61 protein-coding genes (1 of these 61 running past the window's edge) are annotated in these 57,671 nt (G+C 37.0%); 45 read left to right on the top strand and 16 right to left on the bottom strand.

Annotation, left to right across the window (positions count from 1 at the left end; translation table 11 throughout):
• On the top strand, window positions 1-812 hold the 3' portion of the coding sequence (locus ACIP9W_RS19750; protein ID WP_400792834.1) for an ABC transporter ATP-binding protein. The gene continues 928 nt to the left of window position 1, outside the view; the window shows 812 of its 1,740 coding nt (coding positions 929-1,740); the start codon falls outside the window, past its left edge; it ends in the stop codon at window positions 810-812.
• Between the two features lie 556 nt (window positions 813-1,368).
• Window positions 1,369-2,625, top strand: coding sequence for an MFS transporter (locus tag ACIP9W_RS19745; protein WP_400792833.1), 1,257 nt, complete (start codon window positions 1,369-1,371; stop codon window positions 2,623-2,625).
• A 32-nt stretch (window positions 2,626-2,657) separates the two neighbouring features.
• Here the strand turns inward: ACIP9W_RS19745 and ACIP9W_RS19740 are convergent, their stop codons facing one another.
• Window positions 2,658-2,861 carry a YheE family protein gene (locus tag ACIP9W_RS19740; protein ID WP_400792862.1) on the bottom strand — a complete coding sequence of 68 codons (204 nt, stop codon included), beginning with the start codon at window positions 2,859-2,861 and terminating at the stop codon, window positions 2,658-2,660.
• 72 nt (window positions 2,862-2,933) lie between these two features.
• On the opposite strand from ACIP9W_RS19740, the gene ACIP9W_RS19735 reads away from it, so the two are divergent.
• The 4 genes from ACIP9W_RS19735 to ACIP9W_RS19720 all read left to right on the top strand — a co-directional run bounded on the left by ACIP9W_RS19735 (window position 2,934) and on the right by ACIP9W_RS19720 (window position 5,791).
• Window positions 2,934-3,323, top strand: a complete 390-nt coding sequence (locus ACIP9W_RS19735) for a ferritin-like domain-containing protein (protein WP_282242022.1) — start codon at window positions 2,934-2,936, stop codon at window positions 3,321-3,323.
• A gap of 66 nt (window positions 3,324-3,389) precedes the next feature.
• Window positions 3,390-4,532 carry a DUF445 domain-containing protein gene (locus ACIP9W_RS19730; RefSeq protein WP_400792832.1) on the top strand — a complete coding sequence of 381 codons (1,143 nt, stop codon included), beginning with the start codon at window positions 3,390-3,392 and terminating at the stop codon, window positions 4,530-4,532.
• Between the two features lie 15 nt (window positions 4,533-4,547).
• Entirely contained in the window at window positions 4,548-4,892 is a 345-nt protein-coding gene (locus tag ACIP9W_RS19725) for a YlbF family regulator (protein WP_282242020.1), read from the top strand.
• Window positions 4,893-5,011: 119 nt separating this feature from the next.
• Window positions 5,012-5,791: an enoyl-CoA hydratase gene (locus ACIP9W_RS19720; protein WP_400792831.1), complete on the top strand. Its 780-nt coding sequence runs from the start codon at window positions 5,012-5,014 to the stop codon at window positions 5,789-5,791.
• A 329-nt stretch (window positions 5,792-6,120) separates the two neighbouring features.
• Here ACIP9W_RS19720 and ACIP9W_RS19715 read toward each other — a convergent pair whose 3' ends face one another.
• Complete coding sequence (locus tag ACIP9W_RS19715; protein WP_142540654.1) at window positions 6,121-6,306, bottom strand: YhzD family protein; 186 nt, start codon at window positions 6,304-6,306, stop codon at window positions 6,121-6,123.
• Window positions 6,307-6,446: 140 nt separating this feature from the next.
• Here ACIP9W_RS19715 and ACIP9W_RS19710 point away from each other — a divergent pair, with 140 nt between their 5' ends.
• The 6 genes from ACIP9W_RS19710 (at window position 6,447) to yhaM (ending at window position 12,136) form a co-directional block, all read left to right on the top strand.
• The gene (locus ACIP9W_RS19710) at window positions 6,447-6,644 is read left to right on the top strand and encodes a helix-turn-helix transcriptional regulator (RefSeq protein ID WP_282242018.1); all 198 of its coding nucleotides are present in this window, start codon (window positions 6,447-6,449) and stop codon (window positions 6,642-6,644) included.
• A gap of 2 nt (window positions 6,645-6,646) precedes the next feature.
• Complete coding sequence (locus ACIP9W_RS19705) at window positions 6,647-6,958, top strand: DUF2178 domain-containing protein (protein ID WP_400792830.1); 312 nt, start codon at window positions 6,647-6,649, stop codon at window positions 6,956-6,958.
• Between the two features lie 22 nt (window positions 6,959-6,980).
• Window positions 6,981-7,178 carry a hypothetical protein gene (locus ACIP9W_RS19700; protein WP_400792829.1) on the top strand — a complete coding sequence of 66 codons (198 nt, stop codon included), beginning with the start codon at window positions 6,981-6,983 and terminating at the stop codon, window positions 7,176-7,178.
• Between the two features lie 97 nt (window positions 7,179-7,275).
• The gene (locus ACIP9W_RS19695) at window positions 7,276-8,487 is read left to right on the top strand and encodes a metallophosphoesterase family protein (protein WP_400792828.1); all 1,212 of its coding nucleotides are present in this window, start codon (window positions 7,276-7,278) and stop codon (window positions 8,485-8,487) included.
• Complete coding sequence (locus tag ACIP9W_RS19690; protein ID WP_400792827.1) at window positions 8,484-11,201, top strand: ATP-binding protein; 2,718 nt, start codon at window positions 8,484-8,486, stop codon at window positions 11,199-11,201. The genes ACIP9W_RS19695 and ACIP9W_RS19690 overlap by 4 nt, the downstream gene beginning before the upstream one ends.
• Entirely contained in the window at window positions 11,198-12,136 is a 939-nt protein-coding gene (gene yhaM / locus ACIP9W_RS19685; protein WP_282242013.1) for a 3'-5' exoribonuclease YhaM, read from the top strand. The genes ACIP9W_RS19690 and yhaM overlap by 4 nt, the downstream gene beginning before the upstream one ends.
• A gap of 47 nt (window positions 12,137-12,183) precedes the next feature.
• Here yhaM and ACIP9W_RS19680 read toward each other — a convergent pair whose 3' ends face one another.
• The gene (locus ACIP9W_RS19680) at window positions 12,184-13,143 is read right to left on the bottom strand and encodes a peptidylprolyl isomerase (RefSeq protein WP_400792826.1); all 960 of its coding nucleotides are present in this window, start codon (window positions 13,141-13,143) and stop codon (window positions 12,184-12,186) included.
• A 137-nt stretch (window positions 13,144-13,280) separates the two neighbouring features.
• Here ACIP9W_RS19680 and ACIP9W_RS19675 point away from each other — a divergent pair, with 137 nt between their 5' ends.
• On the top strand, window positions 13,281-13,379 hold the full coding sequence (locus ACIP9W_RS19675; protein ID WP_142540662.1) for a YjcZ family sporulation protein: 99 nt from the start codon (window positions 13,281-13,283) through the stop codon (window positions 13,377-13,379).
• A 122-nt stretch (window positions 13,380-13,501) separates the two neighbouring features.
• On the opposite strand, the gene ACIP9W_RS19670 is transcribed toward ACIP9W_RS19675, so the two are convergent.
• The 6 genes from ACIP9W_RS19670 to ACIP9W_RS19645 form a co-directional block, all read right to left on the bottom strand.
• Window positions 13,502-13,687: a hypothetical protein gene (locus ACIP9W_RS19670; RefSeq protein ID WP_093270511.1), complete on the bottom strand. Its 186-nt coding sequence runs from the start codon at window positions 13,685-13,687 to the stop codon at window positions 13,502-13,504.
• A 69-nt stretch (window positions 13,688-13,756) separates the two neighbouring features.
• Window positions 13,757-14,302 (bottom strand): DUF3267 domain-containing protein, encoded by a 546-nt coding sequence (locus ACIP9W_RS19665; RefSeq protein WP_400792825.1) that lies wholly within the window; start codon window positions 14,300-14,302, stop codon window positions 13,757-13,759.
• A gap of 115 nt (window positions 14,303-14,417) precedes the next feature.
• Window positions 14,418-14,957: an HTH-type transcriptional regulator Hpr gene (locus tag ACIP9W_RS19660; RefSeq protein WP_282242067.1), complete on the bottom strand. Its 540-nt coding sequence runs from the start codon at window positions 14,955-14,957 to the stop codon at window positions 14,418-14,420.
• 256 nt (window positions 14,958-15,213) lie between these two features.
• On the bottom strand, window positions 15,214-15,588 hold the full coding sequence (locus ACIP9W_RS19655) for a YtxH domain-containing protein (RefSeq protein WP_400792824.1): 375 nt from the start codon (window positions 15,586-15,588) through the stop codon (window positions 15,214-15,216).
• 105 nt (window positions 15,589-15,693) lie between these two features.
• Window positions 15,694-16,218 (bottom strand): tryptophan transporter, encoded by a 525-nt coding sequence (locus ACIP9W_RS19650; protein WP_282242008.1) that lies wholly within the window; start codon window positions 16,216-16,218, stop codon window positions 15,694-15,696.
• Window positions 16,219-16,338: 120 nt separating this feature from the next.
• The gene (locus tag ACIP9W_RS19645) at window positions 16,339-16,764 is read right to left on the bottom strand and encodes an HIT family protein (protein WP_400792823.1); all 426 of its coding nucleotides are present in this window, start codon (window positions 16,762-16,764) and stop codon (window positions 16,339-16,341) included.
• Between the two features lie 112 nt (window positions 16,765-16,876).
• Here ACIP9W_RS19645 and ACIP9W_RS19640 point away from each other — a divergent pair, with 112 nt between their 5' ends.
• Both ACIP9W_RS19640 and ACIP9W_RS19635 read left to right on the top strand, forming a co-directional pair.
• Window positions 16,877-17,626: an ABC transporter ATP-binding protein gene (locus tag ACIP9W_RS19640; protein ID WP_400792821.1), complete on the top strand. Its 750-nt coding sequence runs from the start codon at window positions 16,877-16,879 to the stop codon at window positions 17,624-17,626.
• A complete protein-coding gene (locus ACIP9W_RS19635) occupies window positions 17,610-18,806 on the top strand; it encodes an ABC transporter permease (RefSeq protein ID WP_400792820.1) in 1,197 nt (398 codons plus the stop codon). The genes ACIP9W_RS19640 and ACIP9W_RS19635 overlap by 17 nt, the downstream gene beginning before the upstream one ends.
• 30 nt (window positions 18,807-18,836) lie before the next feature.
• Here ACIP9W_RS19635 and ACIP9W_RS19630 read toward each other — a convergent pair whose 3' ends face one another.
• The gene (locus ACIP9W_RS19630; protein ID WP_400792819.1) at window positions 18,837-20,006 is read right to left on the bottom strand and encodes a M20 metallopeptidase family protein; all 1,170 of its coding nucleotides are present in this window, start codon (window positions 20,004-20,006) and stop codon (window positions 18,837-18,839) included.
• 312 nt (window positions 20,007-20,318) lie between these two features.
• Between ACIP9W_RS19630 and ACIP9W_RS19625 the strand changes: the two genes are divergently transcribed.
• Complete coding sequence (locus ACIP9W_RS19625) at window positions 20,319-21,098, top strand: PhzF family phenazine biosynthesis protein (protein ID WP_400792818.1); 780 nt, start codon at window positions 20,319-20,321, stop codon at window positions 21,096-21,098.
• A 177-nt stretch (window positions 21,099-21,275) separates the two neighbouring features.
• Here ACIP9W_RS19625 and ACIP9W_RS19620 read toward each other — a convergent pair whose 3' ends face one another.
• Complete coding sequence (locus tag ACIP9W_RS19620; RefSeq protein ID WP_400792816.1) at window positions 21,276-21,764, bottom strand: antibiotic biosynthesis monooxygenase family protein; 489 nt, start codon at window positions 21,762-21,764, stop codon at window positions 21,276-21,278.
• Between the two features lie 202 nt (window positions 21,765-21,966).
• On the opposite strand from ACIP9W_RS19620, the gene hemE reads away from it, so the two are divergent.
• From hemE to ACIP9W_RS19580, 8 genes are all read left to right on the top strand, one after another.
• Window positions 21,967-23,019, top strand: a complete 1,053-nt coding sequence (gene hemE, locus ACIP9W_RS19615; protein WP_142540673.1) for a uroporphyrinogen decarboxylase — start codon at window positions 21,967-21,969, stop codon at window positions 23,017-23,019.
• 16 nt (window positions 23,020-23,035) lie between these two features.
• On the top strand, window positions 23,036-23,968 hold the full coding sequence (hemH, locus tag ACIP9W_RS19610; protein ID WP_400792814.1) for a ferrochelatase: 933 nt from the start codon (window positions 23,036-23,038) through the stop codon (window positions 23,966-23,968).
• A 552-nt stretch (window positions 23,969-24,520) separates the two neighbouring features.
• Window positions 24,521-25,459 (top strand): hypothetical protein, encoded by a 939-nt coding sequence (locus tag ACIP9W_RS19605; RefSeq protein ID WP_282242000.1) that lies wholly within the window; start codon window positions 24,521-24,523, stop codon window positions 25,457-25,459.
• Window positions 25,456-26,130: a response regulator transcription factor gene (locus tag ACIP9W_RS19600; RefSeq protein WP_400792813.1), complete on the top strand. Its 675-nt coding sequence runs from the start codon at window positions 25,456-25,458 to the stop codon at window positions 26,128-26,130. The genes ACIP9W_RS19605 and ACIP9W_RS19600 overlap by 4 nt, the downstream gene beginning before the upstream one ends.
• Window positions 26,127-27,521: a sensor histidine kinase gene (locus tag ACIP9W_RS19595; RefSeq protein ID WP_400792812.1), complete on the top strand. Its 1,395-nt coding sequence runs from the start codon at window positions 26,127-26,129 to the stop codon at window positions 27,519-27,521. The genes ACIP9W_RS19600 and ACIP9W_RS19595 overlap by 4 nt, the downstream gene beginning before the upstream one ends.
• Window positions 27,518-27,973, top strand: coding sequence for a FixH family protein (locus tag ACIP9W_RS19590; protein ID WP_400792811.1), 456 nt, complete (start codon window positions 27,518-27,520; stop codon window positions 27,971-27,973). The genes ACIP9W_RS19595 and ACIP9W_RS19590 overlap by 4 nt, the downstream gene beginning before the upstream one ends.
• Window positions 27,974-28,072: 99 nt before the next feature.
• On the top strand, window positions 28,073-28,642 hold the full coding sequence (locus ACIP9W_RS19585; protein ID WP_400792810.1) for a TetR/AcrR family transcriptional regulator: 570 nt from the start codon (window positions 28,073-28,075) through the stop codon (window positions 28,640-28,642).
• Window positions 28,643-28,710: 68 nt separating this feature from the next.
• On the top strand, window positions 28,711-30,900 hold the full coding sequence (locus tag ACIP9W_RS19580) for a YhgE/Pip family protein (protein ID WP_400792808.1): 2,190 nt from the start codon (window positions 28,711-28,713) through the stop codon (window positions 30,898-30,900).
• 664 nt (window positions 30,901-31,564) lie between these two features.
• On the opposite strand, the gene yhfH is transcribed toward ACIP9W_RS19580, so the two are convergent.
• Entirely contained in the window at window positions 31,565-31,690 is a 126-nt protein-coding gene (yhfH, locus tag ACIP9W_RS19575; protein WP_142540680.1) for a protein YhfH, read from the bottom strand.
• 122 nt (window positions 31,691-31,812) lie between these two features.
• Here yhfH and lplA point away from each other — a divergent pair, with 122 nt between their 5' ends.
• The 7 genes from lplA (at window position 31,813) to ACIP9W_RS19540 (ending at window position 41,984) form a co-directional block, all read left to right on the top strand.
• Entirely contained in the window at window positions 31,813-32,805 is a 993-nt protein-coding gene (lplA, locus tag ACIP9W_RS19570; protein ID WP_400792806.1) for a lipoate--protein ligase, read from the top strand.
• A gap of 138 nt (window positions 32,806-32,943) precedes the next feature.
• On the top strand, window positions 32,944-33,648 hold the full coding sequence (locus ACIP9W_RS19565) for a response regulator (RefSeq protein WP_400792804.1): 705 nt from the start codon (window positions 32,944-32,946) through the stop codon (window positions 33,646-33,648).
• Window position 33,649: 1 nt separating this feature from the next.
• Window positions 33,650-34,696: a sensor histidine kinase gene (locus tag ACIP9W_RS19560; protein WP_400792803.1), complete on the top strand. Its 1,047-nt coding sequence runs from the start codon at window positions 33,650-33,652 to the stop codon at window positions 34,694-34,696.
• Complete coding sequence (locus ACIP9W_RS19555; protein WP_282241991.1) at window positions 34,656-35,429, top strand: ABC transporter ATP-binding protein; 774 nt, start codon at window positions 34,656-34,658, stop codon at window positions 35,427-35,429. The genes ACIP9W_RS19560 and ACIP9W_RS19555 overlap by 41 nt, the downstream gene beginning before the upstream one ends.
• Entirely contained in the window at window positions 35,401-37,335 is a 1,935-nt protein-coding gene (locus ACIP9W_RS19550) for an FtsX-like permease family protein (protein WP_400792801.1), read from the top strand. The genes ACIP9W_RS19555 and ACIP9W_RS19550 overlap by 29 nt, the downstream gene beginning before the upstream one ends.
• Window positions 37,336-37,451: 116 nt before the next feature.
• A complete protein-coding gene (locus tag ACIP9W_RS19545; RefSeq protein ID WP_400792799.1) occupies window positions 37,452-39,002 on the top strand; it encodes a fatty acid--CoA ligase family protein in 1,551 nt (516 codons plus the stop codon).
• Between the two features lie 1,005 nt (window positions 39,003-40,007).
• Window positions 40,008-41,984, top strand: a complete 1,977-nt coding sequence (locus ACIP9W_RS19540; RefSeq protein ID WP_400792797.1) for a S9 family peptidase — start codon at window positions 40,008-40,010, stop codon at window positions 41,982-41,984.
• 61 nt (window positions 41,985-42,045) lie between these two features.
• On the opposite strand, the gene ACIP9W_RS19535 is transcribed toward ACIP9W_RS19540, so the two are convergent.
• Entirely contained in the window at window positions 42,046-43,401 is a 1,356-nt protein-coding gene (locus tag ACIP9W_RS19535; protein ID WP_400792795.1) for an amino acid permease, read from the bottom strand.
• 137 nt (window positions 43,402-43,538) lie between these two features.
• Between ACIP9W_RS19535 and ACIP9W_RS19530 the strand changes: the two genes are divergently transcribed.
• From ACIP9W_RS19530 to ACIP9W_RS19515, 4 genes are read left to right on the top strand one after another with little or no spacing between them, the layout of a single operon-like run.
• Window positions 43,539-44,066 carry a GNAT family N-acetyltransferase gene (locus tag ACIP9W_RS19530; RefSeq protein ID WP_400792794.1) on the top strand — a complete coding sequence of 176 codons (528 nt, stop codon included), beginning with the start codon at window positions 43,539-43,541 and terminating at the stop codon, window positions 44,064-44,066.
• Window positions 44,063-44,791 carry an ABC transporter ATP-binding protein gene (locus ACIP9W_RS19525; RefSeq protein ID WP_400792793.1) on the top strand — a complete coding sequence of 243 codons (729 nt, stop codon included), beginning with the start codon at window positions 44,063-44,065 and terminating at the stop codon, window positions 44,789-44,791. Before ACIP9W_RS19530 ends, ACIP9W_RS19525 begins: the two co-directional genes overlap by 4 nt.
• A complete protein-coding gene (locus tag ACIP9W_RS19520; RefSeq protein WP_400792792.1) occupies window positions 44,788-45,543 on the top strand; it encodes an ABC transporter permease in 756 nt (251 codons plus the stop codon). Before ACIP9W_RS19525 ends, ACIP9W_RS19520 begins: the two co-directional genes overlap by 4 nt.
• 1 nt (window position 45,544) lies before the next feature.
• Window positions 45,545-46,297, top strand: coding sequence for a hypothetical protein (locus ACIP9W_RS19515; RefSeq protein WP_400792790.1), 753 nt, complete (start codon window positions 45,545-45,547; stop codon window positions 46,295-46,297).
• Between the two features lie 242 nt (window positions 46,298-46,539).
• Here the strand turns inward: ACIP9W_RS19515 and ACIP9W_RS19510 are convergent, their stop codons facing one another.
• Entirely contained in the window at window positions 46,540-47,541 is a 1,002-nt protein-coding gene (locus ACIP9W_RS19510; RefSeq protein ID WP_400792788.1) for a S66 family peptidase, read from the bottom strand.
• 228 nt (window positions 47,542-47,769) lie between these two features.
• Between ACIP9W_RS19510 and ACIP9W_RS19505 the strand changes: the two genes are divergently transcribed.
• From ACIP9W_RS19505 to ACIP9W_RS19485, 5 genes are all read left to right on the top strand, one after another.
• On the top strand, window positions 47,770-49,614 hold the full coding sequence (locus ACIP9W_RS19505; protein ID WP_400792787.1) for an SLC13 family permease: 1,845 nt from the start codon (window positions 47,770-47,772) through the stop codon (window positions 49,612-49,614).
• Window positions 49,615-49,752: 138 nt separating this feature from the next.
• The gene (locus tag ACIP9W_RS19500; RefSeq protein ID WP_400792786.1) at window positions 49,753-50,394 is read left to right on the top strand and encodes a class I SAM-dependent DNA methyltransferase; all 642 of its coding nucleotides are present in this window, start codon (window positions 49,753-49,755) and stop codon (window positions 50,392-50,394) included.
• Window positions 50,395-50,405: 11 nt separating this feature from the next.
• Window positions 50,406-50,876 carry an S-ribosylhomocysteine lyase gene (locus ACIP9W_RS19495; protein ID WP_400792785.1) on the top strand — a complete coding sequence of 157 codons (471 nt, stop codon included), beginning with the start codon at window positions 50,406-50,408 and terminating at the stop codon, window positions 50,874-50,876.
• Window positions 50,876-51,808 carry a PLP-dependent cysteine synthase family protein gene (locus tag ACIP9W_RS19490; protein ID WP_400792783.1) on the top strand — a complete coding sequence of 311 codons (933 nt, stop codon included), beginning with the start codon at window positions 50,876-50,878 and terminating at the stop codon, window positions 51,806-51,808. The genes ACIP9W_RS19495 and ACIP9W_RS19490 overlap by 1 nt, the downstream gene beginning before the upstream one ends.
• Window positions 51,809-52,942, top strand: coding sequence for a bifunctional cystathionine gamma-lyase/homocysteine desulfhydrase (locus ACIP9W_RS19485; protein ID WP_400792781.1), 1,134 nt, complete (start codon window positions 51,809-51,811; stop codon window positions 52,940-52,942).
• 125 nt (window positions 52,943-53,067) lie between these two features.
• On the opposite strand, the gene ACIP9W_RS19480 is transcribed toward ACIP9W_RS19485, so the two are convergent.
• Complete coding sequence (locus tag ACIP9W_RS19480; protein WP_400792779.1) at window positions 53,068-53,316, bottom strand: hypothetical protein; 249 nt, start codon at window positions 53,314-53,316, stop codon at window positions 53,068-53,070.
• Window positions 53,317-53,474: 158 nt separating this feature from the next.
• Between ACIP9W_RS19480 and ACIP9W_RS19475 the strand changes: the two genes are divergently transcribed.
• A complete protein-coding gene (locus tag ACIP9W_RS19475; RefSeq protein ID WP_400792778.1) occupies window positions 53,475-54,329 on the top strand; it encodes a DUF2268 domain-containing putative Zn-dependent protease in 855 nt (284 codons plus the stop codon).
• Here ACIP9W_RS19475 and ACIP9W_RS19470 read toward each other — a convergent pair.
• A complete protein-coding gene (locus ACIP9W_RS19470) occupies window positions 54,307-54,996 on the bottom strand; it encodes a class I SAM-dependent methyltransferase (RefSeq protein ID WP_400792777.1) in 690 nt (229 codons plus the stop codon). The two genes, ACIP9W_RS19475 and ACIP9W_RS19470, sit on opposite strands and share 23 nt — an antisense overlap.
• A 166-nt stretch (window positions 54,997-55,162) precedes the next feature.
• Here ACIP9W_RS19470 and ACIP9W_RS19465 point away from each other — a divergent pair, with 166 nt between their 5' ends.
• From ACIP9W_RS19465 to ACIP9W_RS19450, 4 genes are all read left to right on the top strand, one after another.
• Window positions 55,163-55,843 carry a hypothetical protein gene (locus ACIP9W_RS19465; protein WP_400792776.1) on the top strand — a complete coding sequence of 227 codons (681 nt, stop codon included), beginning with the start codon at window positions 55,163-55,165 and terminating at the stop codon, window positions 55,841-55,843.
• Window positions 55,844-55,961: 118 nt separating this feature from the next.
• Window positions 55,962-56,315, top strand: a complete 354-nt coding sequence (locus ACIP9W_RS19460) for a helix-turn-helix domain-containing protein (protein ID WP_400792774.1) — start codon at window positions 55,962-55,964, stop codon at window positions 56,313-56,315.
• 4 nt (window positions 56,316-56,319) lie between these two features.
• Window positions 56,320-56,889: a GNAT family N-acetyltransferase gene (locus tag ACIP9W_RS19455; protein ID WP_400792773.1), complete on the top strand. Its 570-nt coding sequence runs from the start codon at window positions 56,320-56,322 to the stop codon at window positions 56,887-56,889.
• Entirely contained in the window at window positions 56,889-57,452 is a 564-nt protein-coding gene (locus ACIP9W_RS19450; protein ID WP_400792772.1) for a group-specific protein, read from the top strand. The genes ACIP9W_RS19455 and ACIP9W_RS19450 overlap by 1 nt, the downstream gene beginning before the upstream one ends.
• The last annotated feature ends 219 nt before the right edge of the window (window positions 57,453-57,671 follow it).

Genomic DNA, 57,671 nt, shown 5'->3' with positions numbered 1-57,671 from the left:
CGGGTTCTCGTGTCTTTGCATTACTTGATGAGTCAGGTGAAAAAGTAGCCGATAAAAAGATGGAGCGATACGAAGGAAATGTAGAGTTTCAAAATGTTTCATTCGCATACAAGGAGCAAGAGTATGTGTTGAAAAACTTGAACTTTATCGCGAATAAAGGAGAAACGGTGGCACTTGTAGGGCATACAGGCTCTGGTAAAAGCTCTATTATGAATTTATTGTTCCGTTTTTATGATTCTTCCAAAGGGAAAATTCTTATTGATGGAATCGATATTACCACCTTACCAAGACAAACGATTCGCGAGCATATGGGAATTGTTTTGCAGGATCCCTATTTGTTTTCCGGAACGATTGCATCGAATGTGAGCTTAAACGATCCAAAAATTTCGCGAGAGAAAGTAGAAGCGTCATTAGCGGCAGTCGGTGGAGAACGAGTGTTAAAAAACTTGGAAAAAGGTTTGGATGAACCAGTTATTGAGAAGGGGAGCACATTATCCTCTGGTCAAAGGCAGCTCGTCTCTTTTGCTAGAGCACTTGCATTCGACCCAGCTATTCTCATTCTGGATGAAGCAACCTCTAATATTGACACGGAAACAGAAGAAATCATCCAACATGCAATGGATGTATTGAAAAAAGGAAGAACGACTTTTATCATTGCGCACCGACTATCTACTATTAAAAATGCAGATCGTATTTTAGTATTAGACCGCGGGGAAATAGTCGAAAGTGGTACACATGAAGAATTACTGGAACTACAGGGACGCTATGAGCAAATGTATAAACTACAAGCTGGAGTATCCTCATACGCATAATGCGTGTGGGGATATTCCCTTTTTTATTGGTTGTATGTAAAGCTAATGCTTGTTGGTGAGTGGGGAAGTGCGCTGGATGGGCGATGAGCCATTACAGCAGCCAGATTGTAAATTGGTCGATCTTTTTAAATAGTTGGACAATCTCCCTTCGAAGTTGGACGATCTTCTCCAAATGTTGGACAATCCCGCGCGAAAACTGGACAATCATTGCAAGATTGGACAATCTCGCTTCAAAGGTGGACAATCTTCTCAACTAGTTGGACAATCTCCTTAAAAAGTTGGACAATTACCTTCAAACACTGGACAATCTCTCTCGAAAACTGGACAATCATTGCAAGGTTGGACAATCTCTCCCCGAAACTGGACGAACCCATCCAATAGTTGGACAATCCCCTTCAAACACTGGACAATCTCCCGCGAAAACTAGTCAATCATCTCTCTATGACTATTTTTTACAAAAGAAATTTTTATCCAGTACGGCGTAATCCCTATTGAAGTTTTATGGCGACCATCGTATATTTAGAGAGTCGAAATAAAATAAAAAAAGAGGTTATCTATGTTAAATTGGCTACGGGATTGGAAAATCAAAATAGCTTCCTTCAATAGAAACATTCGATTGTTTATGCTTGCCAATATGCTCATTCAAACTGGAATGGGAATATTTGCAGTTATGTACAATTTATATATTAAAGAGTTAGGATTTCCGGAAACCATTAATGGAACGGTCATCTCTATGACTTCCCTTGCAACGGCAATAATACTTATTCCAGCAGGATTTTTAAGCGACCGATACGGTAGAAAAGGAATGATTATTCTCGGGACTATTGTTTCCGTAATAACTCTTTTTTATCGAAGCGTCACAATAAGCGAGCAGTCCATTATTTACGCAGCATTTCTAACTGGTCTGTTTATGGCGCTAGTTCAGGTTTCGGGTGTTCCTTTTCTAGCAGAAAACTCGCGTGCTAGCGAGCGAATGCACTTATTTAGTATCCATTTTTCATTAGTCACGATAGCAAGTGTTGTCGGAAGTTTAGGGGGAGGGGTATTGGCGGATGCATTACATGTATATGCCAATATGTCCGTGCTTGTCTCGATTAAGTGGGTATTGATAATAGGATCAGTTATTTTTGGATTGGGATTAATCCCTTTATTTCAATTAAAGCCAAGTGAAAAAGTGGAAGAGACAGTAAAAATGACAGATACTAGACCAAAAGAAATTCCTAGTAATTTCAAACGAAATATTACCGTAATCGTACTGTTTGGATTTGCCAATTTGTTAATAGGAACGGGTTCTGGTTTAGTTATTCCTTATTTGAATTTATATTTTTCCAATCGATTTGATGCTTCCAATTCTTATGTTGGGTTAATCTTGTCACTAGGTTCAGCCATGACTGCTGTTGCCATGTTACTAGGTCCTGCACTTGTGAAGAGAGTGGGGCAAGTGCGTGCATTAGTAATATTCCAGTTACTTTCTATTCCTTTTTTATTTATCACGGGTTTTACAAATTCTCTCATCATTGCATCCCTTGGTTTCTTACTCCGTCAAGCGTTGATGAATGCTGGAAACCCGATTCAAAGTGCAATCGCGATGGATCTTGTGCATGATAAATATAAAGGACTTGCTAATTCAGTAAATCAGATGGTATTCCACATTGGGTGGGCGAGTACTGGAGGAATTGCCACAGGACTTGTAATGGCATATGGATTTTATTGGGGCTATGCATATACGTTTTCGATTACAGGCGTTTTATATATAATTGCTTCTACTTATTTTTATATTTTATTTGGACGCAAAAAACTGGGTGCAGTATAAAAAGTGCAAGGGAGAATAATCCCTTGCACTTTTTAGTCGTATACATGAAAAAGCATAAGCTCATGAATCATTTTCTTTACTGCTTGTTCATCTGTAGGCGTCTCACTTAACCATTTGATTGTTCCATCTGGTTCATATTCTGCAGCATATCTTGTATTTTTATAGAAGAAAGAAATAGACCAACCTGGTAATTGCTTATTTTCATATAGTGGCTTGAAGCTAAAATGCTGTAGCAATTCTATCAACCTTTCATGTGGCATAATTTACTCGCATACACTAGTAGAAATGACTAATGAAGGAGCGTCAAATTGTTTACTGATAAATTAAAGCAAGCAATACTAAACGAATATGAAGATTATCACTTTTATCGTTCTATGTATAAATTAACTGACGACCCGTATTGGCAAAGTTTTATCGAGCATGTATATATAGATGAAAAAAGCCATTACGAAATGTTCCAACAACTATATTATATGCTTACTGGGACATTTGTACAGGATTTCCCTGAACCCAAAGAATGTTTTGATTTGAAGGAATGTGCGAAAAGCGCAATTAGAGATGAGTTAGAAGCGGCTGAAATGTATAAAGAAATGCTGCTCCAAATACCGATCCAGCAAGCATACGCTCCACTATTTGTAGCGATGCATGACGAAACAGAACATGCTATTCGTTTTTCGACCATGTACAACGCATTGTAAATTCTTTTAGTGTTTGTCCTTCCTCTGCTATAATAAGTGAGAAGCTAGAGGAAAAAGGTGAAACAGATGAATTTTATATGGACAATCGCATTTATGGCAATCGTTGGAGCAGCTATAGGAGCAGTAACGAATCATTTGGCCATTAAAATGTTATTTAGGCCGCATGAAGCAAAATATATTGGATCATGGCGAGTTCCATTCACACCAGGTTTAATACCAAAAAGAAGAGATGAACTGGCAAAACAACTAGGAAATACAGTGATTAATCACCTATTAACCCCTGACATTTTTAAACGAAAATATTTCAATGAAGAAATGCAAGAAAAGACAACCAAATTGATCGTCCGCCAATTGAATGAAAAAATACTTCTTTCCGATAAAACAATTGCAGATTGGTTAAAACTTGGTGGTCTTGAAAATATTGCGTCCATGGCAAATGGAAAAATTGAAAACCAAGTAGATATCCAATTTCAACAACTAAAATCAAGATTTGAGCAGGAAACAATTCGTGAGCTAGCACCTGCCGAATGGCAACAAAAAGCAGATACAAAAGTCGGAGAAATAGTTGCTTATATTCTGGAAAAGGGAGAAGAGTTTTTCGAGTCCGAACAAGGGAAAATGACTGTAAAAAACTTAATCGATGATTTCCTTTCCACTAAAGGAACACTCGGAAGTATGATTCAAATGTTCGTTGGAGAATCTTCTTCACTTGCTGGAAAAGTGCAACCTGAAATCTTGAAATTTTTAAAAGCACCAGGAACAAAGAATATGTTAGAAAATATTGTACGAAATGAATGGGAAAAGCTAAAAGATCGCCCAATTGTGGAGATAATTGATGGATTCGATTTTGAACCGGTCATTGCGAATGTGAAGAAGTATTTAACTGAGCAATTAGCTATTGAAGAACTTTTAAGTCATAGCTTAGTCCATTATTTCCCGGAAGCAACAGAATGGACACAAACAAAGCTTGTTCCGAGGCTTACTAATTTTGCTTTTATAGAAGCTGAAGCAAAATTAGAAGAAGTGTTGCGTAAAATGAAATTAGAAGATATGGTAAAAGAGCAAGTCGATTCTTTCCCAGTAGAACGTTTGGAAGATATTGTACTTGGTATATCGAAAAGAGAATTTAAAATGATTACCGTTTTAGGCGGAGTTCTTGGAGGTCTCATCGGGATTATTCAAGGGATTATCGTATTTATAACGGGATAAAAGGGGCTAATAATAATGATTAATATTTATGACGACATTAACAAATTAGAAGCAACATTACGAAAAACAAACGAGTTCGCAAACGTACAGGCGGCTGTTGATGCTGTAAAAGCAGATGCAGAAGCACTAGCATTATTCCAAAGCTTTCGCAAAATCCAATTAACTCTTCAAGAAAAGCAAATGAAAGGCGAAGAAATTGCTGGCGAAGAATTAGAATATGCGCAAAAAACTGCACAGCTTGCCCAAAACAATGAGAAGATTTCAAAAATGCTTCAAGCCGAAATGGGATTAAGTCAGTTGATTGAAGAAGTAAATCGTGTATTAATCAAACCAGTACAAGAATTATACGAAGGCATTTGATAAAAAGGATCTCTCCACAATTGGATGAGATCCTTTTTATATTATAAAGAAGGAATATTGTAAGGGATGACGAATGTATTATTAATGAATGACTATTCACTGACAAAGGGGAGAATGGAATGTATAACACGTTACGATTAGAAAAAGAAGGAAGAATTGCTACATTAACATTAAATCGACCAGAAGCAATGAATTCGATGAATGAAATGATGATGCAAGAGCTAGCCGTTTGTTTGGAATCCCTAAAGGAAGATACTTCTATTCAAGTACTACTGCTTAGAGGAGAGGGACGTGCATTTTCAGCTGGCGGAGATATTAAAGCGATGATCAATACAGAAAATCCTTTTAATATAGAAGAAGCGATGGAATATGTATCGCGCATTGCATTAGCATTATATACTTTACCGCAAATTACAATCGCATCTGTACACGGAGCAGCAGCGGGACTTGGTTTTAGTATGGTACTTGGCTGTGATATAGTCATTGCCGAAGAAAATAGTAAACTGGCAATGAACTTTATTGGCATTGGATTAGTTCCAGATGGAGGAGGACACTTCTTCTTAAAAGAAAGAGTGGGAGTTCCAAAAGCAAAGCAACTTATGTGGAGTGGTCAGTTGTTAAAAGGGATAGAGGCAAAAGAACTTGGCTTAGCAGATGAAGTTACTTCTGATGGCCTTGGATGGGCAACCGCAACCTCCTATGCACAAAAGCTCTTGCGGTCGCCAATCGCAGCGATGATTGCCTCAAAAGAAATTTTACATGCAAGTAAAAAAGAGGAACTGCAATCCATTCTTGAACAAGAAGCAATTACGCAAACCGCAATGCGTAAAACTGCTGATCATATAGAGGGCATTAATGCCTTCGTTGCGAAACGCAAACCCGCATTCCAAGGACAATAGTTAATGAATTATTTGCAGAAGATCAACATAATTGATCTTCTGCTATTTTTATGGAAAAAATGTCCTTTTCCAACTAAATGTCTCAGAATTCTAACTAAACCCGCTAGAATTCCAACTAAACTCAATCCTCGAGAAAAATCTAGCTAACAATTCCGCTTTCTCAGGACATTCCAGTGGGGAAAATATCCTTTTACAACTAAAAGACTCAGAATTCCAACTAAATCTTCCGTTTTTCCAACTAACCACGCTAGAATTCCAACTAAATTCATTCACTAGGAAAAAAACACAAAAAAAGGACTAAAACCAAGACGGTTTTAGTCCTCACCAACTCACACATGAAACAATACAAGTTTCCCTGCGCTATTTACTAAACGATGTGTCTTTTCAAGCAGACCTTTTTCTTCGATTGCTGCTTCCCCTTTTTTCTTCGCTTCCTCATCATTTTCGAAAGTCCATGTTTCTTCAACAATTAGCTTTCCTGTTGGTTCAAATGCAGTAAATTTATATGTTTTCATGAAAACACACCCCTTTATTCTTCTCCATTCTATTATACATTAAAAATTCTAAAAATAAATGTAAAGTAAGCTTGACAATAAAATGGTGTGTAAAGTATACTTTACGTAAAGCTAGCTTTACAAAGAAAGAAGGTGTACACATGGAAAATTTAGTTAGAGAAAAGCGAATGGCGCTTGGGATGACGCAGGATGACCTGTCAATCAGGTTAGATGTTTCTAGGCAAACAATCAGTTCATTAGAAAAAGGACGTTATAATCCATCGATCACATTAGCTTTTAAGCTTTCAAAATTGTTCCAATGTACGATTGAGGAAATATTTATATATGAGGAGGAATAGGGATGTATGAGGGGTTTGATTTATTTTCATTTTTAATAGGTTTGCCTTTAGCGATTGTCATCATAGCGATAGTATTTTTGATCATGAGACGGATTGGAAAGCAAAAAAGATGGTTTGATGAACGTTATGTTAGAATCCATGAAAAGGCACGCTCTTTATCTTGGACTGTTACTACGATAACTATATTAATCGTGTGGCTGATAATTATTTTTATGGAAGGGCCAGGGTTAGCTTTCTTCTTAATGACTGCAATTTGGGTGATTCATATGCTCTCCTATGCAATTGGGTCACTCATCGCCAATAGATCTAACTAGAATGAATGGAGGAGTACTGAATATGAAAAGCAATACAAAACTAGCGCTAGGTGTTTCCTTATTTGCATTGATTGGAATTCCGTTGATTTTTCTATGTGTCTCATTAATAACAGAGAATTGGAAGTTTCTGATCTTCAGTATTTTCCCAGCTTTTTTAGCTGGATTCACGGGCTTAATGGCAACTCTTAGGCAAATGAAAAAAGAGCGTATTTATAATTAGTAAAGAATAGAAAAGATTGTCTACATTTAATTGTATGCAATCTTTTCTTTATGTTAAAATAAGAACAAATATTCGTTTTTAAAATGAGGTGGAAGCAATGACAGAAATTCGATTTCTTCATATAGCAGATTTGCATTTGGACAGCCCTTTTAAAGGGATTTCTTCCATTCCGCAAAATAAGTGGAGAGACATACGTGAGAGTACATTTAACGCTTTCACAAATATTATAGAATACGCCTTGGAAAATAAGCCAGATTTCGTCCTAATAGTTGGTGATATTTATGATGGAGAAAATCGAAGCCTGCGTGCGCAAGCTTTGTTTCAAAAAGGAATGGAATCGTTACAATCAGTAGGAATTCCTGTTTTAATTTGCTATGGAAACCATGATCATCTAAGTGGAAATTGGGTGCGGTTTCAGCTTCCAGACAATGTGCAAGTATTCGGAGGAGAAGTGGAAACAAAATCACTAAATATTAAAGGACAGGAAATTTATATATCAGGATTTAGCTATAAAGAGCGACATGTATTAGAAGGAATGCATCGCCACTACCCAACTGCTAGCGGTAACCATATTCATATTGGCATGCTGCATGGCAGCGTGGAAGGAAATGTAGAACATGATGTATATGCCCCTTTTCAAAAACATGAATTAATAGCAAAAGGCTATGATTATTGGGCACTGGGCCATATCCATAAACGGCAAACTTTGCATAGTGATCCTCCTATTGTATATCCAGGTAATACACAAAGCCGCCATCGAAACGAAAAAGGGTTAAAAGGATTTTATGAGGTCACCTTAACGAAGCATCATGCAGTGCTTCAATTTATCCCATCATCTGCATTTATTTATGACGTAGTAGAAGTTTCTTGTGAGGGAATTGTTCATGCAAATGAATTAATAAAACATATTGAACTAACTCTAGACCACTATCGGAAAATAAACGGAAATGCATTGATTGAACTTATTTTAATAGTTATTAATGAAGAGACGAACGAGCTCATTCAAGGGTCCTCTAAGGAAGAGTGGCTACTACTCTTACAAGAAAGCTTGGAGATGGAAAGTCCATTTATCATCGTAAAGGACTTGTACATAGCTCATCCTAAAAAAGATCGAAAAGAATTAAATATGCTTTTGGAAAGGATGAGTGAATGGGATTCATCGGATTGGAAGCATGTTTTAAAGGATCTGTATCGACATCCTAAAGGTAGTAGATATTTACCTACAGTAGATGAACTATTTTTGAATGAAACGTTTCAAGAGGCAGAACAACTTCTTTCAAAAGTGGGGGAAAAGGTGGATAAACAGTGAAAATAGAAAAGCTCCATATTTATGGTTTTGGAAAACATGAAAATGTAGAAATCAGTTTAATGAACGGGATCAATGTCTTTTACGGAGAAAATGAAGCCGGGAAGTCTACAATTCAGCAATTCATTTTGCATATTCTTTTTGGGTTCCCACAAAAAAATGCGCAGCTTTTACGATATGAACCTAAAAGTGGGGCCATGTACGGTGGTAAAATTCATCTAATAGACCAGTTTGGGGCTCGTGTGATAATAGAACGTGTAAAAGGGAAAGCAAGTGGGGACGTCACCTTATATTTTGAGGATGGTACAAGAGGTGGGGAGAAGGAACTTTCATCTTTACTTCATTCATACAGTCGTACAGATTTCGAAGCGATTTTCTCTTTTTCATTGCTTCAATTGCAAGGCTTCGAAAAAATGACAGAAGAAGAACTGACAAGAACGCTCCTTACCTCAGGCACGACTGGGATGGACATGTTAACAAGCGTGGAAACGCAATTTGTAAAAGAAATGGGAGAGCTCTTTAAGCCTACTGGGAAGAAACCATTGATCAATCAAAAAATGGAAGAGTTACGAGCATTGGAGTTAGCATGGAAACAACAGATGGAAGAAGTACAGATGTATGAGCCGTCTATTAAACGTCTACATGAACTAGAATTGCTCATCGCGGAAAGACTAGAAGAGGAGAAAAATATCTCTGATCAATTACAACAATATTTACAGTGGAAGCAACTAAAGCCCATAAAAGAAAAAGAAATAGCGTTAGAACAAGCACTGAACAAGATAGACCATCAAACCTTCCCATCAGATGGCATACGGAGATATGAACAAATAAAAGATAAAGAAACAAGCGTAAAAATTGCCAACGAACAAATAAAAGAAGAACTCAAATTGATAACAACCAGTAAAACTGTCCTTTCGCAAGAAAAATTAGAAGCAATACAGGCTTTTTTAAACAATGAAAGCGAGTGGCATGAGCTAAGAGCAAAGCGAATACAAATAGAAGAGGAACAAAGTAAAACTTTGCAAAGTCAAATGCAACAATTAGCTCTAATAGGTGTAGATTGGGAAAAAAGCTTAACCGAAATGGTTCAAGCGGATGTTTCCATTGGGAAGGAGGATAAACTTGTATCCTTCTTAAAAAAACAGGAACAACTAGATAGACAAATCGTGCAAGAAAATCGTTTATTGCAAATGAAAAAAGAAGACTTCGCAAAACATCAACATCATTTAAACGAATCGAAACGAACGAACAGATCCTCTTCTCAGAAGAATAATCCAAACGGGATAGCTTTCTTGCTTGTTGCAGTCATTCTTTTAATCGGTTTTACATTTAGCTTTCTCCAAGCAAATTGGATAATTGCACTCACAACTGTCCTTATTAGTGTGATTGTTTACGTTGGCTTTACGTTCCTGCTTAAGACATTGCAACAAACAAATGATGTGCAAAAGTATGAGCACTTGTTGTTGAAAGAACAACAGGCTTTAAAAGAGCAAATAGAACGGCTTGAATATACTATACGTGAACTAGAAGGTGAAAAAAGTGAGATTGGTCATCAGGTACGTGCATTTTTAGCAGAGTACCATATTAGTGAACAGCTTTCCCCAAGCTTATTGCCTAAAGTTTTTAATAGACTTCGAATGATTCAAGAGCAACAAATGCTATTAGATCAAATGGAAACTAAATTATATGAAGTAAGTAAAAGATTACAAACACTATTCGGACGAGCCAAGGAAGTGGCAGCCATCCAGTTAATAGAAGAGATGCTTTTTCACCAACTGCGCGAATATTATTTAACAGAAAAGAGAAAAGCAGAAGAACAGGGTTTTAAAGCTGAAAAGATCGAACAGCTGGAAACAAAAATACAGGAAACTAGATTAGTTCTTACCACATATGCCAAAAAAGTTGGGGAGCTATTCAAGGAAGCGAATGTAGAAACAGAAGAAGACTATTACACTGCATTTAATATTTATGAAGAGAAACTAGCGCTAACAAAAGAAATCGAGCAAATTAGAATGCAACTAGACAATAGAGAAATAAATATGCATGATTTTAACGAAAGCTTTGAGACTGACTGCAAAGAAAAATTACAAGCCTCTCAACAAGCACGGAATCAATTGCTAGAAGAAAAGGCAACCCTTCAATACAAAACAAAAATGTTGATTGAAAATGATGAACAAAGTGAAAGGCTACAGCTGTTAGAACAGAAAAAGACAGAGCTATATGAATTAGTGAAAAAGTGGGCTGCTTATAAGGCGGTTGTAGAAGCGATACAACAAACTTTTGCACAGTTAAAGGAAAAACGTCTCCCAGAAGTATTGGAGTACGCACAGAGCTATTTTCGCACGCTCACAGCCGATGTTTACGAAGCATTAATCCTGTCGCCAGAGGGGAATTTTGAGGCAGTCAGATCAAACGGACAGCGATTTAAAATTGCCGAGCTTAGCCAAGCAACTAAAGAACAAGCTTATATTTCGCTACGAATTGCACTTGCAGTAGCATTAAAAGGCACGACACCTTTTCCAATTATAATGGACGATCCTTTTGTACATTTCGATCGTTTCAGGCTGCAACACATGGTACAATTAATGACAGAGCTACAGAAAAAACATCAACTACTGTATTTTACATGTCATGAAAATATGCGATATGGATGGAAAGATGCACATATCGTTGAAGTAGCTGACATATTAGCCGGAAGTGGAGGGAATGTGAAATGAAAGGTATTACACAACTACGAGTAGGGGATCCAGTAGATCATTTCTTACTAATAAAACAATCAACAAAAGGGATAACAACTGTCGGAAAGCCGTTTATGTCACTTATTTTACAAGATAAAAGCGGCGATATTGAAGCGAAACTATGGGATACAAACGAAGAGCACGAAAAACTATATGCTGCTAGTCAAATTGTACGTGTTGGAGGAGAAATTCAAGATTATCGAGGAAAGTTCCAACTTCGAGTAAAAAGCATCCGTCCAGCAAAATCAGACGAACAAGTGACGATTAATGACCTCGTGCCCTCAGCTGAAAAGTCGAAAGAAGAACTAATGGAAGAAGTAATGCAATTTTTCTTTGAAATGAAAAATCCATTGATTCAGCGTGTAACTCGTCACTTACTAAAAAAACATCAGCCTGCTTTCATGACATACCCAGCGGCGACGAAAAATCACCATGATTATGCATCAGGTTTAATCGACCACGTTGTTTCCATGTTAAAACTTGCGAAAGCATTATGCGAATTGTATCCGACGCTTAACAAAGACCTTTTATATGCAGGCATTATCCTACATGATATCGGAAAAGTAATCGAGCTATCTGGACCGGTTGCAACCACCTATACAACTGAAGGAAATTTACTAGGTCATATTACGATAATGGTCAATGAAATTTCAAAAGCGGCAGATGAACTTCAAATAGAAGGCGAAGAAGTAATGCTTCTTCAGCATATGGTGCTTTCTCATCATGGTAAAGAAGAATGGGGAAGTCCAAAGCGGCCAATGGTTCGTGAAGCAGAAATCTTGCATTATATTGATAATATCGATGCAAAAATGAATATGCTGAATCGTGCTTTAGACAAAACAAATCCTGGAGAATTTACTGAACGTTTATTCCCATTAGAAAACCGTTCGTTTTATAAACCTACATTTGAATAACAAAAAAAGCGTAAAGGCCCATGCCCTTACGCTTTTTTTATGAAAAATTATTTACTTTCTTCTGTTGAAGTATCTGCATCTTCAGTTGTTTTATCTGTACCTGCTTCTGCATCTGTTTCAGTTGGTGCTGGTGTATCAGCAGCATTTAAAAACTCATCTAATGCTGTTTTTAAATCTTCATCTTTGATTTTGATATCTGCATCTTTCATCATTTTCGCTACTTTTGTTAATAGCTTTGAAGTATCTGCTTTTTCAAGCTTTAATTGTTTTTCAAGCTCTGCTTTTTTATCTTCGTATGATTCTTTAATCTCACGCTTGTCCGTTACTTCAATGATGTGATAGCCAAAGCTAGATTGTATTGGCTCGCTTAGCACGTTTTTCTCCAATGCAAAAGCACCTTCTAAAAATTTCTCATCCATATTAGTTGCTTTGTTAAACCAACCTAAATCTCCACCAGTTGTTTGTGCTGCTTGTTCAATAGAATATTCTTTTGCAACTTCTGCAAAATCTTTTCCAGATTCAATTTCAGCTTTCGCCTTTTTGGCAGTCTCTTCGTCTTCTACTACTATATGACGAGCTTGGATTTCATTTTTGATATTTTCGTATTCCGCTTTAACTTCTTCTTCAGTTACATCCACGTCCTCAATCAATGCTTTCTCTTGCATCAAGTTAAGTTCTAGGTATTTTTTGTACGAAGATTCTGTATATCCTTGTTGTGCGATCATGGCTTCGAAGCTATCGCCATATTGCTTTTTATCTGCTTCTAGTTGTGCATTTACTTCATCTTCTGTCACTTTATACTTCGATGAAAGTACTTTTTCAATCATCAGAAGCTGAAATGCTTGATCCCCTATAGATGCTTTCATCTCTTCATATAAGTCATTCTGAGTGATATCTCCAACTTTAGAAGTAGCAATTACTTCGTTGTCAGCTGCGGAATCATTACTACAAGCACCTAATGCTAAAACGGATGCTGCAAGTGTGAATGTTAATACTGTTTTTTTCATAGAATTCTCTCCTAACTTCTTGTTGCTGCAGTTGTTACTATAACATAAACGAAATAAAAACAAAAATGGTTCCCGTTCATTTGCCTACCGATTGTTCAAAATATCGCATAGGATACATGGAAAAGGAGGTGTTTTAAATGGGCGGACAATATAACGGTGGTTATGGTTCTGGCTTTGCTTTGATTGTTGTTCTATTCATTCTATTGATCATTGTAGGGGCAGCGTTTCTTTACTAATGAAGACGTGAACTAAGATCGTGTAAAATCGGTCTTAGTTCCCTATTCATTTTTAGGATTATGCAAATCAGAAAAAGAAATGACCCTAAATCATTCAGATGATTTGGGTCCATTTTTTTCTCTTAAACTGTGTAAAATAGTTCTACGTAGAAGGAAACAAGAAGAATCGTGATCAGTATATTAATGGTACGAAAAATCTTCGGGTGTTTTTCTTCTGGAATTTCTTTTGACATAACTAAAGCGTATGTCATTCGGTTTATTTGTAGCAAATAAAATGCTGAGAATAGAACTAACGTAAATATGATCATGTCCAGACTCCCTTCATATACTAGTAAGCATATCAAAGAAGGAACGAATTTTACAAGTGTTACATTTTGCTAAGTATGTGTTGGAGCGATCAAAATTTCAAAACCTGCTTCCGTTTCTTCAATATATGCACTTTTTGGAGACTTGCTTAAATGCTTTACATATATTAAATCGATCAAACATATACCACAATGGTACGCTAATAGCATAGTAAAGTAATGGGAAAAAACAGGTACAAGTAAAGCTCCTATTATTAAAACAAGATTGATAAAGATAAAAGGCGCTAATAAAGAATAAATAAATCTTTTTTTTATAATTGGTTCCACTACTCTAATCGAAACAGTAGGTAAAAATCCAAATTGTTTTTTATTTACAATCTTCAAGTTCTCACGGAACTTATAAAGTGGGATGTAGTGTAATAACTTATGAAGCGGGTAAATACTTAAAAATCCTAGTGTAAATAATAAAAAATAATCATCTGATTTATGTGTATCATTTATAATTCCTAACAAAACGTATGCGAAAGAAAAAACGATTATAACTAATAGAGAGGATAAGAGAAATAACCTTTCTAAGCCATATTGCTTTTTTACATTAATTGTTTTCCAACAGTGCAAATTGTATGCAACTCCTAAAGAAGAGAATAACTTCAGATACATACAATACGACTTTTACTTTTAAAATGCAATACATAAATTATTAAAAATTATAGAGCGCTTACACTAGCAAAAATTATTCCTTTTGTGTGAAGGATTCGTCGATATTTTTTATAGAGCGTTCAAATATTTCCATGAAATCTTCACCATAAATATTTCTAATCACTGTCATGACATCTAAAAATTCTGGAAACTTTCCATACAATTGTTTCATGGAGCGGGATCCTTCTATAACGGAATGGGGGGTCTCATGATAGTTTTCATACATTTCGTCGAGTAATGTTTTTCCCTTGGGAGTAATCTCTACGTATGTGTTCCGTTTGTCGGATTCTCTTTTTGAAAAAGCAAGTAAGCCGCGTTCTTCTAACTTTTTAGAAAAATTAAAAGCAGTTGAAACATGCATTACTCCAAATTTTGCTACTTCCGATACGGTAGCGCCCTCTAAATGATAAGAAATCCATAATATATGATGTTCATTAATATTCAAGTCATAAGGTTTTATCCATGCTTGCCAATCTTTTTCTACAGCTTTCCATAATGCTTTTGATAGTTGTGCAATACGCTGACTATAGATCATGGCTTCTTTCATCGTATAAAACTGTTCATTCATATGTATACCTTCTTTCTCTATTATAATCTTTCAAACATTATAGCAAGAAAGTATGTAACTGAATACATATTATCGAAAAAAAATGATAGTTCATATTATAAAAAATAGAAAAATATTAAGGCCCCTATAAAGTAGGACACATAATATATAGGAACAATGGGTTATTTAACTATTCGGCTTTTCAACTTCTATGGCCATAAAAATAGGGCCCTTGTTGTTTTAAGAGTAAACAACAAGGGTCCTATTATATTGGAAAATGAGCTTAGTTGACAGGAGCCTCTTTTTTCTTTGGTAATGCTTTTTCCATTTCTTCGATCGCTGATTGAATAGCGGAAATTTCTTCTTGAAGTTTTGTTTGTAGTGGGGCAGTTTCATTTTTCCATTGCTCCACATCTGCCTTAATCTCTTCGATTGCCTCTGGGATAACTTCTTTCGACTCTTTTGTTAGAGTGCGAATAGAATTTTTTACATCTTGCAATTGAAGTTTTATATCAGACAATTTGTCCCGAAAATCAGTTGAAGTCGATTTTAAGGAAACACGTACTTCACTACCCGACTTTGGAGTGGATAACAATACAGTAGTAGCCCCAGCTAATACGCCCGTTGCAATCCCTAAAAATAATGGCACTATTTTCATTTATATTCACCCCTTATGTATTATATTATTCCTTTTCATAACCTAATTAAAACATATTAATCAAAACAAAAAAAGCTTTCCTCAAGAAAAGGAAAGCGAGTAATTTTAAGCTGTAAGTGCTGTTTCAAATTTAGAGCGTTTAACCAGTTTGCCGATAATCGGATAGATAATAAAAAATGCTACTGCATTAATCGCGATTGCTGGAAGAACAACTAAAACAAATAATTCACCAAATGCAGCACCTGCTCCAAAAACAAAAATCGCAGATGATAAAAATACGGTACCTGATACAAGTGTTCCTACACATGTAAGAACTACAGCTACAGGTAATTTGTTAGCAAATTTAGTAAGTAATAGTACTAATCCAAAGAAGACAAACGCTGTTACCGATTTATCAATAATATTTGGCACAAATCCACCTGGGAATGTAGAAAATAATCCAGAGATTACACCTGTTGAAACACCAAGTAGAAATACACTTTTTACTTCAGGGAACAAAAGGATGCCTATAAACATCATCGTTAACATGAAGTCTGGTTTCATCCCACCATTAAATCCTGGGATAATAATATAAAGCACAGCACCGACCCCTATTAATAGGGACATTAATACTAAATTTTTCGTATTCAATTCTCATCTCTCCTCAGCTTTTCTAAGCTCGATTTGTTAAAATTCCTCTAACGTATCCTCTTGATCGTTAGCAAGAATCTTACTCCTGATTGTAAGTCTTTTTTCCTGTAATTGCAATAACTAGTTTGCCAGTTTTTCAGCTAATTCTTTTGCTAAATCTTGAATTACTTCTGATGTGAAGGTTTTTTCTTTTGTATGCCATGTAGCTCGGAAACCATCCGTTTGGTCATAACGTGGTATAAAGTGTAAGTGAAAATGGAAAACACTTTGTCCAGCAGGTGCCCCATTATTATTGAGCAAATTCATGCCAACAGGTCCAAATGTTTCTTTTAAAACAGAAGCAATCTTTGGAACTACTTTAAATAGATTACTCGCTTCGTCTTCGGTTAAATCATATACATATTCTTTATGACTTTTTGGAATAACGAGCGTATGTCCTTTTGTAAGTGGCTGAATATCCATAAAGGCATATACGTGCTCATCCTCATAAATTTTCGCACTTGGAATAGAACCGTCAATTATTTTGCAAAAAATACATTCACTCATGGAAAAACCTCCTATTCATTGTTACCAATAGTTTAGCATATAATAGGACAACTTAAAGAAGATTTTTCGTACAGGTTTTGATAAACTATTTAGAAGAGATGAGGTGCAAGAGATGACAGTATTAGAACTAACTAACGTAACAGGTGGCTATACAAGGAAGCCAGTGCTACATGATCTAACTTTTTCTATTGGCAAAGGAGAGCTAGTTGGGTTAATAGGATTAAATGGAGCAGGGAAGAGTACTACGATTAAACACATAATAGGAACGATGAACGCTGCAAAGGGAGAAATTCTACTTAACGGAAAATCGCTAAAAGAGGATCCAGCAACGTATCGAACTTCTTTTTCGTATATACCGGAAACGCCAGTATTGTACGATGAGTTAACATTAAAAGAACATTTAGAGCTAACTGCAATGGCCTATAATTTAGAACAAACCGTATTCGAAGCAAGAAAAGAGTCTCTATTAAAAGAGTTTCGAATGGAAAAACGATTGAATTGGTTTCCAGCGCACTTTTCAAAAGGAATGCGTCAAAAAGTAATGATCATGTGTGCTTTTTTAGTGAATCCCGATTTATATATCATTGATGAACCTTTTGTAGGTTTAGATCCATTAGGTATTCAATCGCTACTTGATCAAATGAAGGCACGAAAAGACGAAGGGGCCTCTGTTCTTATGTCGACACATATTTTATCGACAGCAGAGAAATATTGCGATCGCATTCTTCTTTTGCATAATGGGAAAATACGTGCACAAGGAACAATGGATGATTTACGAGTTGCTTTTAACAAACCATATGCGACATTAGACGATCTATATATCGAAATGACGAAGGAACAACAAGATGAACAATTTGCGTGAAATATGGGGTAAACGTTTTGTCTATTATATAAATGAATTACAAAAATACTTAAAGTATATTTTCACTGGGCATATAGCGATTGTAATTGTTTTCGTCCTAGGTGCAGGTGGATATACGTACAGTGAGTGGCTTAATACAGCTCCGAAAGATTTTCCCGCTTTTTTAGTTGTAGCATTCATTTTAAGTATTTTGTTGGCGATAAGTTCTCCGGCTACACTTATGAAGCACGCAGATAGTGTTTACTTTTTACCTTTAGAAACGAAACTGAAGGAATATTTCAAGCTTGCACTGAGATGGACTTACTTTTCGTCTATTTTTCTATCGCTTGCGACTTTTATTGTTACTATACCGTTACTTACGAAAGTTGCCGGTGCTACAAAAGAAGAAATTTTATCTTTGTTCGTCTTTATTCTTGTGATGAAGTATTGGAGTATTCATACGGAATTTAATTATCGGTTTGCTTCAAATGGTAAACAAGTTTGGGTTGACCGTTTCATACGTTTTCTTCTGTTATTTGCGGCGCTCTATTTCTTATTGAGTGGAGACTATTTATTTTTAATCGTGGTTGTTATGATTCAACTGATTTATACATTCGTTTGGCAGAAGAAAAAGCAAGAAGTACCATTTCCGTTCGATCATTTTATCGGAGTGGAACAATCCAGAATGATGCGTTTTTACAGATTTGCGAATTATTTTACCGATGTTCCTCATATACGAGGCATGACAAAAAGAAGAAAATGGCTGGATATTGTTTATAGTTTTGTCCCATATGCGCAAAAAAATAGTCAGCTATATTTAGTATTGCGGACCTTTATCCGTACAAATGATTATTTCTACTTGTGGGTAAGACTTACAGCTATATCGGTTATTGGTGTGTTTTTTATTCCGTTTCCAATCGTTGCGATTATCTTCTCAAGTGCGCTTGCATTTGCAACAGTTGTACAGCTACGACATGCTTTGTTATCAGGACATGAGTTTCGAATGGATCAGTTGTTTCCGATAGATTCGAATGCTAGGAAATGGGCAGTCAATAAGTTAATGCGTATGATTCAATTCGTACAAGCAATTTTGGTACTTATCGTAGTATTAGTGCAAGGTGAGTTCACGCTACAATTGTTCTTAATACCACTTGCTGTTTACATTGTTTCAGAGCTAACTATTCGAATGAGTAAGAAATAACAAAAAGGCTGTCGATCGACAGCCTTTTTGTTATTTCGTTTGATATTGGATAGCAGCTGTTCCTAATGTTTTAGCTGCAGTGAGCATTGCACGTTCGTCGAAGTCAAACTTTGGACTATGGTGTGGATAAGCTTGTCCTTCTGGCATTGCACCAGTAAAGAAAAACGTACCAGGAATCTCTTCCATATAGTAACCAAAATCCTCGCCAATCATTAGAAGCTCTGACTCTTTTACTAGTTCTACACCTGGTATATCCTTTGCAACTGCTGCTAAAAACTCAGTTTCTTCTTTATGATTAATAACTGGTGGATACCCACGAGTATACTTGAACGTATATGTACAATCAGCAGCAAGGCAAGTACCTTCGATTACACGTTCTAATTCACGCTCCATTAAATCCCTTACATCTGCATCAAAAGTTCGTACTGTACCAGCTAGTTTTACATTGTCTGCAATAATATTAAAAGCATTTTCAGCAACAAAAGAACCAACAGAAAGAACTGCAGATTGAGTTGGGTCTACTCTTCTTGCTACTAATTGCTGTAAGTTTACGACAAGTTGAGAGGCAACAACAATTGCATCTTTTGACTGATGAGGATTCGCTCCATGTCCACCTTGCCCTTGAATCGTAATTTCAAAACGGTCCGCTGCCGCCATAATTGGACCAGTTTTATATTCGATAGATCCAAGAGGGAATAAAGACCATAGGTGCGTACCGAAAATAGCGTCGACACCTTCTAGACATCCCGCTTCAATCATAGGTTTTGCTCCACCTGGTGCATATTCTTCTGCATGCTGATGAATAAATACATACTCTCCAGCTAACTCTTCTTTTAATTCATTGATTGTACGTGCAAGTATCATGAGGGTTGCGGTATGGCCATCATGCCCACATGCATGCATAACACCGTCTACGGTAGATTTATAAGGAACATCTTTTTCATCTTGAATAGGTAGTGCATCGAAATCAGCTCGAAGTGCAACTGTTTTACCAGGTAAAGCGCCTTTGACTCTTGCGACAACACCATTTCCTCCAACATTTGCTTCAAATGGTATATCTAAATTCGTATAAAAATCTTGAATATATTGAGCAGTTTTTGTTTCTTTAAATGATACTTCGGGATGCATATGTAAATAACGACGGATTTCGACCATCTCTTCAAATGCACTATCTAATTTTTCTGTTAATTCTTTTGTCATTAATCTTAGCCTCCATTTATCTTTTTCTCATTATAACAAAAAAGAAGACTATTAGTTGGGTAGATTGATATTTTCCATTTCTTCGTGCACATTTTTGGGGCTTGAATAATTGTACAATAGCTAGTATGTGTGTATATTTTAAATTCAATTTTGGTCGATTATAAACAATTTTAACTGAGATGCGTTGTTTATCTGCTACTTTGTAATTTCATCATCTTTTCTTGAAGTTTATACTTAGATAAATACAAGGTTTATGAAGAAACCTGTAAAGAGTACAATTAATTTATATGAATAACGAAGGGGACAATGTAGATGAAAATACCAATTTATCAGATTGATGCGTTTACAAATGAACAATTTAAAGGGAATTCGGCAGCGGTATGTCCGTTAAATTATTGGATAGAAGATGCGTTAATGCAAAAGGTGGCAGCAGAAAATAATTTATCTGAAACAGCCTTTTTTGTTATAAAGGATAATGGATACGAGTTGAGATGGTTCACCCCAAAAGGAGAGATAGACCTATGTGGACATGCAACATTAGCATCAGCTTATGTCATATCTACTTATTTAGATAATAATTTAAAGAATATAAAATTTACTACAAAAAGTGGATTAATAGAAGTATCTAAAGAAGGCAGTCTCTTTACGTTAGCTTTTCCTTCTAGAGAAGGAGAAAAATGCGATATACCAGAAGCACTTATTAAAGGTTTAGGTAAAGTACCAAAAGAGGTTTATAAGTCGAGGGACTATATGGCGGTATTTGATACAGAGCAGGATGTTTTGGAACTCAAATTAAACATGGAAGAACTAAAAAAATTAGATGGTTTTGGTGTAATTGCAACAGCTAAAGGAGAAGAAGTGGATTTCATCTCAAGATTTTTCGCTCCAAATGCTGGGGTAGATGAAGACCCAGTTACCGGTTCTGCTCATTGTACGCTAATTCCATATTGGAAGAATAAGTTGAATAAAAGCGAGCTTATCGCAATGCAATTATCAGAACGAGGTGGAAAACTGTATTGTACAGATTTAGGTGAAACGGTAAAAATGTCTGGAGAAGCTGTAGCTTATTTAGAAGGATTTATAAATATTTAGGAAATAATTTAGAACTGTTTAAAAGTAATACGAAGTACGGCACAATTCATTGAACTATCCTATATCTTTCTTTACATGCAATGGTTTGCACCGCAATTGCGGTGCAAACCATTGCATGTTTTCTATTATTAAAGTAAATATTTAGATTGCAATAGGAATAGGCACAAGTTACTTAATTTAGTCTTCTTCATTTGTCGATGAATAAGTAGATACATAAGGGGCACTTGTGAAGAATTGCTGTTTATCGGCAATGTCGTCAAAATTCATTTGGTGAGATTTTGCCCAAACTTCATAGCTGTTTGGACCAGACCATTCTGTTAAAATAATATAAGTGTCTGATTTGATTGGTTTTAATACACGTAATGCGATAAAACCTGGCTCAGATTCAAGGGTTGGCGATAAATTTGTATATTTATATTCGAAAATGGGTTTGCCTTCGTCTGAAAGGGGAATGTTTTGTATAGCGAAATAGCCCTTTTTGGAGAATTGTCCAGAAGCCTCAATAATTTCATATTTTCTAGGAGCTTGAAAAACAGATTTTTTGTCAGTTTCATGGATGAGTACAGAATTACCTATTCCATGCAATGCGTATATTTGCTCATGGGGATGTTTCTTTTTTATGGATTCCATAAATTCAGGTGTTCCTGAAGTAATATATAAATTCATGTAAATACCTCCTAAATTTGTTTATTTCTATTACTTTTCCCCTAATTGCAAATTTAAAAACCTTTGAATCCAATTTTAAAGAGGAATCAGGACAAATTTATGACAATTACACTATATACCTATACAATAGGAAATAGAACGACTATAGTGAAGACGTATATTGGAAAAATGATCGTAAGTAGAAGAAAGGCAGGAATTTTGAATGACTACTTTTAATGATACACTTCTTCGTGCAGCCCGCGGAGAAGAGGTTGAGCACACTCCAGTTTGGTATATGAGGCAAGCAGGAAGATCCCAACCTGAGTATAGAAAAATAAAAGAAAAGTATTCTTTAGAACAAATTACGCACGAACCAGAATTATGTGCATATGTTACACGTTTGCCGGTAGAAAATTACAATGTGGATGCAGCGATACTGTATAAAGATATTGTTACTCCACTTCCTGGAATCGGTGTAGATGTGAAGATAAAAGCAGGTGTAGGTCCAGTAATTTCAAATCCAATAAGCTCAGTGCAAGATGTAAATAATCTTGGAGATTTATCTCCAGAAGATGATGTGCCTTTTGTATTAGAAACGATAAAATTGTTAACAACTGAACAGTTGAATGTTCCATTAATCGGATTTGCTGGAGCACCATTCACACTTGCGAGTTATATGATTGAAGGTGGACCATCAAAAAGCTATAACAAAACAAAAGCGTTCATGATTTCTGAATCAGAAGCTTGGTTTGCATTAATGGATAAACTTGCAGATATGATTATCGTTTATATTAAAGCACAAGTAAAAGCCGGAGCGAAAGCGATTCAGATTTTCGACTCGTGGGTAGGTGCTTTGAATGTAGCAGATTATCGTATTTTCATTAAACCTGTGATGACAAGAATCTTTACGGAACTTCGTGAGCTAGGTGTACCGTTAATTACCTTTGGTGTTGGTGCAAGTCATTTGGCAAATGAATGGCATGATCTTCCGGTAGATGTAGTTGGACTGGATTGGCGTTTATCGATCGAGGAAGCACGTGCAAAAGGATTGACAAAACCTCTTCAAGGAAACTTGGATCCATCTTACTTAATCGGAGACTGGGCGGAAATTGAAAAACGTGCGAAGCTTATTATTGAGCAAGGGGTAGCACAGCCAGGTCATATATTTAATATTGGTCACGGTGTGTTCCCTGAAGTGAATCCCGATACATTAAAACGTTTAACAACATTTGTACATGAATATAGCCGCGAACTCATCGCAGCAAAGTCTAACTAAACTTTTTGAGGTGACAATGATGAAAAAAACAATGGGATTATTAGTAATGGCATATGGCACTCCGTACGAAGAAGCAGATATTGAACGTTACTATACGCATATTCGCCATGGCAGAAAGCCAAGTGAGGAACAACTAGCGGACTTAACCGGTCGTTACAAGGCAATCGGAGGTATTTCCCCACTTGCGAAAATAACGCAAAATCAAGCAGAAGGTCTTTGCAAGCGTTTAAATGAAGTGCAAGATGAAATCGAATTCAAGCTATATATTGGATTAAAACATATTGAGCCTTATTTAGAAGATGCAGTAGCGCAAATGCATAAAGACGGCATTACAGAAGCGGTTTCTATCGTATTGGCGCCACATTTCTCTACATTCTCGATTAAATCTTATAATGGTCGAATCAAGGAAGAAGCAGAGAAATTAGGAAATTTAACGATTACTTCTGTGGAAAGCTGGTATGATGAGCCAAAATTCATCCAATATTGGAATGAAAAAGTAAGCGAAGCATTTGCAGCAATGTCAGAAGAACAAAGAGAAAAAGCTTGTTTGATCGTTTCTGCCCACTCCCTTCCTGAAAAAATTCTTGCTATGGGAGATCCATATGCAGATCAGTTAAATGAGACGGCAGATTTAATCGCAAAAGCAGCAGGTGTGAAAAACTATGCGGTTGGTTGGCAAAGTGCTGGACAAACTCCAGAGCCATGGATTGGACCAGATGTACAAGATTTAACTCGGGAATTACACGAAGAAAAGGGCTATACAACTTTTGTGTACACGCCGGTTGGTTTCGTAGCAGAGCATTTAGAAGTACTATACGATAACGATTATGAGTGTAAAGTTGTGTGTGATGAAATTGGAGCTACATATGTACGCCCAGCGATGCCAAATGATCAGCCATTATTCATCGATGCGATGGCCGATGTTGTGTTAAAACAGCTTCGTGCGTAATTAATAGAAAAATGTAATCTCCAAAAGCTACTTCTACTTGGCTTTTGGAGATTTTTTTGTGGAAGCTTAGTTTAGTTGGAAAAACGGAGGTTTTAGTTGTAATTTCGGGGAGTTTAGTTGTAAAAATTGAGTATTTAGTTGTAAAAGGATATTTTTCCACGAACTCCTGCTGTTTTCTTATCCTTCAAGACTATTCCCAGGAGATTTTTGGGGATTTTCTCGTAAGGACTTAATTTAGTTGGAAAAACAGCGGTTTTAATTGGAATTTCAGGGTGTTTAGTTGTAAAATCTGAGCATTTAGTTGTAAAAGGATATTTTATCCATTTTCCGCATGCATTTTCTTCTCCCAAAAGCTATTTTTCGGTATTACTTCTTGGAGATTTCATTTAGTTGGAAAAATACCGGTTTTAGTTGGAATTTCGAGGAGTTTAGTTGTAAAAATTGAGTATTTAGTTGTAAAAGGATATTTTACCCAGAGTTTGCTCTTATCTTTAATCGAATTTCAAACTTTCTTCACACGTATTCGGTAAAATAGTTTTAGGGGGTGGGGAGTTGAAAAAGCTAAGTATATTGTTCGTCTTGTTTTTGCTGGGTGCGTGTGGAAAGCCCTCGTTGCCATCTATTGATCCATCCGAAAAATTTGTTGCAAGCTTAAATGTGGTAGAGGGAACGATAGATTTCATCTCCGAGGAGCAAGAAGTGATGGAAAGTTGGCAACTGGATGCAGCATATACAGGATTTACATTAGTGTCAGATGACCTATTATTACTATATGGATTTACGTTGGAGGAAGCGGTACTTATTCAATTGTCTACGGGGAAACAGTTGGCAACGCTGGATGTACGAGAAGGAACAACCTTTGCTTACGCCTATGAAGAAAATATTTACATAGCAAATGGAAAAGAAAATACTGTTTCTCTTTTCGATCAGAAAGGAGAACTTCTAGCAGAAGCAGCTACCGGTAATTATCCGATGTCGATGATTGCGCATGACGGTGATCTGTATGTAGTGAACTTCAAAGATGAAATTCTTTCGATCTTTTCATTAAATTTAAAGGAAAAAACGAAATGGGAGATTCCTAATTCCTCGCATGGGATTTTAGTGAGTGGAAACGAACTATGGCTCGGTGGACATGGGGCTGGTAGTAGTCCTAATCGAGTTATTAAAAGATATAATATTAAAACTGGAGAGTTGCTCGGTGAGATAGAAGCACCGATGATGCCGATTCATATGACGAAAGCGGGAAATGGACATATTTTTGCGGTGAGTCATGGAAGCAGCACAGTTTATGAGATTTCAAAAACGGGAGAGGTGCTAGCTTCAATGAAAGCAGGTGCAAACCCATTTTCTATCGCAACATTTGGAGACAACATTGTACTAGCAGGATATGATGATCATCAATTATACTTTATAAAATCGGGCAAAGTAACAAATAAGCTTCAAGTGGGTAAAGGACCATTTCAGTTAGTCGTAAGGGAGGTTAGCAAATGACAACGATATTAGTAGTAGATGATGAACTGGAGATGCGCAAACTAATTGAATTGCATTTGCAAAAAAGTGGTTTTGATGTGTTGCATGCTGAAAATGGAGAAGAAGCCATACAAATGGTTCATTCAATATCGATTGATTTAATACTACTCGATGTCATGATGCCTGGGAAAAGTGGTTTTGAAGTGTGCCAGGAATTAAGAGAGTTTTCATCAATACCAATCATTTTTCTCACCGCATTAGATGCAAAAACAGACTTAGTAAAAGGGCTTAAACTAGGTGGGGATGATTATGTCATTAAACCGTTTACGGCGATTGAACTAATAGCGAGAATAGATGCTCTTTTAAGAAGAATGGGGAAAGAAACGAAAGATGTAAAGATCACAAAAGGAATCTTAGTAAATGATCCTGCTGGCAGACAAATATTAAGTAGTGGTAAAAAAATCAATCTTACACTGAAGGAATATGAACTGCTTCATTTATTTATGGACAATGAAGGGGTGGCGTTCTCAAGGGAGCAGCTCTTAGAAAGACTTTGGGGGCTAGATTATGAAGGCGGGACTCGGACAGTAGATACACATATCAAAACGCTTCGATTAAAGCTTGGTACTGTCGCAGGAAGATACATTGAAACCGTTTGGGGTATTGGTTATCGTTTTGAGGTAAGAAAATGAAAAAACTATCGGTTAAAATTTGGATGTTGTTACTTGTATTTATCACAACGACGATAGTTTTTTTAGTCATCTTTACGAATTTTTTATATGAGGAGCTTTATGTGCAGCATACAGAAGCTACTATGAAAGAAGTTGCAGAGAATTTGCAGCGTACCTACGATGGCGGAGTCGTAACGGATGATTTTATTAAACAAACCGAAGATTATAATCGTTTTTCAGATATGGAAGTATTTACGGTGCGTAATCCGAGAGAGCTTAGCGCGTGTTTACCGTTCGATATTGATTATGATACATTAATCGGAGCAGAAGAACGAGTCGAACTAATAAATGGAAATGCACTAACAAAACGTGGGTATGAAAAGCGATTTGACCGGGAGGTAGTGTCGGTTATTTATCCACTTGTTGATGAGAATAGATTAGAAGGAATTATTTATATATATGTGCCTTTAACGAAAATTGCTGAAATGGCATCTAGTGATGTACTTTTTTTAATTGCAATTGTTTCTCTTCTATTAATTTGCTTGGCATATATTAGCCTGAAGAGTTTGCAAAGAGTGCTAAAACCTTTAGCCATATTAAACGAAGCTGCATTAGATATGGCTGCCGGAAAGTATGATACACGTGTGAAAGTGGAGTCTCAAGATGAAGTAGGGGATTTAGCGCAAAGTTTTAACCAAATGGCCACATCTATTCAACAGGAAGACGATAAGAAGCGCAACTTTCTCTCTGTCGTTTCTCATGAACTTCGCACACCGATTAGTTATATTAAAGGGTATGGAGAAGCATTTGAACAAAATCTAATACCCGAAGAGAAAAAACCAGAAATATACAATCTTATCGTACGAGAAGCAAATCGTATGCAGAAGTTGACCAATGATTTGTTGACTGTAGCAAGATCAGAAACGTTAGAAGAGGTAGAAACTGGTCCACTCGTTTTAGCAGAAACAATTCGGGAGGTCATACAGCTTGTAAAACCGATCGCTAACGAAAAGGAAATAACGTTTGCTATTTCAATAGACGAAGAAACGATTTTATGTGTAGACGAACAAAAAACAAAGCAAGTGCTTATTAACATTTTAGAAAATGCTATTAGATATTCATCGAACATGTCCAAAATCGTTATTTCGAATAAAACAATGAAAAAAGAAACGATTATTCAAATTACAGATGAAGGATGTGGAATCGAAAAGGAGCACTTGCCTCATATAACGGAACGTTTTTACCGTGTAAATAAGGCGAGAAGCCGATCAGATGGTGGAACAGGATTAGGGTTGTCCATTGCTGCGCAACTAGTAGATGTGCAAAATGGTAAACTTGCTTTTGAAAGTGAAGTAGGAAAAGGAACTACTGTATATATTACATTACCAATTTGGGAGGATTTATTCGAATGATAAAATGGATAGGGACTTTTACATTAGCAGCAATGGTGTTAACAGGTTGTGGAGCAGAAGAGGCGAGTCATACAAATCATGAAGAAACGACTTTTCAAGAGATTGTTGTACAAATACAAACTCCTGAACAATTAGCAGTAGGAGAGAAAGTTGTTTTATCTGCCAAGGTAACTCAAGGGGAAGAAGCAGTTGACGATGCAGATAAGGTAGAATTCGAAGTGTGGGAATCCGGTTTACGTGATGAAGGGAAAATGATTGAAGGGACGTTAACAAAAGATGGTGTATATGAAGCAAATCATACATTTGATCATGACGGGGTCTATTATATGTTTGCTCACACTACTGCAAGGGGTCTCCATACAATGCCAAAACAAAAGCTGACAGTTGGGAGTCCAGACTTGAGTAAAGTATTACCAGACGAAAGTGATGATACAATGCACAACGGTCATTAAGAAATGCTTGCAAAAAGAATATGTTAGGAGTATTATAATGACTAGATGACCGAAATGGTTTTCTGGTCATTTTTATAGTGGAATATGGAGGGTTGCCAAATGGATCGCAAAAAAGAAATCTTAGAAGCTGCTACTAGATCTTTTTCGCTGTTCGGTTACAAAGCTACCACGATGGAGCAAATAGCAAAAATCGCAAATGTAGGTAAAGGAACGATCTATACTTTTTTTGAAAATAAAGAAGTGCTCTTTCAAGAAATTGTACGGAAAATGATTTGTGAGATGAAGCAGGAGGCAACAGATGCTATTCAAGAAGGTGCTTCTTTTCAAGAAAATGCCCATGCTGCTTTGATGAAAATGCTGGAATTCCGAGAAACTCATCAACTATATGCCAAAATTGTGGATGAGGAAAAAGATTGGAGAACACCAGCTGCTAAACAAATGCTACATGAAACGGAGCAAGCGATTGTTACATTCATTAAAGAGAAGATTGATAAGTATGTAGCAAAGGGTGAATTGAGACAAATAAATAGCGAACTTGTAGCATATCTATTGTTTAAGGCGTATCTTGCTTTTATTAATGATTGGAATGTTACGCATGACGAATCATTACCCGAAGTAGAAATCGCAAACTTTTTTCAAGAAACAATTTTTCGTAGTCTCTTAGTTTGAGACTTATTTTTTTGATAATAAATGACCGAATGAGTGATTCGGTCAAATAGTTTTAGGAGGAAGATAGAATGATAAAAGCAGAATGGAAAGCGATATTGACGAATCGAAAATTATTGATTCCGATTATTGCTGTTTTATTTATTCCTGTTTTGTATGCAGGAATGTTCTTATGGGCTTTTTGGGATCCATATGCAAGCTTAAGTGATTTACCTGTAGCAATCGTCAATTCAGATGAAGGTGCACAAATGGAGGGACTAGAACTTAAGCTTGGTGAGACGTTACAGGATAAATTGATGGATAGTGAGCAATTCAATTTTATATCTGTGTCGAAAAAAGATGCACAGCAAGGCTTAGAAAATCAGGATTATTACTTGCTCATCGAAATTCCAGAAAACTTTTCACAACATGCGACAACATTACTAGATGAACAGCCAGAAAAAATGGTAATCACGTACAAAGCAAACGAAGGATACAATTTCCTAGCGTCTCAAATTGGTGGAACTGCCATGGATCGTATTCGTGCAGAGGTGAACAAAGAAGTCACTTCGACTTACGCAGAACAGCTTTTTGATTCGATTACTAAAATTGGTGATGGATTTGCCGAAGCGTCAGATGGTGCTGGTCAATTAAAAGATGGTGCTTCAGAAATAGATAACGGTGCTAGCGATTTAAAAGGCTATTTAGAGCAACTGGCAAGCAGCACAATTGAACTGCAAGATGGTACAGATACAGTAGTAAATGGTATTCAATCAGCAGCGAAAGGCTCTACTCAGCTAAATGACGGAATAGCTAAACTTGCTGACGGGTCCACTCAGTTAGCGGATGGTGCAAGCCAAACAGCAACAGGTGCAGGCTCATTAAAAGAAGGTATTAGCGACTATACTGCAGGCGTTGCAAAATTAAATGAAAGCTATCAACTACTTAGTGAGAAAGAAAAAGCTTTAATCGAATCATTAGCGAAGTTGCAAAGTAGTTCTGCAACTTTAAACGATAGCGCAAACCAATTATCACAAGGGGCTTCTCAAGTAACTACTGGTATTAAAGCGTTAGCAAGTCAAATGGAACAAATAAGTGCTACACTTCCAGCAGAACAAGCAGCAGCATTAACGGAAACACTGAAACAATTAGAAAATGGAAGTTCGTCAGTGTCAGCCGGATTAGAAAAGCTTGCTGGTGGAGCAAATGCATTAGCTGATGGAACAGCTCAAGTTCATAATGGAGCTGCACAATTAAGTGCAGGATATACACAAGCAGGGCAAGGTGTTGCAAAACTAAATGAGTCATCTGCGGCATTAGTAGAAGGTTCTTCTAGTTTAGCAACAGGAACAAATACACTAGCAGCAAAAATGAAAGAATTTAATACTGGTATAGGGCAGGCATACACAGGTTCAACAAACTTGGTTAGTGGTCTTAATCAGTTAGCAAACGGTTCTACACAATTACAAAAGGGAACAGGAACGCTAGCAGAAAAATCAGGAGAACTTGCAGCTGGATCGACTAAACTAGCGGACGGTACAAAAGCATTGGTCGATGGTACAGATACATTGAAAACTCGCTTACAAGATGCAAGTAAAGAAGTTGGAGACGTAAGTGCAAATGATGATACATTTGATATGATTTCCTCTCCAGTAGATGTAGATACAGAAGCTGTCAATGGAGTACCTAACTATGGTACAGGATTCACTCCTTACTTCTTATCACTTGGTCTATTCGTTGGAGCATTACTAATTTCGATCGTATTCCCACTTGTACAACCAGCTATCAAACCTACAAATGGAGCAGCATGGTTTACAAGTAAAGTAACTGTACTTGGGGTTGTAGGTATTATTCAATCCTTAATCGTCGTAGCGATCGCATTATTTGCGCTTAAGCTAGAAACTCAAAATGTAGGTATGTTCATCCTAACAGCGATTATTACAAGCTTTACATTTTTAGCGTTGATTCAACTATTTGTATCTGTTCTAAGTGATTCCGGAAGATTCTTGGCAATTCTTGTTTTAATCCTTCAATTAACGACAAGTGCTGGAACATTCCCACTGGAACTGATTCCACAGCCATTACAAATATTTAATAAACTCTTGCCGATGACTTATTCTGTTCAAGCCTTTAAAGCGGCTATTTCTACAGGAAATATGAGTAACCTATGGGCGAGCAACGGTGTACTAATCGGATTTATGGTAGTATGTCTAGTCTTAACATTTGGCTATTTCATGCTTATATTCAAAAAACGTCATTCAAAACAAACAGCAGAAGCATAATAAAAAGCGCTTATCTTTGATGTGAGAGATAAGCGCTTTTTCTATTTAAATTCAAGAAGTTAATAGGAGCTATATAGGGAAACTGCGAAGTAGTCATCGACGTCCCACTCCAAGTAAACTTGTTTAATGAAAATTGATTGCTCTCAGGGGTAATTTGGTTGCTTTCAGTCTAGACTAGTTGCTCTCAACAGACTTTTGGTTGCTCTCAGACTAGAACTGGTTGCTTTCGACAGCTGTTGGTTGCCCTTAGCCATTTTTTGGATTTACTTAGTCAAAAACTGTTGATGTTTTTGTTTTCAGCAAGTCGATCATAAATAAAAAGAAATTACCATTGATTTTCGCTACAGGCGGCAACTCCTGTGGAGGCCAACAGGATGTTGGTTTCGAAGGCATTGCCACACGATGTGGCGACCTTAGCCTTCGTTCCTCTGGTGGGCTAATGAGACATTCCAACGACGCCCAAAGCGGAGGGGATGGCTCATCGCTCACCCCACGGAAAGCGCCCGACTGGAGTGAAAATCACGGCGGACATCTAATAAAGCTTTACCGCGCAGTTTCCTCTATATAACGCCCTATATAAATGAATGCAATATCGTATTTTACTTTTAAAAATTAAAAAAAGCCAACTAGAAAGGGGAGTATCTAGTTGGCTTTTTTGATGAAATTAAAGATTACTGCATTTGTCGCAGTGATTTCCATAGCACTCATGTTGTTCTTCGATGGTTTCGCCGCATGTAGCGCAATTCTTTTTAGGCAGGTTACGGAAAAATTCAAGTACGTTTTCTAACATAGTTGTTCCACCTCCATCTGTTATATAACTGGTTAAGTTAAATACATTGTAATATAACACAGAATCTTTTGTCAACACATTAATTCGTTTTTTGTTAAAATAGGAGTAAAGGAGAGATCAGCATGTATTTTATTGATAATAAAGGTATAACCGACCCACGCATTAACCTAGCAATTGAAGAATATGCACTAAATACAATGGATGTGGAAAAAGATTCATTTCTTTTGTTTTACATAAATCAGCCTTCTATCATCATTGGCAGAAACCAAAACACAATCGAAGAAATTAATACAGATTTTGTAGAAAAAAACGGGATAATCCCTGTCCGCAGACTTTCAGGCGGAGGTGCTGTGTACCATGATTTGGGGAATTTGAATTTCAGCTTTTTAACGAAAGACGATGGAGACAGCTTCCGTAATTTTAAAAAGTTTACACAGCCAGTGGTTGATGCATTGCATAAAATGGGTGTTAATGCGGAACTATCAGGACGCAATGACATATTAGCAGAAGGTAAAAAAATCTCCGGTAATGCGCAGTTTTCTACTCGTGGAAGAATGTTTAGCCATGGGACATTAATGTTTGATACAGAAATTGATGCAGTTGTGTCCGCATTAAAAGTAAGTAAAGAAAAAATTGAGTCAAAAGGTATCAAATCAATTCGAAGTCGTGTAACAAATATTGCTGATTTACTTGCAGAACCGATGACAATTGAACAATTCCGTTCTGAAATTCTTTCCTCTATTTTCGGTGGAACAGAAAATATTCAATATTGGGAGCTGACGGATGAAGATTGGAGTAATATTCATAAGCTCTCGGAAGAACGTTATCAACAATGGGATTGGAACTACGGTAAATCCCCTAAATTTAACATGAAGCATTCACACCGATTCCCAGCAGGCGGTGTCGATGTTCGCTTAGAAGTAAATAAAGGCATTATAGAAGAAGTAAATATTTATGGTGACTTCTTTGGTGTTGGAGATATTAAAGAAGTGGAACAATTATTAACAGGTAAAGTCTATAGTAAGCAAGCGATTGAAGAAGCACTGGAGCAGGTGGATGTCCCTAAATACTTCGGAGGGATTTCAAAGGAAGAACTAGTACAGCTTATTTACTAAAATGGTCGGTATGGCAAACAGAGAATTGCTAACTCCTAGCCTTGTGTGAGTAATGATGGAAGAGTCTAACATACTAACGTATGGGAGACTCTTTTTTGATATAATAAGGTAAGAATAATATTTCGGAGGAGGATTTTTGTGACGATACACCGTGTGTTAGTAGTAGAAGATGATCGGAAAATCGCATCGCTACTTGCAGATACTTTGAGGAAATACCATTATGAAGTACATACAATTGAAAATTTCGATCATATAATCGAGGAGTTTACAGCATTCGATCCTCATATTGTGTTACTAGATGTGAATTTACCATCTTATGATGGCTACTATTGGTGTCGTCAACTCCGTCAGCTAACTACTTGCCCAATTATTTTTGTTTCGGCAAGATCGGGTGAGATGGACCAAGTTTTCGCACTCGAAAATGGTGGAGATGATTTTATTACGAAGCCTTTTCACTATGAAATCGTCCTAGCTAAGATAAAAAGCCATTTAAGAAGAACATATGGTGAGTATGCAGCGAAACAGGAAGAGCGTGTAGTGAAGGTAGGGAAATTACAACTTTATATGGAACGTATGGAATTACATACATCCAAAGAAGAAATTCCACTTCAAAAGAAAGAATGTACCATTCTTGAATTATTACTAAAGAATTATCCAAAGCTAGTCACTAGAGAGCAATTACTAGAAGAACTATGGGATGACCAATCATTTGTTGATGAAAATACGCTTAATGTCAATATGACAAGGGTGCGAAAGAAAATGGCGGATTACGGTGTGATATCTACAATTGAAACAGTTCGAGGAGCAGGATATCGTTTGAACCTAAGTCCGGAGGAAGCTTAATATGTTTCGTTTATTTTTAAAGGAGCATTTACTGTTTATCATTTTTCAATTTTCGTTAGTATTATTTGTGATGTTATTGTACTGGTTGGATGGATTTCGAAATTTAGACACCGCGGTCTATTCCATTGTTATTAGTATTATATTAACGCTTACTTTTTTAGGGACGTTATTTGTGAAAAAATATACGTTCTATAAAAAAATTCTCTCTATCCCAACTCAATTAGAAGTTGTTTTACAACGATCAGCGCAATCTCCCGAAATTAAACAAGTTGAGAATTACTTACAACATATCTATCGTTTATATCAAAAGGAAGTACAACTTTTATACGCAAGACAAAATAGGCATTTACAGTTTATGAATAGCTGGGTACATCAAATGAAAACCCCGATTTCTATTCTTGAACTGATGGCGCAAAATAATGAACAAATAGATTCGAAAAGTGTAATGGAAGAAATGGATCGGTTAAAAAGAGGGCTAGAAGCAGTTCTAATGAATGCGAGATTGGATACTTTTGAAGAAGATATGCAAATCGAGCGAATAGATTTAAAGCAATTAGTAAAGGAAGTTGTGACGGAGAACAAGCGATTATTTATCGGCAAGCATCTATTTCCAGTGATTTCAATGGAGGATGATTGCATGATTACATCGGATAGAAAATGGATTCGTTATGTGATTGCACAATTTGTAACGAATGCAGTTAAATATACATTTGAAAAAAATAAAAAAGTGTATTTTGAAACGAAGATCGAGGAGAAGCAAATCATTTTCTCTGTTAGAGATGAGGGAATCGGTATCCCAGCATCGGATATTAAAAGGGTGACAAAAGCATTTTTCACAGGTGAAAATGGTCGGAAAACTGGCGAATCTACTGGTATGGGATTATATTTGGCACAGGAAATTTGTAGCCGTTTAGGGCATGAAATAGACGTTAAATCAAGTGTAGGACAAGGGACAACCGTATCGATTAAGTTTGATAGACAAGAAATTATGAAGCGAGGTGGGCAAGATGTCCATATTAATACTGGAGGAAGTAACGAAAGTATATGAAGGCAAAGTAGCACATCTAGCGATTAATCAATTAAGCTTTGAAGTAGAAAAAGGAGAGTTCATCGCAGTAATGGGACCTTCTGGAAGCGGGAAAACGACATTATTGAATATTATTTCGACTATCGATCGACCAACATCCGGAGAAATTACGATTAGCGGCTTAAAACCAGCAGAGCTCCCTAAAAACGATTTATCTCTCTTTCGAAGAAGGGAGCTTGGTTTTGTGTTTCAAGATTTCAATTTGCTCCCTGCGCTAACGGTGGAAGAAAACATGGTATTACCATTAACGCTCGATGGCCAATCGGTGGAAGTAATGAAAGCGAAAGTACAACGTATTGCAGAACATCTTAACCTAACTTCTATTTTAGAAAAAAGACCATCGGAGATTTCAGGAGGCCAGGCGCAAAGAACAGCTATTGGACGTGCGTTAATACATGAACCGAGTATCATTCTAGCGGATGAGCCTACCGGAAATTTAGATTCGAAAGCAGCAAAAGATGTATTAGAAATTCTTTCACAAGTGAACAAAGTAAGTGAAACGACCATTATGATGGTTACACACGATCCAATAGCGGCTAGTTACTGTGATCGAGTGTTATTTATAAAAGATGGAGAATACTTCAATGAGATTTATAAAGATGACAGAAGACAAACTTTTTTCCAAAGAATACTTAATGTGTTGTCTTTATTGGGTGGAAATGTAAATGACCTTTCAACAATTCGCTTATCATAACGTAATTCGTAATAGTAGAATATACGCCGCATTTTTTATGGCGAGTATATTTTCAGTCATGGTGTTCTTCGTGTACTCAATGCTTATGTTTCATCCCAATATTGAAGATAAGTTTTTACGAGATATTGCTTTTGGTGGAATGCTAGTTGCACAAGCAATTCTGATCATCTTTACAATGTTCTTTTTGTTTTATTCAATGAGTGCGTTTTTACAAGCTAGATTACACGAGTTCGGGGTTTTGCTAAATTTAGGAATGGAAAGGCAGCAGTTAAATCGTTTAATTTTTTTAGAAACGATGATTTTAGGGTTTATATCTATTACGATTGGGATTTTCTTTGGATTTTCTTTCTCTAAATTTTTCTTCATGATTATTCGAGAATTGTTTTTACTGGATAGTCTACCTCTTTACTTATCGTGGAAGCCTTTTGCTTTAACGATTATAGTGTTTTTATCTCAATTTATCATCATCTCCATCAGTAGCGTTGTATTCATCCGAAAAAAAGAGGTTATCCAGCTTATAAAAGGGGACGGCAAATACAACGAAGTCGCTACGTTTAAAAAAGGGAACGCTTTTTTAGGGTTAGGGTTGTTAGCAGTAGCGTATGGTCTCGTAATTTTTTCTATTTTCCATATGAATATATTTATGAGCTTGCTGATTATATTAATGGCTTTTATAGGGACATATTTCTTTTACACAGATAGTATGTTATATATACTCGACATCATCCGGAGAAGGGAAAGTCTCTATTGGCATTCATTTCGTCTAATCGCGTTTGCGGAAGCATCGATTAAAATTAGGGAAAATGCCCGGATGTTTTTTGTTGTGACGATAGTGTCGACTATTGCATTTTTATCTGTTGGAGTAGTAACTTCCTTCACTTCCTTTACAGCACAGTATCGGGATCTGAACCCCGTCAGTATTTTCTATGCTAGTGATTGGGACAATCCATTTGAACAAGCACATATTATGAACTTGTCGCAGGAGCTTCAAAGGGAAGGCTTGTCTTACGAACTCGTAAAATTTAATGTGAAAAAGCAAACTTCCTCTAACTCCCATGAGCCAGTTAATGTGATAAAGGAATCAGAAGTCAATAGCTTGGCGGTAGCCTTGAAACTGCCGTTAATCGACTTGAGGCAAGGGGAAGCGCTATTAGTTTGGAATAACCAAGTGGACTTTGAAAATATTCGAAGTGGAGAGGAACAAACAGTACTCGAAGAAAGTAGCATCCCAATCCAAATAAAAGGAATGTATAAACACTCGATTTTTCCTTCTTTTGCTATAAAAAATAGAGCTTTCATTATTAGTGACGAGGATTTTTCTCTTATAACGGAACCACTATTTGGGTTTAGTATAGAAGAGTCTAAAACTACTTTTTATGCATTTCATGTATCGGAGTGGTTGCGAACTAAAGATGTGGGAACTAATTTAGATAGAATTATGACCGAAACGATGGGTGTTTCAGAAGTTAATCCCAATCCGTTTTATTTTGTGAATCCAGGATTGAATTTTTCTGTTATTCGTGCAACGTTTGCATTATTATTGTTTACTGGCTTACTTGTAGCAGCAGTCCTTTTGCTTGCGGCTGGAAGTTTTGTCTATTTTAAACTTTATACAGATTTAGATAGAGATAAAAAGCAATATGATGTCCTTCGAAGAATGGGAGTAACCGATCGAGAACTAGTGAAAATTGTAAATCGACAATTAGTTCCACAATTCTTTTTACCGTGGGGACTTGCAATGGTGCATAGTACATTTTCATTTATCTTTTTACAAGCCTTTTGGGTAGATCTAGCAGCGGTTTCGATTGCAATGGAAATGTTAATTGTGCTAATTGTATTTACTGTTATTCAAGTCTCTTATTTTTTCTTAATTCGATGGAGATATATTGCCCATATACAAGAGTAAAAGAAGATTGTCATATGCAATCTTCTTTTGAGATTGAATTGTCAAAACTTTTTTTATATAATGAATTTGGGGATGTGAATGAATACTCATTCAAATAAAAAATGGGAGATGGGAAAATGGGTTTAGCTTCGCAAGTTCAACAAATTGCCTCAATGCATCCGGAAAAAATAGCGTATCATTTTATGGGAAAAGATACGACTTATGCAGAATTTGACCAAACAGTAGAACGATTTGCACATGGCCTCCGAACATTGGGAATTGAAAAAGGTGACCATGTTGGGTTTTTACTCGGCAATACACCACATTTTTTAATAGCTTTATATGCAACGATGCGTATAGGGGCAACTGCGGTACCGATAAATCCTATATATACACCAGATGAAATAAGTTATATTGTGAAAAATAGTGATGCAAAGGTGATTATTGCGCTTGATGCTTTATTACCTTTAGTAGAAAGAGCGGCTAATGTATTTACGACTGTGGAAAACTATATTATTTGTGAAACGCAAGCGGATACGGTAGAGAAGATAGCTAGTCTTTCAGATTCTTTAAAAGCAAGAGTGAAAACGTTTTCATCTTTACTTTCTATTTCTGGAGCACAAGTAAAGGCTGTGGAAGTGTCAGATGATGATACAGCGATTATTTTGTATACATCAGGTACTACAGGATATCCAAAAGGTGCGATGGTTACATATAATAATATTTACTCGAATGCACGTGATGTAGCAGAGTATTTGAGTATTAATACAGATGATCGCGTCATTGCAACGCTTCCTGTTTTTCACGTATTTGCACTAACTGTTGTAGTGAATGCACCATTACTTATGGGAGCTACGATATTACTAGTTCCTAGATTTAACCCTCAGGATGTATTCACGATTGCAAAAGAACAAAAAGCGACTGTTTTTGCAGGAGTTCCGACAATGTATAATTTCTTGTATCAATACCCAGAAGATAGAGTGGAGGATTTCTCAAGCGTACGTTTGGCGATTTCCGGTGGGTCTTCCCTGCCAGTTGCGTTACTTCATAATTTTGAGAACAAATTCCATGTACGCGTATCAGAGGGGTACGGTTTATCTGAAGCATCTCCAGTAACTTGTTTCAATCCAATTGATCGTGAACGGAAGCCCGGCTCTATCGGGACTAATATTTTGAATGTGGAAAACAAGGTAGTAAACGAATTGGGAGAAGAGGTTCCTATTGGAGAAGTTGGGGAACTGATTGTCCGAGGACCTAATGTGATGAAAGGTTATTATAAAATGCCAGAAGAAACCGAAAACACGCTTCGCAATGGTTGGCTTTATACAGGAGACCTTGCGAGACAAGACGAGGAAGGTTACTTCTATATTGTAGATCGAAAGAAAGATATGATTATTGTTGGAGGGTATAATGTATACCCTAGAGAAGTAGAGGAAGTTCTATTTGAGCACCCAAGTATTATAGAAGCAGCGGTTGTCGGAGTACCGGATCCTACTTTTGGGGAAGAAGTTCTTGCATTCGTAGTGAAGAAAGATCCTTCGTTAACGGAACAACAATTGCTGGAGTATTGTTCGGAAAAACTAGCAAAATATAAGATTCCTAAACGAATTGAGTTTTTAGAAGAATTGCCGAAAAACACGACTGGAAAAATTTTGCGTCGTTCATTGAAAGAGCAAACGGTCCATTAAAGAAAGTAGCCGCTTCTAGATAGAGGCGGCTTTTTGGTGACTTTGGTAATAATGAAATGAATGTTATTCAAACATTTATCTACCATTAGGTATAAGCAATACCAGATCATATATTAAGAACCGTATAGGGAAACTGCGAAGTAGTGAATGGAATGAAGAATCCGCTAAGATTTCCGCTGCAGGGCGTACGCTTTCCGCCGGCTTGGCTTCAGTCGCTTCCTTCGCTACGCTCTGTCCAGGGTCTTCAGCTCAAGCTATTCCGGCTGGAGTCGACGCCCTTTCGCTACAATCTATGGAGGATAACGCTATCTAATCAGTGTCACTGTTTAACAAATGAAACTTATTCAGATGTTCTCCAACTAATAAATGCCAACAAATGGTTTAACGCGACATAATGAGCTGCGAACACGACAAACTGGCCTCTGAACACGATAAAGCCGAGCAAGCGGAAGCTTTTTTATAAAGTAATCCTAAATAACGTTCATCCATATCGGCGTCTCACTCCAAGTAAACTTGTTTTATGAAAATTGGTTGCTCTCAGAAGTAATTTGGTTGCTTTCGACTAGAACTAGTTGCTCTCAACAGTGATTTGGTTGCTCACAGACTAGAATTGGTTGCTTTCGACAGCTGTTTGGTTGCCCTTAGCCATTTAATGGATTTACTTAGTCAAAAAACTATTGATGTTTTTGTTTTTAGCAAGTCGATCATTAATAAAAAAGATATTACCAATGATTTTTGCTGCAGGCGTGACTCCTGCCGGATGATGGCTCATCGCTCACCCCACGGAAAGCGTCCGAATGTAGCGAAAATCACGGCGGATACCTAATAAAGCTTTACCGCGCAGTTTCCCTATACTCTGCGAACTATCCTTTCTAAAGATGCCTTTTTATTTTGTCGTGTTCAATCATTTACCATTAATCTTTTCAATTTATACGATAAAGAAGGAAAAAGGTTTCGAGTGTCGAAATATATGAAAGAATCATTTTGAAAGGTAGGAATGGACAAATGACGAAAAGAAAATTAGAGGCAAAAGATTTATTTAACTTGCATTCAGTTACAAACCCAGTTATCGCACCAACTGGGAAAGAAGCAGTCTTTATTCGCACGGAAATGAACGAAAAAGATAATACATATTATGCGTATCTATATCATTTGAACGTTGAAACATCAGAGGTAACACAATGGACGCATAAGAAAGAAAGTGTATCTGCACCTCAATGGTCGGCGGACGGAAAATACATTGCATTCCTATCGAACCGTGAAGAGAACAATCAAGTTTATATTCTCTCTGCAAATGGTGGGGAAGCAAAGAAGTTAACAGAAGTAGAAAAAGGAATTTCTAGTTTTCTTTGGTCGCCATGCGGTCATAAAATATGGTTTGCTGCCTCATTAAAAGAAGGAAAAGCATGGACAGATGAGTCGGAAAAAGAAGAAACAAAATTGCCGGAAGCATATATTGTAGAAAAAATGAAGTATCATGCAGATGGTGTTGGCCTTTTACCCAAAGAGACATATAAACAAATTGGATACATAGATATCGCCACACAGGAGATAACTCAGTTTACAAAAGGAAACTACAATTATAATTTACAAGCTATATCCCATGATGGAAAGAAATTAGTAATGGGTGTTAACCGGGAAGAAAATCAAGACTTTACATTCCGCCAACCGTTATTATTAGTAGATATTGAGACTAAAGAAGAAGCAACACTAACGACTGACGAAGGCTATTATGGAGGAGCAGCCTTCTCAAAAGATGACAAGTACATTGCTTTCACAGGCAGTAATCGACAATATGAAAACGCTACTCATGCAGAAGTGTATGTGTACGAATTAAGCACAGGATTTCTTCAAATATTAACAGAAGGAATTGATGCACCGGTGGGAGATTATGCTGGTGGGGATGTTCAACAAGGTGTAAGTACACCAGATGTTGTGTGGACAGATGGCAATCATTTATATTTTCAATTGTCTACTACGGGAGACGTTCGACTTTATTTTGCATCGTTAGATGGTGCAGTTTATCCTGCGACAGCGGAAAATGAGCATGTGTATAGCTATGATATAGATGCGACAGGCACATTCTCTCTTGCGACAATAAGTAACGCAATATTTCCCGGGGAATTATTTAAGCAAAATTTAGCGACTGGTGAAAGAGTTCAACTAACGCACTTTAACGAAGAATTATTAAAAGAGATAGAGCTTTCTGAACCGGAGGCAATTGTATTTAAAGGTGCTAAAGATTGGGAAGTTCACGGCTGGCTAATGAAACCAATAGGTTATGAAAAGGGTAAAAAGTATCCACTTATCGTAGAAATTCATGGTGGACCGCATACTATGTACGCAAATACATTTTTTCATGAATTACAATTGCTTGCAGCAAAAGGATATGGAGTGTTATATGTAAACCCGCGGGGTAGTCATTCCTATAGTCAACAATTTGTCGACGCAGTACGCGGTGACTACGGTGGAGGAGATTACGAGGACATTATGGCAGGCCTCGATTATGTGCTCGCAGATAACGACTGGATTGATGAAACGAGACTTGGTGTAACTGGCGGTAGTTATGGAGGTTTTATGACGAACTGGATTGTTGGTCATACAAATCGATTTAAAGCAGCAGTTACGCAACGATCTATCTCAAACTGGATTAGTTTTTATGGGGTTTCTGATATTGGGTATTACTTCACGCCATGGCAAATTGGTACCGATATGATGGATATAGAGAAACTTTGGAATGCATCTCCGTTGAAATACGCATCGAATGTAGAAACACCGTTGCTGATTTTGCATAGTGAAAATGATTACAGGTGTCCGATTGAGCAAGGACAACAATTGTATATTACGTTGAAAGCGATGGGGAAAGAAACAAGTTTTGTACGTTTCCCGCAAGCGGATCATAATTTATCTCGAGTTGGTTTGCCTAATCTACGTCAAACTCGATTAGAACAAATTACTAGTTGGTTTGAAAGATACTTGTAATTATACAAAGCCCCTTCATCAGTAAGAGATGAAGGGGCTTTTGACGATTCAATCGATCAAATTATCTTTTATGAAATCCTTTATTATAATATACAAAAATGAGCAAGAAAATCCAGATAGGACCAACGATTAAAGCAATCCGTGTTTCTGGAAAATATGCCATAAGCCCAAGCACAAGTAATAAGAATGCTAAAGCTAAATACGAGCCAAGTGGATAAAATAATGCCTTATATGTTAGTTTGGAAACTTCTCCTTTAGAAAGCGTCTTGCGGAATTTTAATTGGGACAATAGAATAATTCCCCAAGTCCAAACTGCTCCGAAAGTTGAGATGCTCGTTACCCATATAAATACTTTTTCAGGCACCAGATAATTCAATAGAACACCGAATAATAGTAATAAAGCAGAAAATAATACCGCCCTAGCCGGTACTCCAGCTCCATTTATCCTTTTGAAAGAAGGAGATGCCTGGCTTTGTTCCGCCAAGTTAAATAACATCCGTCCCGTACTGAAAATTCCACTATTACAGCTAGAAAGTGCTGCTGTTAAAACAACAAAATTGATAATTCCTGCAGCTGGTCCTATACCGATTGCTTCGAACATTAAAACGAATGGACTTCCATTTTCACCAATTTCGTTCCAAGGATAGATAGACATAATAACGAAAAGAGCCCCAACATAAAAAATAAGAATACGCCAAAAAACTGTATCGATTGCACGCGGAATCACCGTTTTCGGATTTTTAGCTTCTCCTGCCGTAACTCCGATCATCTCTACACCTAAATAAGCGAACATGACCATTTGCAATGACATTAAAATTCCTGTAATACCATTAGGTGCGAACCCGCCATTAGACCATAAGTTGCTAATGCCTACACCTATACCACCATTACCTAATCCAAAGATAATGACACCAAGCCCAACGAAAATCATTGCTAAAATTGCGATAATTTTTATAAGGGCAAACCAAAATTCAAATTCGCCATAAGCTTTCACAGCGATTAAGTTTACTAATGTCATAATAATAAGTGCAGCTAATGCCCATATCCAACTTGGAGAGTCGGGATACCACATTTGCATATATACTCCAACTGCTGTAATTTCGGCCATACAGGTAACAACCCATAAAAACCAGTAATTCCAACCTGTGATATAACCTGCAAGCGGTCCTAAATAGTCTTTTGCATATCTACTAAATGATCCAGATACAGGATTATATACGGCCATTTCTCCAAGGGCACGCATAATGATAAAGATAAATAAACCACCAATTATGTATGAAACAAGTATTGCCGGTCCAGCTAATCGAATAGCCGTTGCAGAGCCTAAAAATAATCCGACTCCAATTGCCGCGCCTAATGACATGAGGGTGATATGCCGTTGTTCAAGTCCTCGTTGTAGTTGCTGATTCCCACCCAAAGTTGTGTCACTCCTTTTTTAAAAAAATACTTTTGTTGTATAACACTTTAACATAAGAAAGTATGTTTGTGATACGGTTCATATGAACGAAATTGTGATAATATTATGTATATGCATGTAGGACGGGGGTCATGAAAATGCAAGCTATTACAATAAGACCCATTGTAGAAAAAGAGATTATTCGGCTTTGGGAGTTAAGTGCAAAAGAAATATCACCTGAATGGAAAAAATGGGATGCCCCATATTTTCCTTATGAACCGAAAACGTTAGAGCAATTTCTAGAGAAAAAGGATCAACTCATTCAGCAAGATGATATGTGGGGCATTTATGTAGAAGATGAACTAGTAGGCTCGCTTTGCTATTACTGGGAGCATGAAGAATCACTTTGGTTAGAAATGGGTATTGTTATTTATGAACCACAGTATTGGAGTGGTGGTATTGGAACGAAAGCCCTGCGTATGTGGATTACCCATTTGTTTAAAGAATTACCACTTGTGCGTGTAGGCTATACAACTTGGTCTGGTAATGAACGCATGATTAAAGTCGGTGAAAAGTTAGGTATGACGATGGAAGCCCGCCTTCGCAAATGTCGTTATTATGATGGGGTTTACTATGATTCTATTCGAATGGGTTTACTCCGGGAAGAATGGGAAGGGCATGTATGACAGCTTTATTTGAAATGAAAGGCTTAACGAAAAATTATTGGCAAACAGAAACACAAACGGAACGTACTTATTTATTTTCCGATTTAACCGCTACTATAGATAGTTCGGAGCGTATAGCTTTACTAGGTAAATCTGGACAAGGGAAAAGTACGCTTTTACGCATGCTCGCACTATTGGATTATGCCGATAGTGGCGAAATCCGTTTTAATGGGGTTCAGGCCAGAGATATGGATACACGAGTCTGGCGTACGAAGATAACTTATGTAGCGCAACAAGCAGTTATGCTTCCTGGTACAATTGAAGAAAATTTAAAGACAGTTAGTAAATTACATAATGAAACATTTAACGACAAGCATGCACAAAAGCTAATGAAAGATGTTGGACTCGAATCGATTGATTGGGCAAAAAAAGCCACCGAGTTATCAGGGGGAGAGAAGCAGCGAATCGCTTTAGTACGTTCTTTACTACTTGCTCCTTCTATTTTATTGCTTGATGAAGTGACAGCATCTCTTGATCAGCAAAGTAAAGCTTATGTAGAAAATTTATTGATCAAATGGAGCGAGGTTGAAAAAACTGCTTTTATTTGGGTAACGCATGATTTGGAACAAGCAAAAAAGGTAAGCGAACGAATTTGGTATATGGAAAATGGAATTCTAGCAGTTGATTGCAAGACGAAATCATTTTTTGAACATCAACACTCGTTTTCCAACTCGGTGATATTATGAGTTTATTAGCATTAAGTTTTACATTATTATTTGTCGTTATTACAATGCTTTTGTCTGTATGGCAAAAGCTTGACCTGGAAAAGGATATTGCGATTGGTACGGTGCGAGCGGCGATTCAGCTACTCGCTGTTGGATATGTGTTGCAATTTGTATTTCAATCGAAGAATCTGCTATTTATTGTATTAATTATTTGTATCATGATTGTCGTTGCCGCTCTTAATGCAGCAAAGCGGGCAAAAGGTATGAGCGGAGTTGTATGGAGAATTATTCTTTCGATTGCAACGATGGAAATATTGATGATGGGGCTTTTACTGAGCTTGCAAATTATTGAAGCAACCCCTCAATACATTATTCCGCTTAGTGGGATGACGATAGGGAATGCTATGGTTGCCTGTGGACTGTTTTTAACGCAATTAAAACGAGAAACAGAAAGTTCTAAAGGAGAAATCGAGACATTGTTAGCGCTAGGTGCAACGAGTCGGCAGGCAGTTCAGGATGTGCTGAAACGATCTGTGAAGTTTAGTATGATTCCGACCATCGATGCGATGAAAACAGTGGGACTAGTTCAATTACCTGGTATGATGACCGGAATGATTATAGCCGGAGCAGATCCAGTAGAAGCCGTTCGCTATCAAATACTAATCATTTTTGTGTTTACTAGTTCTTCCGCAATTACGAGCATGATGCTAAGTGTGCTTTGTTATAAAAACTTATTCACAAAGGATTTGCAGCTGAAGAAGTGGAGTGAATAAAATGGAACCAATATTAATTGAGGAAACACCTGCTAAAGTTACGGTTAAGTACGATTCGGTAGCAGTCGATTTGCCAGAGAGCATAAAGGAACAGCATGATAAGTTTTGGGGAGAACAAATAATAGCTAATCCACATTTCCGCAATGGGGAAGTATTCACAATCACTAAAATTAAAAATACGGCAAAAGAACTGCAAGTGACGGTTGCGAAAACAGATTATAAACACTATTTATATACAATCCATCACAAAGATTGCCCATTTCCTTGTAAAGTCATATTCACTTGTGTAGCCGTTATTACGACTGACAATTATATTGCTTTCGGTCGGATGAACAAACATACTTCGACACCTGGAAGACTGCAATTTACTGGTGGGGGATTAGACGAGACCGATTTAAATGGTTCTGTATTTGATTTGAAGAAAAGTATTGGCAAAGAATTAGAGGAGGAAATGGGTTTACATATTGAATCTTCTTATGTGAAATCATTTGCCCCTAGGTTTTTGAAAAGTAAAGGAACCTATGATTTTTGGGCCGTAATGTTTGAGCTACAAGTAGACTACACTTCGAATGAGTTACGAGTAATGTTCGACAAACATAATCGACGTTTAATAGCAAAGGGTGAGCACCCTGAATTTGAAGAGTTTGTGTTCGTATTATTAGAGGATGCGCATGTATTAGACTTTATTGAAAACGATCAATCCTTAAAAGAAGACTATTTAGATCCTATTTTAATGAAATATGTGAGAAATTGATCTAATTTGAATATAAAAATGCAGGAAGGATAGTATTCCTCTCTGCATTTTTTATGATAAATAAGTTTAGTTGGAAAAAAGGGAAGTTTAGTTGGAAAATTTAATGGTTTAGTTGTAATTTCAGCGGATTTAGTTGTAAAAATCGGAGTGTTAGTTGTAAAAGGGAAAATTAGTAAAAAAACATAATCATTTTTTGAAAAAAGGATCATGTTTTTGGTAATATGAAACTACTTATCTTTTATTCACTTTATCCACTGTTCCATAATCATTACTTCTTTATTCGTTGTATCCATCTTGACAGTTCGGCCTATAGGCATTGTTAGCATTGGATGTGTATGGCAACAATCGAATTCTGCAAGTATCGGAATTGATGTTTTTCCAATTGTTTCTAGTAAAATATCATGCGGTTTTCGTCCAGTACCTTGATCATCGAAAAGTTCATGTTTACCTAAAATAATTCCGGAAACCCGATCGAATACCCCGTTCAATTTTAAAAGGTTAAAATTCTTTTCTACAATGGAGGCGGTTTTCATCGTATCTTCGATTAATAGAAGATCCCCTTCTTGTATGGTAGGCATATAAGGACTTCCCCAAATACCATACATCGCATTTAGATTGCCACCAATTAATCTACCTTGAGCAGTCCCTCCATTAACAGAAATTAGATTATTTGGTCTCAGTTGCTTGTTTTCTGTTTTGAGCTCCCAATTAATTGGCTCGTCTGTCCAGTAAGGAGGAGTAGGAACCGTAAAAGGCACTTGTTGTTCTTCTATTAATAGTTCCTTGAAATACTCATATGTATAATCAACAAAGGGCTCGAATTCGCCAAATGAAGGAACTAAAGCAGGACCATAGAACGTCGGTATTCCTGTTTGGGCGTATATTCCTAACAAAATAGCGGTAGCATCCGAATAACCAATCATAATTTTAGGATGTTTTTTAAAAGCTTCATAGTCAATATAAGGTAAAAGCGCATTAGAATTTGTTCCGCCAATCGTCGACATAATGCAACGAATGTCTGGATTTCTTATGAGTTCGTTTAACTCATTGGCACGTTCTTGTATAGTTCCAGCTCGATAATAGTCATGCTTACCGGTAAGATTACCTTCCACAATTTCGAAGTCTTGCGATTGTAAAAATGATTTGGCTCTTTGAAATCGTATTGGTGAAGAATGAGTGATTGGGGACGAAGGGGAGTAAATCCCGATTTTATCTCCCTTTTTTAAACGATTTAACAAAGTCATATTTTGGTTCCTCCTTTTAAGTATTTCTATATTAATCATCCTTTTTTCTCTAAGTAATTGCAAATCCATTTTTTTCGAGGTAAATATTTTTAATGTAAAAGGAAATATTAGTGAAGAATATGTGGCACTTTGTGAAATATTTAACTAATGGGATAGCTGGGATGGAGTACTTGCTTTTCGTTTCTTATATAATAGAAGTAATATCTGACGGAAAGGGCGCAGGTTAGTATGCAGCTTATTATTACGTTTAGCATTTTAGCGATTAGTATCGTGTTATTTATAAGTAATCGAGTCCGAGCCGATTTGGTTGCTGTTTTGGCTTTATTGGCATTTGTTATTACTGGAATATTAGAACCCGCAGAGGCGCTTGCTGGGTTTTCCAATTCTGTTGTTATAATGATTGCAGGACTGTTTGTTGTAGGGGCAGGCATCGTGCGGACGGGTCTTGCACAGACCGCAGGGAATTTACTACTTAAGTGGTCGGGGAAAAGCGAAAAACGCTTGTTTGTTTTATTGCTTATTATTACCGGGACGGTTGGGGCATTTATGAGTAACACAGGGACGGTTGCACTAATGCTTCCGATTGTTATTAGTATTGCAATCAGCATTAATAGCAGTCCATCCAAGTATTTAATACCGCTTTCGTATATCAGTAGTTTGTCGGGACTTTTGACATTAATTGCAACGCCAGCTAACTTAATCGTTAGCCAAGTACTTGTAGATAATGGCTACAAAAAGCTTGGATTTTTTGAGATTACACCTGTAGGAGTAATTGCTATTATTGTTGGTATTCTTTATTTTGTTGTTGCTCGAAATGTTGTCTTACCAAATGCAAAAAATAAAAATGCATTAAAGGATGGACATAAGCTCTCGCCGAAACAATTGGCAATCGACTATGAGCTTGGCGGAAACTTACATAAGCTTATAGTTCCGGAGCATTCACCGATGATTGGAAAGCAATTGGCGGAATTAAAGTTGCCGGCTAAGTATCATTTAGCCATTTTAAAAATAGACCGGAAATCGATAGAAGGTATGAATCTGTTACCGATCACATATCAAGAAATGGCTGGACCGACTAGTATCATTCATGCGAAGGATACTTTATTTGTCCAAGGTGCCTTTAGCAGCATGGAACAGCTAGCGAGTGATTTTCTATTAGATATAGATGCAGAAGATTCGGAAGCAGACGTGCTTGTTTCGAAACAGCTAGGGATCGCCGAAGTGCTTTTAACTCCCCATTCTAGCTTGATCAATGAAACGGTTGGTAGCATCGGCTTTCGGGAAAAGTATAATTTGAATATACTAGGTGTGAATCGCAAAGGAGATTATGTACTTAGTGAGATGGCAGATGTACGGCTACGTTTTGGAGATGCGCTGTTAGTACAAGGAGCATGGGATGAAATAGAATTGCTATCTAAAGCGATGCAAGATGTCGTTGTAGTAGGACAGCCGAAAGAACACGCAAGTATTGCTGCAGCAAGCGGGAAAGCCCCAATTGCAGGTGCTATTATGTTATTCATGATTGTTCTAATGATTTCAGAAGTTTTCCCAGCTGTCATTTCTGTTTTAATTGGGGCAGTTTTAATGATTGTTACTGGGTGCTTACGTAATATGGAAGATGCGTATGGAAAGATGAATTGGGAAAGTATTGTATTAATAGCGGCAATGCTCCCAATGGCTACTGCTCTTGAGAAAACGGGCGGAATGGTTATTCTTTCAGAAGGGATTATCGATCTGCTTGGTGGTTTTGGGGCAATGGGCGTACTTATCGGCATTTATTTTATAACGATGGTGTTTGGACAGTTTATAAGTAATACAGCTACGGCTGTTTTGTTTGCACCGATTGCCATGAGTGCAGCAATTAGTATGGGAGCAAATCCGTATACGTTTTTAATAGCGATCGCTGTTTCGTCTAGCATGGCTTTTGCCACACCAGTTGCGTCCCCAACAAATGCATTAGTGATGACAGCTGGTGGATACAAGTTTTTTGACTTTGTGAAAGCAGGAATTCCACTTCAAGCGGTCATGTTTATCGTTATGATGATTGTTATTCCGCTGTTTTTCCCATTGTAATTATAGAAGAGGGTTTCTCTAATTGTAGAGAGACTCTTTTTTGTTTGACAATTTGGTTAATTATGATATAACTATTTATATCACGCCCAATTCAAAGTAAATAACTAGGAATAATCTAATTTAAAAAGGGGTTAACAAATGGGTAGGGAGTTTGTTGATATTTTTGATGAGTGGGCAGCAGAGTCATACGAGGCTTCGGTTTCTGGAGAAGATCCTGAATACCGTGATGTGTTTGAGGGTTATGATAGCATATTAGAAGCAGTTACCAAACGGGTTTCGGGTACTATCGTTGAATTTGGAACAGGAACCGGAAATTTAACAGCAAAGTTAATAGAAGCAGGTATTTCGGTTATCGGTATAGAACCTAATACTAAGATGCGTCAAGCGACAGCTATGCGTTTTCCTTTTATGAAAGTATTGGATGGTGACTTGTTGCAATTTGAAGCAGAAACAGAAAGTATCGATGCATTTGTTAGCACATATGTATTTCACCATTTAACTGATAATGAAAAAGGGGAAGCATTAAAAAAATATGCAGTACTTTTACCGACAAACGGGAAAGTGGTGTTTGCAGATACTGCTTTTATATCAGAGGATGCAAAACAAGCGCAAATTGCAAAAGAAAGAGCACGCGGATTTCATCATGTAGCAGACGATCTTGAAAGAGAATATTATACGACGATCCCAATCTTAACAAAATTGTTTAACGAGGCAGGCTTTCAAGTGCAATTCACGCAAATGAATGATTTTGTTTGGTTAATGGATGCTAATAAATTTTAGGAGCGATAATTATGCAAAAAATGAATGTAGAAAGTTTTAACTTAGATCACACAAAGGTAGTAGCACCATTTGTCCGTTTAGCAGGTACAAAAGAAGGAATCCGCGGGGATGAAATTTATAAATACGATATTCGTTTTAAGCAGCCAAATAAAGAGCATATGAAAATGCCCGCTTTGCATTCTTTAGAGCATTTGATGGCAGAGAATATTCGAAATCATACGAACCAAGTAGTAGACCTTAGTCCGATGGGATGCCAAACTGGTTTTTATTTATCTGTTATTAATCATGAAAACTATGAGGAAATTTTAGAGATTCTCGAAAAAACATTACAGGATGTACTACAAGCAACAGAAGTACCTGCTTGTAATGAAGTGCAATGTGGATGGGCGGCGAGTCACAGCCTAGAAGGTGCAAAAGAAATTGCGACGGAAATGCTCGCTAAAAAAGATGAGTGGCGCCAAATCTATGAAGAGGAAGCATAATGAACTATTTTCGTAGTGTCCAGGAATTAATAGGAAGAACGCCTATCGTGGAAATTACGCATATTACTATTCCAAATAATTGTAGAATCTTTGCAAAGCTGGAATATTTAAATCCAGGTGGCAGTGTGAAGGACCGGCTCGGCCTATCTTTGATACAGGATGCTGAAAAATCTGGAAAGCTAGTGCTTGGTGGAACAATTATTGAACCTACTGCTGGAAATACTGGCATAGGTATTGCACTTGCCGCCATAGGAAAAGGGTACAAAGTAATCTTTGTCGTTCCTCAAAAGTTTAGTATGGAAAAACAAACATTGATGCGTGCGTTAGGAGCAGAAATAGTCAATACAGAGACGTCTCTTGGGATGCAAGGGGCAATCGATAAAGCACGAGAACTAGTTGGCACTATCCCAAATGCATTTTCACCTTCCCAATTTTCCAATCCGGCTAATCCAGCTACTTATGAAAAAACAATAGGACCGGAAATTTGGAGAGATTTAGATGGGCAGATTGATGTGTTTGTTGCTGGTGCTGGTTCAGGGGGGACCTTTATGGGTACCTCTACGTTTTTGAAAGAGCGCAATGCGAATATAAAAACAGTCATAGTAGAACCGGTTGGATCTATTTTAAATGGTGGGACAGCGGGTTCACACGTGACAGAAGGCATTGGAATGGAGTTTCTCCCTACATTTATGGATCCATCTTATTTTGATGCGATTCATACTGTACGCGATGAAGATGCATTTGCACAACTTCGAGCACTATCCCAAAAAGAAGGATTGCTTGTTGGGAGTTCATCTGGAGCAGCTTTTTTTGCTGCCTTAAAAGAAGCTGAAATTGCAAAAGAAGGAAGCCACATTGTTACTATTTTCCCGGACTCAAGTGAGCGTTATTTAAGTCAAAATGTTTATCAGGTGTTTAAGGAGGAAAAGTAAATGCGTGCGAAAACAAAACTGATTCATGCAGGTATTGTTGGCGATGAAGCAACAGGCGCTGTATCTACACCAATTTATCAAGTGAGTACGTACAAACAAGAAGCTGTCGGAAAGTTCAAAGGCTATGAATATTCCCGAACTGGAAATCCTACTCGTCATGCATTGGAAGTATTAATAAGCGAGTTAGAGGGCGGGGTTGCCGGATTTGCGTTTGCTTCCGGGATGGCTGCAACAAGTTCCGTCATGATGCTTTTTCAAAAAGGCGATCATGTCATTTTGACAGATGATGTATACGGCGGGACATTTCGTGTCATGTCGAAAGTATTAAAGCGTTTCGGAATAGAGGCTACTTTTGTAAATACAAGTGATTTAGCCAACGTAGAAGCAGCTATTCTAGAAAATACAAAAGCAATTTTTTTAGAAACTCCGACCAACCCTTTATTAAAAGTTACCGATATGGAAGCTGTGGCTAAGCTTGCAAAAGAAAAAAGTCTACTTACCATCGTGGATAATACGTTTATGACCCCTTATTTTCAACAACCAATAGCACTTGGAGCGGACATTGTCTTGCATAGCGCAACGAAGTATCTCGGTGGACATAGTGATGTAGTAGCTGGTTTAGCTGTTGTAAATTCAGAAAAGCTTGCGACTGATTTACATTTTGTACAAAACTCAGTTGGAGCAGTTCTTGGACCTCAAGATTCTTGGTTATTAATGCGTGGCATTAAAACATTAGGGCTTCGTATGGAAGAGCATCAGTCCAATGCACAGCGAATTGCTGAGTTCTTACAGGAACATAAAGCTGTTGAAAAAGTATATTATCCAGGTTTAGAGCAGCATCCAGGTCACGAGCTGATGAAAAAACAAACGACCGGCTTTGGTGGAATGATTTCCTTTGATGTTGGTAGTGGAGAAAAAGCGGATGCATTACTTGCTAAGCTTCGATACTTTACATTAGCAGAAAGTTTAGGGGCAGTGGAAAGTTTGATCTCTGTTCCATCAAGAATGACCCATGCTTCGATCCCACTTGAACGCAGACTAGAACTAGGAATCACAGATGGACTTGTACGAATTTCCGTTGGGATTGAAGACGTGGAAGATTTGGTGGAGGATCTGGAGCAGGGGTTAGTCTAAATTGTATTCTGTAGTATTATAACAAATAATGAAAAAGGGAATGGGTAATCAATGATCACCTATTCCCTTTCTTTTTCCTTACAGATAAGCATTATGAAATGTATTTGAATAGGATAGGATATGTTTTACCAAAAAAATGCGGAAGCTAAAACGATTCCAGTAATAGCACCGAGCGCAATACCAAAGCCAGCACCAAATCCTTCACCAAACCATCCTAGGCCATATCCACCAAATTCTGCGTCGGGTCGAATCCAAACTGTATTTCTGCTGACTCTCGTAACTTCCCCCACGTGAACACTACCATCGCGACATGTTATTCTCACTCTTTGCCCATGATAATTACAACATTGATTGTATAAATCAGATCGATTCATATTCGTCCTCCTCTCAAGACAAATTACATACATGTATGTCCTACTAACATATGCGGTTAATGGTATGACACGAAAGACAATCGTCTATTGAAAATAGGAACTCTCTAATAATATGAAAGGCAAACTTAGGATAAGAAAAAACAAAAAGGAAGAGATGCATGCCCGTAATTCAAACACAAAACCTTCTTTATAAATTTGTGGAATTATGTGAAGAAAAATCAGGAAGAGGGGCAGCTACTATACATGCGGAAATAATAGGAGCCCCTCTAAAAAAACTATTTCCCACTATAAACCCTGACCTTATACAGTATGAACTATTAAGAAATGGTTTATTTCAGCCGGCAGAATGGAAAAATATCAAAGAGACTGTTGAACAAATGGAAGCGGAAAATGTATGGCAAACCGTAAAACAGGAATATAAATTATTAAGAAAACGGTGGGATGGTCCAAAAGTATCTATTTACATTTTCCCGGTAAAAAATGCAATTGCCAAACCAAGTAAGAAAATACCTAAAAAAAATGGGGTAGCTTATAGAGGGGCATTATTTTTGTTTTTATCTCCTGATCTACCCAAGGAAGAGATAAAGGCTCTCTTTGCACACGAGTACAATCATGTGTGCCGATTAGATTATTTGAATCTAGCTCCCGATAAGATTTCATTAATGGAGTCACTTATCATTGAAGGGCTTGGAGAATATGCGGTAAAGGATCTGTATGGTGAAGAGTGGCTAGCACCATGGATAAATCTTTATTCACATGAAGAAGCTGTTGCTATATGGAAAAAGTCTTTTATACCTTCTTTACATGTGACAGGAGTTAAAAATCATCAGGATTTTTTATTCGGCAAAGTGGGAAGGCGTTTACCGAAATGGATTGGTTATCATATAGGATTTCATATAGTAGATAGTTTTCAAAAGAAACATGGTCCTTTTCCGAATAACTTATTATATAAGAAAACTTCGGAAGAATTAATCACTGGTTCAGATTTTCCTATGAAGATAAATGACATTTAAAAACGCGGAAGCCAATGAAATGATTGTATTGATGTAAAAATTGATGGTGTTTATCCCATAGATCGTAATATTTGGTTTGGATGCTATTGGATTGATTAATGTCATGAAGTTCATTTGGTAATAGTGTGGAAGGCACATCTAACATTTCAATTTTAGCAAATCCTGCTTGCTGTAATCTGGATATCCACTGATCCTCCGTTAAAATTTCGTGTATTCCGTATAAACTGTGTACTTGATTTTGCAATACTTCTGGTATCTTTTGTTCAGCCGTCATTTCGATGATTATTAACCTACCTGTATGTTTTAAGACTCGAGCAAGTTCATTTAATGTTTTCGATATATTAGTAAAGACGATTACTGACTCAGCAATAGCCACATCAAAAGAATCATCCGCAAACTTTAAATTTTCAGCGTCGCCCTCTATCAACTGGATAGGGGGATTATTATTTTTCAGTCGTTCTTCCGCTTTTTCAATCATAATGGGATGGTTATCAATCGCTGTCACTTGGCAGTGAAACCTTTCCGCCAGTAATGCTGCGGTTTGCCCCGTTCCACATCCTACATCTAGTACAGCATCAGTTGGTTGGATATTTTCGGCTTCCAATATAGATTTGGTTAAGGCAAATCCTCCAGGATGTGCACCTCCTATACCAAAATAAGCTAACAAATCTAAATAGTCGTTAGTAATTGGATTTCCCTCCTTTCACTGGTACACATATAGTATGCTTGTCATTCCTATTGGAACTGTATGAGTAAAAGAGACGGAATTTTGTAACTATATTACTGGAAAGAACGTACTAATAATAGAATGTATCGGTACGGGGGAGATTAACATGAAAAAAATGGGCTTATTCCTTCTTTGTATTATGTTATTAGTATCTTGTGGTTCACAGACAATTATTGAGTGGGTTGACTTTGTAAAAATAAATGGGAAGCAATATGATGCAGTCTATACTGCTGTGATTTCCGATTCGGTAAACATAGGAGAAAAAATGGGAGAAGTTAAGTTTAGAGTGGCGGGTAATGTTTCTAAACCAGGTTATCGGATTAAAGAGGGGGATGCAGCATTTTGGGAGAAAGGAACTGAAATATACAGTGTGAAAGATAGAGAGGGCTTAATTGCCATTCCAGATGAGTCTGAAATAAATGGCTATCGTATATACAAAACGGATGAGAATAATCTTAACTATCATTACAAAGATATTAATCTGGAAGCAATCAATAAAGTCGAAATATACGGAGGGGACTATGAACCTCAACTCAATCATACGATTGTAAATGAACAAGAAATAGCAGAAATAATAGCTATTCTTAATGAGGGAAAAACAAACGCTTCTTTTAATCCAAACACGACTAATGGCGATCCTACCAGATTCCAAATAGTTCTTTATAGCGAAGAACCGCTTGCATATAAGTTCTCTTTATATAATGATGGCAATGTTTGGTTTTGGTATCCATGGGACACTTCCATTATCTCAAATGAAATAGAAAGTTATATTAGAAAAAAAGAATGACACAGTAAACATCCTCGTTAAAACAAATGCAGGGTGTCTTTTTATGTATAGCGAAATAAAGGATTTTACGAAGTTATTAGAGAATGTTCATGTAAATATATAGAGGAGGAAAATTAGTTTGAGCAAGCATTTTTTAAGCATATCTATTGTTTTGTTGAGCATTGCTATCTTTTTCTTAGCTTTTCAGCTAGGAAACAGTGTTTCAATGGAAGCAAAGAAACCGGTACAAATTGTGGGTAGTTCAGCTAAAGGATTACTAACATTAGAGGAAGCTGCATCTTACTTGAATATAAATAAAGAAAAGTTAACGTCTATTATTCAGAAACAAGACAGTAGTAGAGAAGTACTCTCCAGTTTTGATACGTACGAGTATATTCCTTATATTCAAATTGGTGAGGAAAAATATTTTAATCAAGAACAAATCGACGAATGGATTCGATACAACACAGTGATATGGAAGGAAGTTGAATAGTAAGATGAGTAGCGTTTTAGTAAGTAGTCATGTGTTTTTACGTGAGATGGAAGAAAAGGATTGGATGGATGTTCATAAATACGCCTCCAAGGAAGCGGTATGCAAATATCAACCTTGGGGACCAAACAGTGAAGAAAAATCAAAGAATTTTGTAAATCAAGTGCTCATCGATGCAAAAAAAGTAGAACGAACACGATTTGTTTTTTCAATCGTTGAAAAGGAAACAGGAAGCATGGTTGGAGCAGGAGAGTTTAATATCCGAGATAGCCAAAACAAGACTGGCGAGATTGGATATATTGTAAATCCAGATTATTGGGGAAAAGGTTTAGCTACAGAGACAGCAAAGGTTTTAGTTGATTTTGGTTTTGAACAATTAAATCTTCATCGCATTTTTGCAACCTGTGACCCTAGGAATATAGCTTCAGCCAAGGTGCTCGAAAAAACAGGGATGGTTCAAGAAGGTAGAATGCGTGAAGACCTACTTTTAAAAGATGGATGGAGGGATTCATTTTTATATAGTATTTTATATCACGAATGGAAAAGTAATTTTTCCAAGGCAGGAGGTAATATATAATGGATTATGTTTACCATATGGTTCCCAGCAAAATGATTGGTGATAAGCTGTTATCGTTGAATAGTTTAAGAGAAAAAAATGAGAAACTTTATAAGGAGTATGCGAAAAAATATAATGATCATCCAGATCGAGTAAAACTGTTGGAACGCAGAGTGCCTAAACTAGATTGTTTTTGGAATGACGTTATTTTCTTTTTGCCGCTTCATCCACATCATGTATATCATGCTTTAAAATCAATCGGCGTAAATGTAAAGACCAATTTGTTGTTCTATAAAATCCCTACTAAAAATCTTATAAGCAATAAAAACGCGGTGTACTGGTATCGAAAAGAAAACGATAAAGGTCCTGCAAGAGAGATAGACAGCGAGGATATCGAACTCATTCATATAGAAAGCTTCGAAGAATTAACACATATTCCTGGAGATACCCAAACCTATTTTGAACAGGAACATAAAAATGGAAATAAGTTTGGGATGTTTGTATATATCCCTCATATTTTGAGTTTGGGGGAAGTTAGTGTAGAAGATGCAGAATTAATTAATTGGAGTATCAGCAATTATTAAAGGCTATGTTAATGGCTAGGGTTGTTTTTACGTGAAGCGATTTAGTTTGTGTAATGTTACACTCAAACTAACGAAGCAGCGCGACAAGTTTTGTTATAAGCACTAATGTGTGAAAAAACAAGGTATTTCTTCGGAAATCCTAACTTTATAACCGAGGATAGGAATGACAAAACCATGTATTTTGAAACTATCCCATTAAGTTTCCTGCATGCGTCATAA

The organism is Psychrobacillus sp. NPDC093180, assembly GCF_044754065.1.
In the GTDB taxonomy this organism is placed as follows: domain Bacteria; phylum Bacillota; class Bacilli; order Bacillales_A; family Planococcaceae; genus Psychrobacillus.
Note: the sequence above shows the minus strand (reverse complement) of the source record. Positions and strands in the feature narration are given on the sequence as shown.

Bases quoted from the DNA above. Each gene is read 5' to 3' on its own strand.
- ACIP9W_RS19745 (WP_400792833.1), top strand. From the start codon at position 1,369: ATGTTAAATTGGCTACGGGATTGGAAAATCAAAATAGCTTCCTTCAAT.
- ACIP9W_RS19730 (WP_400792832.1), top strand. From the start codon at position 3,390: ATGAATTTTATATGGACAATCGCATTTATGGCAATCGTTGGAGCAGCT.
- ACIP9W_RS19725 (WP_282242020.1), top strand. From the start codon at position 4,548: ATGATTAATATTTATGACGACATTAACAAATTAGAAGCAACATTACGA.
- ACIP9W_RS19720 (WP_400792831.1), top strand. From the start codon at position 5,012: ATGTATAACACGTTACGATTAGAAAAAGAAGGAAGAATTGCTACATTA.
- ACIP9W_RS19715 (WP_142540654.1), bottom strand. From the start codon at position 6,306: ATGAAAACATATAAATTTACTGCATTTGAACCAACAGGAAAGCTAATT.
- ACIP9W_RS19710 (WP_282242018.1), top strand. From the start codon at position 6,447: ATGGAAAATTTAGTTAGAGAAAAGCGAATGGCGCTTGGGATGACGCAG.
- ACIP9W_RS19705 (WP_400792830.1), top strand. From the start codon at position 6,647: ATGTATGAGGGGTTTGATTTATTTTCATTTTTAATAGGTTTGCCTTTA.
- ACIP9W_RS19700 (WP_400792829.1), top strand. From the start codon at position 6,981: ATGAAAAGCAATACAAAACTAGCGCTAGGTGTTTCCTTATTTGCATTG.
- ACIP9W_RS19695 (WP_400792828.1), top strand. From the start codon at position 7,276: ATGACAGAAATTCGATTTCTTCATATAGCAGATTTGCATTTGGACAGC.
- yhaM (WP_282242013.1), top strand. From the start codon at position 11,198: ATGAAAGGTATTACACAACTACGAGTAGGGGATCCAGTAGATCATTTC.
- ACIP9W_RS19680 (WP_400792826.1), bottom strand. From the start codon at position 13,143: ATGAAAAAAACAGTATTAACATTCACACTTGCAGCATCCGTTTTAGCA.
- ACIP9W_RS19675 (WP_142540662.1), top strand. From the start codon at position 13,281: ATGGGCGGACAATATAACGGTGGTTATGGTTCTGGCTTTGCTTTGATT.
- ACIP9W_RS19670 (WP_093270511.1), bottom strand. From the start codon at position 13,687: ATGATCATATTTACGTTAGTTCTATTCTCAGCATTTTATTTGCTACAA.
- ACIP9W_RS19655 (WP_400792824.1), bottom strand. From the start codon at position 15,588: ATGAAAATAGTGCCATTATTTTTAGGGATTGCAACGGGCGTATTAGCT.
- ACIP9W_RS19645 (WP_400792823.1), bottom strand. From the start codon at position 16,764: ATGAGTGAATGTATTTTTTGCAAAATAATTGACGGTTCTATTCCAAGT.
- ACIP9W_RS19640 (WP_400792821.1), top strand. From the start codon at position 16,877: ATGACAGTATTAGAACTAACTAACGTAACAGGTGGCTATACAAGGAAG.
- ACIP9W_RS19635 (WP_400792820.1), top strand. From the start codon at position 17,610: ATGAACAATTTGCGTGAAATATGGGGTAAACGTTTTGTCTATTATATA.
- ACIP9W_RS19630 (WP_400792819.1), bottom strand. From the start codon at position 20,006: ATGACAAAAGAATTAACAGAAAAATTAGATAGTGCATTTGAAGAGATG.
- ACIP9W_RS19625 (WP_400792818.1), top strand. From the start codon at position 20,319: ATGAAAATACCAATTTATCAGATTGATGCGTTTACAAATGAACAATTT.
- ACIP9W_RS19620 (WP_400792816.1), bottom strand. From the start codon at position 21,764: ATGAATTTATATATTACTTCAGGAACACCTGAATTTATGGAATCCATA.
- hemE (WP_142540673.1), top strand. From the start codon at position 21,967: ATGACTACTTTTAATGATACACTTCTTCGTGCAGCCCGCGGAGAAGAG.
- hemH (WP_400792814.1), top strand. From the start codon at position 23,036: ATGATGAAAAAAACAATGGGATTATTAGTAATGGCATATGGCACTCCG.
- ACIP9W_RS19600 (WP_400792813.1), top strand. From the start codon at position 25,456: ATGACAACGATATTAGTAGTAGATGATGAACTGGAGATGCGCAAACTA.
- ACIP9W_RS19595 (WP_400792812.1), top strand. From the start codon at position 26,127: ATGAAAAAACTATCGGTTAAAATTTGGATGTTGTTACTTGTATTTATC.
- ACIP9W_RS19590 (WP_400792811.1), top strand. From the start codon at position 27,518: ATGATAAAATGGATAGGGACTTTTACATTAGCAGCAATGGTGTTAACA.
- ACIP9W_RS19585 (WP_400792810.1), top strand. From the start codon at position 28,073: ATGGATCGCAAAAAAGAAATCTTAGAAGCTGCTACTAGATCTTTTTCG.
- ACIP9W_RS19580 (WP_400792808.1), top strand. From the start codon at position 28,711: ATGATAAAAGCAGAATGGAAAGCGATATTGACGAATCGAAAATTATTG.
- yhfH (WP_142540680.1), bottom strand. From the start codon at position 31,690: ATGTTAGAAAACGTACTTGAATTTTTCCGTAACCTGCCTAAAAAGAAT.
- lplA (WP_400792806.1), top strand. From the start codon at position 31,813: ATGTATTTTATTGATAATAAAGGTATAACCGACCCACGCATTAACCTA.
- ACIP9W_RS19560 (WP_400792803.1), top strand. From the start codon at position 33,650: ATGTTTCGTTTATTTTTAAAGGAGCATTTACTGTTTATCATTTTTCAA.
- ACIP9W_RS19555 (WP_282241991.1), top strand. From the start codon at position 34,656: ATGTCCATATTAATACTGGAGGAAGTAACGAAAGTATATGAAGGCAAA.
- ACIP9W_RS19550 (WP_400792801.1), top strand. From the start codon at position 35,401: ATGACCTTTCAACAATTCGCTTATCATAACGTAATTCGTAATAGTAGA.
- ACIP9W_RS19545 (WP_400792799.1), top strand. From the start codon at position 37,452: ATGGGTTTAGCTTCGCAAGTTCAACAAATTGCCTCAATGCATCCGGAA.
- ACIP9W_RS19540 (WP_400792797.1), top strand. From the start codon at position 40,008: ATGACGAAAAGAAAATTAGAGGCAAAAGATTTATTTAACTTGCATTCA.
- ACIP9W_RS19530 (WP_400792794.1), top strand. From the start codon at position 43,539: ATGCAAGCTATTACAATAAGACCCATTGTAGAAAAAGAGATTATTCGG.
- ACIP9W_RS19525 (WP_400792793.1), top strand. From the start codon at position 44,063: ATGACAGCTTTATTTGAAATGAAAGGCTTAACGAAAAATTATTGGCAA.
- ACIP9W_RS19520 (WP_400792792.1), top strand. From the start codon at position 44,788: ATGAGTTTATTAGCATTAAGTTTTACATTATTATTTGTCGTTATTACA.
- ACIP9W_RS19515 (WP_400792790.1), top strand. From the start codon at position 45,545: ATGGAACCAATATTAATTGAGGAAACACCTGCTAAAGTTACGGTTAAG.
- ACIP9W_RS19510 (WP_400792788.1), bottom strand. From the start codon at position 47,541: ATGACTTTGTTAAATCGTTTAAAAAAGGGAGATAAAATCGGGATTTAC.
- ACIP9W_RS19505 (WP_400792787.1), top strand. From the start codon at position 47,770: ATGCAGCTTATTATTACGTTTAGCATTTTAGCGATTAGTATCGTGTTA.
- ACIP9W_RS19500 (WP_400792786.1), top strand. From the start codon at position 49,753: ATGGGTAGGGAGTTTGTTGATATTTTTGATGAGTGGGCAGCAGAGTCA.
- ACIP9W_RS19495 (WP_400792785.1), top strand. From the start codon at position 50,406: ATGCAAAAAATGAATGTAGAAAGTTTTAACTTAGATCACACAAAGGTA.
- ACIP9W_RS19490 (WP_400792783.1), top strand. From the start codon at position 50,876: ATGAACTATTTTCGTAGTGTCCAGGAATTAATAGGAAGAACGCCTATC.
- ACIP9W_RS19485 (WP_400792781.1), top strand. From the start codon at position 51,809: ATGCGTGCGAAAACAAAACTGATTCATGCAGGTATTGTTGGCGATGAA.
- ACIP9W_RS19480 (WP_400792779.1), bottom strand. From the start codon at position 53,316: ATGAATCGATCTGATTTATACAATCAATGTTGTAATTATCATGGGCAA.
- ACIP9W_RS19475 (WP_400792778.1), top strand. From the start codon at position 53,475: ATGCCCGTAATTCAAACACAAAACCTTCTTTATAAATTTGTGGAATTA.
- ACIP9W_RS19465 (WP_400792776.1), top strand. From the start codon at position 55,163: ATGAAAAAAATGGGCTTATTCCTTCTTTGTATTATGTTATTAGTATCT.
- ACIP9W_RS19455 (WP_400792773.1), top strand. From the start codon at position 56,320: ATGAGTAGCGTTTTAGTAAGTAGTCATGTGTTTTTACGTGAGATGGAA.
- ACIP9W_RS19450 (WP_400792772.1), top strand. From the start codon at position 56,889: ATGGATTATGTTTACCATATGGTTCCCAGCAAAATGATTGGTGATAAG.